This is a genomic window from Bacillus sp. BML-BC051 (genome assembly GCF_019656175.1).
Taxonomy (GTDB): domain Bacteria; phylum Bacillota; class Bacilli; order Bacillales; family Bacillaceae_G; genus Bacillus_A; species Bacillus_A mobilis.
Window position 1 is genome coordinate 1 of the sequence record NZ_BPLI01000011.1, and the last position, 57,671, is coordinate 57,671.

Here is a 57,671-nt window from a genome sequence, read left to right on the forward strand (position 1 = left end):
AACATTTTTTTAATGGAACATTTACAAGTTCGTGATAGTTCGTCATGTTTGTTAGTCTCCTTTAATTTATAATTTAGCAGCAGTTAGATCCACCACTGATAACAAGACCTGCACCTTGTTGATCTTCTACATAGTCTAGTGTTAGTGTATTTACAATTTCAGCTACCTTTGGATCCATAGCAACTTGAATACCGTTTACTGTTTCCGTGACATCATTTTCTTGTGCTTCTCCTAAATTAATACCGTAACTAGGGCCACAGCATCCAGCACCATCAAATGTAAAACGTAATGTTGAAACACCGTTTTCTTTCATAGCTTTCTCAATAAACTCTTTTGCTTTATCTGTAATATTCATTTTAACTTCCCCCGTTTTATAAAGATTGACTCCAATCATGCACAGCATGATTTTCTAAGAAGCGTTCAGAATCCAATGCAGCCATACAACCAGTTCCTGCAGCTGTAATTGCCTGACGATACTTATGGTCTTGCACATCACCACATGCAAATACTCCTGGTATATTTGTTTCTGTTGTGCCTGGTTTTACAACAATATAACCAACTTCATCTATCTCCACTTGACCATTTAAAAATTCTGTATTTGGACGATGGCCAATCGCAATGAAAATACCGTCCGTTTCAATTATTTCTTCTTCACCGGTTTCGTTATCTTTCACTTTTAGACCTGTAACTTTTCCATCTGCTATTACTTCTATCGGTGTCTTATTTAATCCCCAAGTAATTTTCTCGTTTGCTTTTGCACGATCTTGCATAATTTTAGATGCACGTAGTTCATCTCTACGATGTACAATATGAACTTCTGTTGCAAACTTTGTTAGGAAGTTTGCTTCTTCCATTGCAGAGTCTCCACCACCAACTACAATGACTTTTTTACCACGATAGAAGAATCCATCACATGTTGCACAAGTTCCTACTCCACGACCCATATGTTCTTTCTCTCCTGGAATCCCTAGCAGTTTAGCAGAAGCACCTGTAGAAACAATAATGGCTTCCGCTTCTATCTCTCCCATTCCAGTTACAGTAATTTTAAATGGTCGCTGAGATACATCCACTTTTTCTACCCAACCATTTTTAAACTCCGCACCAAATCGTCCTGCTTGTTTCCTCATATTGTCCATTAGCTCTGGTCCCATAATACCATCAGGGAAACCTGGGAAATTCTCTACTTCTGTTGTTGTAGTTAATTGTCCACCTGGCTGAGTTCCTTCAATAATAAGTGGATTCATATTCGCACGTGCTAAGTAGATAGCTGCTGTTAATCCGGCTGGTCCTGTTCCTAAAATAACGACTTTATGCATAGTGAGTGCCTCCTAATGAACAATTATTGAACTGTCAATTCTTTCAGTTTCTCATATCCAATAACATCTTCTGATTGCCAAGGAATAATTACACAATTATGTTGTGATTCTTTTTGAACTTCTTGAATCCATGGCACTTCAGATTGTGATCTTCCCTTTAGTACTGGGTCTATCGTATGCGTTGCATAAAAGCTTTGATTAATTACCCACCATTTCGGATGAATTTCTGCACGTTTTAAATCCTCTTGTAGACGACTTGCTTCATGGACTGGTGTCGCTTCTGCTAACGTTACAATGACAACACTTGTTTCTTCTGGATTGCGAAGACGTGGTAATAAATTTTTCACGGATTGTGGTACTTCACCAGAAGAACGTGCAATTTCCTTATGATACGTTTGTGCTGCATCTAGTAACAATAATGTGTGACCTGTTGGTGCGGTATCAATTACCACAATTTCATCATTTGCTTTTTCAACAATTTCAGCTAAAGCACGGAATACCGCAATCTCCTCTGTACAAGGCGAACGTAAATCTTCTTCTAAATATGCTAAACCTTCTTCATCTACTGTATCTTTAGCCTGCTCAATCACTTCTTTGCGGTAGTTTTCTACTTCCAGTTTTGGATCAATACGACTGATTGTAATATTCCCTTGTTCTCCATGCATGACATAATCAATATGTGCTGCTGGATCCGTTGTAGTTAAATGTACACGATGCCCTTTTTCAGCAAGACCAACTGCAATGGCTGAAGCTACAGTTGTTTTTCCTACTCCACCTTTTCCCATTGTAAAAATAACTCTTTTTCCTGTCTCAGAAAGGTCTGTAATCAAGTTTTGCAGAGGAGATATAGCAATTTCTTCTTGTATCTCATCTAAAATTGAGAGACTTTCAATTGGCCGAACCAACTTTCTCATATTCTCTATTCCGGTAACATTAAATGGCACTAATGGAAGTTCATAAGCTGGAAGACCTTTTAGCTCTTCTGACATGTTTTCTAATGCACGTACTTGTCTCGTAAACAAAGCTTTAGAAACAGCATCATTTTGCACATAATTCGTTAAAACACCATTTATAAGCAAATATTGATTGCTAACTCCAAGTTCTTTTAATTCTTTGGCTGCACGATCTGCTTCTTGCAACGGTGAACTATCAGGACGTGTCACAAGCAATAAAGAGGTTTGCTTCGGATTCGATAACGCTTCAACTGTTTGACTATATAATTCTTTTTTATCTTCAAGCCCTGCTAATGGTCCCAAACAAGAAGCTCCATGTGTACTTTCTTCCAGGAAACCACTCCAAGCCGTAGGAAGTTGAAGAAGACGTAACGTATGACCTGTTGGTGCTGTATCAAATATAATGTGATCAAATTTCGATGTTAATTCTTTATTAGTAAGTAACGTAGAAAATTCATCAAATGCAGCCATTTCTACTGTGCAAGCTCCAGATAATTGCTCTTCCATCGTTGCAATAACAGCATCTGGGAGCTTTCCACGGTATGGTCCAACAACACGTTCTTTATATTCATGTGCTGCTGTTTCAGGATCTAAGTTAGCTACTTGTAGATTCGGAACACTTGGAATTTCTTTCGGTTTATTTGTAAGTTCTATTTCGAAAACATCTTGTAAATTAGAAGCTGGATCAGTACTTATTAATAAAACTTGTTTCCCCATATCAGCTAACGTAATAGCTGTTGCACATGCAGTTGATGTTTTTCCTACTCCACCTTTACCAGTAAAAAATAAAAAGGGTGTAAGTGTCATGCCACGTGGATTAAATAAGTTTGTCATTGCCATTCACTTCTTTCTTTATTTTTTCACGTTTAGATTTAAACGTACTTTTGGCTTCTGACTTAATTCTTCTTCTGTTAGGTTTGTGAGTTGTGATAACTCTTCTGTTGTTAGATGCGCTCTTTCTTTGATTACTTTCCCATCTAGCACAGTAACTGGTAGAACATCTGGTCCTTTTTCCATTAACAACTGACTAATGACATTGTTATTTGCAAATGCATCTGGTTCACTCGCAAGGTTATAACGAGTGACATTAATTCCTTTATTTTTCAAGTTGTTAACAGCAACTGATACACGAATTAACTCTGGATCAACACTTGGTCCGCAAACCCCAGTAGAGCAACACATTGCAGGATCAAAAATTTCAATCTTTTTCATTTCTGATTTCTCCCCTTCTTTATAAAATAAGCCGAGAAAAATTCTCGGCTTATTTTGTTTTCAATTATTCTCCTGTTTCAGCGAACTTTTTAATACGTCCGCCAATCTCATCACGAACTTTTTGGAATACAGACCACTCTTGACCAGCTGGATCATCAAATCCCCAGTGAACTCGTTTTACATGTGGTGGCGTTGTTGGACATACATCATTTGCGTGACCACAAAGTGTTACAACTAAATCTGCTTTGTCTAAAATGTCACGGTCAATGATATCAGATGTTTGGTCCGTAATATCAATGTCTACTTCTTTCATTGCTTTAATTGCATTCGGATTTACTCCGTGTGCCTCAATACCAGCAGAAAGTACATTCCATTTGTCACCTAAATATTTTTTACCCCAAGCTTCTGCCATCTGGCTACGACAAGAGTTTCCTGTGCATAAGAAGTAAATTGTTTTTTTGTTTTCCATGATAATTCCACCTTTTTTATGAATATTTATTTTGGTTGTGTTTGAAAGTATTTACGCTGGAACCAGAGTGCTACATTTACGAGAGCAATCATAACGGGAACTTCAACTAAAGGTCCAATAACCGCCGCAAACGCTGCACCAGACTGAATTCCAAATACCCCTACAGCTACAGCGATTGCTAATTCAAAGTTATTACTACCAGCTGTAAATGCTAATGTTGTTGATACCCCATAACTTGCACCCACTTTTTTGCCCATATAGAAAGAGACAAAAAACATGATTACAAAATAAATGAGTAATGGAATTGCAATACGTACAACATCAAATGGTACGCTAACAATGACCTCTCCTTTTAATGAGAACATCACAACAATTGTAAATAACAATGCGATTAATGTAATTGGACTAATCTTTGGTATAAGGACTTTTTCATACCACTCTCGGCCTTTTGTTTTTACAAAGATAAAACGTGTTAACATTCCTGCAATAAACGGAATTCCTAAGTAAATAAAGACTGATTTTGCAACCTCAGCCATTGTTATATCTACAACAGCTCCTTCAATACCTAGCCATTCTGGAATGACTGTTACAAACACATAAGCGTATACTGAGAAAAATAACATTTGGAATACAGAGTTAAAAGCAACTAATCCTGCCGCATACTCCGTATCACCTTTTGCTAAGTCATTCCAAACAATAACCATCGCAATACAACGAGCTAAACCTATCATAATTAAGCCCACCATATACTCTGGCTTATCCGGTAAGAATATAACAGCCAAAGCAAACATCAGAACAGGACCAATAATCCAGTTTTGTACGAGTGATAATACTAATACTTTTACATCTTTAAAAACGCGTCCCATCTCTTCGTAGCGCACTTTCGCTAATGGCGGATACATCATTAAAATTAACCCAATCGCAAGCGGTATGGAGGTCGTTCCTACTTGTAAACTATTCATGCCTTCAACAAATCCAGGTGATAAATAGCCGACTCCTATTCCTACTGCCATGGCAAGAAAAATCCAAAGGGTTAGATATCGATCTAGGAAAGACAGACGTTTTTTCCCCGTGTTGCTCATCCTTCTCACTTCCCTTTCTGACTATTTATTAACAACCACATCGGAGTGTAGGATTGCTCTTCTCAATTTGTTTAATTTTCTCTGTTTGGTCTGGTACATGTACTAAAATATCTTCTAAAAGTGTGTATAAATCACTTGCTTGATTTAAAGAATAATAAATCCACTGACCTCTACGCTCTTCTTGCACCAAGCCTAAGTCTTTTAACTTTCGAAGATGTTGACTGATTGAGGGTTGACTCATGTCAAACACTTCAAAAAGTTCACAGACACAACATTCACGTTGTTTGAGAATTGATACTATTGTTAGCCTTGTTTTGTCTCCTAGTAGCTTTAATAACTGTGACGCTCTTGTTAATTCTATAACCGTTTTTTCCATATCCACACCTCCTCTTATAATTACATAAGCATATACTTATATATTGAGCGAAAATTAAACGTAATATTCATTAAATGGATTCATTTTTAATTTTCTCTCCCTCTTGAAATAAGTATATAATTAATCACTTATATAATCAACCAAAAACAACTTATATTTATAGTATCTTTACACTGCACCTTAATGCTCAATTCTTATAAAACATTGTACTTTTTCCGCTCAGAAAATATACAATAAGTCCTATAAATCCTGTTAAAAACTTTTTGGTCAATTTACATTTTTATTTTATCGAAAATTATTGTTTTTGTTACAAAAAATATATTTTCTTTCGTTTTAAATGAAACAAAAAACCACCAAATATAATGGTAGTTTAAAACACAATTATTTATTTTATAATAGTGATATTATTGTACCTCCAACAGCTCCCATCACTACAATGACCCAAGGTGGTAACTTCCAATACACTAACATACTAAATAATACGGCTGCAAAAGCAAAATCAACAGGTTGTAAGATTGCACTAGTCCAAATCGGATGATAGAAAGCTGAGATTAAAATGCCGACTACTGCCGCATTGACTCCCATTAAAGAACCTTTAATTTTAGGATTTCGTCTTAGTTGATCCCAAAACGGTAATGTACCTAAAATAAGAAGAAATGCTGGTAAGAAAATAGCTACAGTTGCCAATAATCCACCTTGCCATCCACCAATAACAGCTCCAATATACGCTGCAAATGTAAACAATGGTCCAGGTACAGCTTGAGTAGCACCGTAACCAGCTAAAAATGACGCTTCATCCATCCAGCCTGTAGGTACAAATTCACGTTCCAGTAACGGTAACACAACATGACCTCCACCAAAAACTAAAGAACCTGCGCGATAAAAACTATCAAACATTGCAATCCAATTTAACGATGTAACCTCTCTTAGAATTGGAAGGTAAATAAGTAATCCAAAGAATAGTGATAAACAAATTACTCCTAACTTCCTGGAGATTGGGAAACTTAGTTTCACTTCATCGTTATCCGCATGATTTTTATAGATAAGATAACCCACTAGCCCCGATAATAAAATGACACCAACTTGTGTGAAAGCTGTTTGCCATAATAACGTTCCAACTAAAGCAAATAATGCAATTGATTTACGTTGTAAATCTGGTGTTAACTTTTGAGCCATTCCTAAAATCGCATGCGCTACTACTACTACCGCTACGATTTTTAGCCCATGAATCCAACTAACATCTCCAATGTTTAAACCTTGTAAAACTAATGCAAATATGATTAATGCAATAACAGAAGGAAGAGTGAAACCTATAAAAGCAAGAATTCCTCCTAATACACCTGCACGCATTACACCAATACCAATACCAACTTGACTACTAGCAGGGCCAGGTAAAAACTGACATAACGCAACTAAATCCGCATAACTTTTTTCATCCATCCATTTTCTTTTGCGAACATACTCTTCGTGAAAGTAACCAAGATGTGCTATTGGCCCCCCAAAAGATGTAAGTCCAAGTCGAGTAGAAACAAGCAGTATTTCTAATAAAATCTTAAATCTGCTTTGCTGTGTTGTATGATTCATTCTACACGTCCTTTCTTATTATTCTTTAATTTCTTTAAAAAGTTCGTATGCTTTCTTTCGTGCTTCCACTAGAACATCTCGCCCTTTTTCAGTAGCTGTATAATACTTTCTGATTTTTCCGGCTACATTACGATCCTCTTTATTCAAAAGACCATCACTTTCCATCGCATGAAGAATAGGGTATAAGGTTCCAGGACTTATAGTATAGCCATGTTCCCTCAGTTCTTCTAACATCCATGCACCAAAAATGGGATGTTCCTTAGCATGATGTAAAATGTGGATTTGGATAAACCCTAAAAATAACTTTCTTAATAATTTATCCTCCAAGTTTGCCCCCTCCTATAGCATCAAAATCGAAAAGCAATATCGAACTTCGTTATTAATTTATCATTGGCATATAACTTTTTCAATTGATTATAAAATAATTTACAAAGCCTTTACAAAGTAATGATTCCGTATTATATAAGCATTCATCCGTAATACATTCAAAGATAACCAAAAAATCACTTTCCTAAGCGTACAGGAAAGTGACTTTTTTCATGGTTAAAATTTTCTTATTGAACAAAAGCTTGTTTTTCTTATTCAATTTTCTAAATATCTATATAAAGTTGATTTACTGATTCCAGTTTCTTCTCGTATTTCAGCTAAACTATAGTCACCACTTTGATACATAACAATAGCACGTTTTACATTCTCATCAGGCTTTCTAGGACGCCCTGCTGTCACTCCCTTTTGTTTCGCTTCATACAAGCCTTTCTTCGTTTTTTCACTAATTACATCACTTTGAAAATCAACTAGATGTTTTACAATATCTCCAAAATGATACCCATTTGTATGACTTGTATCAATTTCTTCTTGAACAAAGTAAATGTAAGCACCTTTATTATCAATGACTTGTAATAACTCAACAAGATGACGTGTTGAATCAGCTAATGTGAAAAGTTTTGTAACAACAATTTTATCATCTGGTTTTAGGTTATCTATCATATTTTTAAGTTGTACTCTTTTTTTTGCCGATGAATGTTCCTCTGAGATCATCATCGTACAATTACATTTCTCTAAGCTTTTGAGTTGTTCTTCACATTTCAAGTCATCTTGATATGGTCTCATATATCCGATTAACATACATGCTCTCCTAACAATTTAGACGTTTCTTTTATCATACCATAACTTGGAGTTGTAAAATTAGTATCAAAAAGGTTCCTTTTTGGGACGATAAGTGTTAGACTGTTTTTATTAAATCGTGAACGCGGCTTTTATGAGACTTAAAAGCCACAAAATAAATGACATGAGGTGTATAAAACAGTGGTAGAAAAATTAAAAACAGAATGGTTTTCAAATGTTAGAGCTGATATCCTTGCGGGGATTGTAGTTGCACTAGCATTAATTCCAGAGGCAATCGCATTTTCCATTATTGCAGGTGTAGATCCGATGGTGGGATTATATGCATCCTTTTGTATTGCAGTTATTATTGCCTTTGTAGGTGGTCGTCCTGGAATGATTTCAGCAGCAACCGGTGCAATGGCATTACTTATGGTTCCTTTAGTGAAAGAACACGGGCTAAATTATTTATTAGCCGCAACAATTTTAACAGGTGTTATACAAATTATTTTTGGTGTATTTAAAGTAGCACGATTAATGAAATTTATCCCACGTGCTGTCATGATTGGTTTTGTTAATGCGTTAGCAATATTAATTTTTATGGCTCAAGTACCACATTTTATTGGTATTTCCAATCTGACATATGTATTTGTGGCAATTACATTAGGAATTGTCTATATTGTACCGCGATTTATTAAATCAATTCCAGCTCCATTAATAGCAATTGTACTATTAACAGCTATTGCGATTTATATGCATTTAGACTTACGAACTGTTGGTGATTTAGGATCGATTACAAAATCATTACCCTCGTTCTTTATTCCAGACGTTCCATTCACATTTGAAACATTAAGCATTATTTTTCCATATTCCATTGCTTTAGCGATTGTTGGACTATTGGAGTCTTTACTAACAGCGTCTATTGTAGATGACATGACTGGAACAGAAAGCAATAAAAATCAAGAGTCCCGAGGTCAAGGGATCGCAAATATTGTTACAGGTTTCTTTGGTGGTATGGCAGGTTGTGCAATGATTGGGCAATCGGTAATCAACGTAAAATCTGGTGGACGTGGTAGACTGTCTACGCTAATTGCAGGACTATTTTTAATATTCCTCATCATCGTATTAGGAGATTTAGTCGTCCAAATTCCAATGCCTGTTCTTGTAGGAATTATGATCATGGTATCGATTGGCACATTTGATTGGTCTTCTTTCTCTTATTTAGTGAAAGCACCTAAAAGTGATGCAGCAGTTATGTTAGTAACAGTTATCATTGTCGTTGCAACACATGATTTATCAAAAGGTGTAATTGCTGGTGTGTTACTAAGTGCTATATTCTTTGTTGCTAAAATCTCAAAAATAAAAGTTACAAAACAACAAGATGGCTCAAATATGATATTTGATGTGGATGGTCAATTATTCTTTGCATCTGTAGAAGGATTCGTAGAATCCTTTGATTTCAATATTAAAAATAGAAGCATTGTCATTGACTTCTCAAATACCCATGTTTGGGATGATTCAGCAGTCGGAGCTATCGACAAAGTGGTTATTAAGTACCAAGAAAATCAAAATATTGTTACCATTAAAAACTTAAATTCTTCTAGTAAGAAACTCGTAGAAAAATTAGCAGTATATAATAACCCAAATAGAAAAGCTTCTTCACATTAATTCATGATTAGGAGTGGAAAATATGTATAAAAAAATCCTATTAGCTGTAGATGGCTCTGAACATTCCTTACGTGCTACTCAAGAAGCAATGAAAATTGCATCCTTATCTAGCGAATGCACAGTTGAAATTGTATTTGTAGTCGATTATGCAAAAGCAAAGAATGAAGTTATTCATGCACAAGGGAAAGAAGAATTAGAGTTATCCCGTCGTAAGAGACTTTTACCAATTGAGGAAAAATTAAAAGCAAATCGTATTTCTTATGAAGTTAAAATATTACATGGTGAACCAGGTCCAACCATTGTAGACCATGCGAATAAAGGTCATTTCGAATTAGTGGTACTTGGTAGTCGGGGACTCAATGCGTTGCAAGAAATGGTACTAGGAAGTGTGAGCCATAAAGTAGCTAAAAGGGTTCAATGTCCAGTACTGATTGTAAAATAATATATTTTTTGTATGATTCCTGATTTTGAAGTTACTTATTCAAAATCAGGAATTTTTATCATAAAGGAATCTTGAAATATTTCAATATATAAGGAGTTGGCACATGAAAACACTACAAAGTGGAAAAACAAAGATTTTTGCTTTAGGTGGCCTTGGAGAAATTGGGAAAAACATGTATGTCATTGAGTATGAAGATGAAATCATCATTGTAGATGCTGGATTTAAATTTCCTGAATCTGAACTATTAGGTATTGATTATGTTATACCTGATTATACGTATCTAGAAAGAAATAAAGACAAAATAAAAGGATTATTCATCACACACGGACATGAAGATCACATTGGCGGGGTTCCCTTTCTATTTAAACGCATACAAGTACCGATATATGCGGGGAAACTAGCTGCAGCATTAATTAAAAGTAAATTTGAAGAACATAGTATCCGCCATGTTGAAATAAGAAATATATTGGATGAAACAGAAGTTGAATTTCAACACACGAAAGTACGATTTTACCGAACAACACATAGTATTCCTGACGCATTTGGTATAGTAGTCACCACTCCAAATGGAAATGTTGTACATACTGGTGATTTCAAATTCGATTTTACACCCGTTGGTACAGAGGCGAACCTACACAAAATTGCTGAAATCGGAAAAGAAGGTGTATTGTGTTTACTATCCGACAGTACAAATAGTGAAGTTCCTGGCTTTTCAATGTCAGAAAAAAAGGTTGGGCAGTCTGTAAAGGAAATCTTTTCAGGGGCTCAGGGACGTATCTTATTTGCCACTTTTGCATCTAACGTTCACAGATTACAACAGGTTGTAGAGGCTTCTATTTTGTATAATCGTAAAATTGCAGTTGTAGGAAGAAGTATGGAAAAAACAATTCAAATAGGAAGAAACTTAGGATATATCCAAGCTCCAGAGGACATATTCGTTGGTGTACATGAAATCAATCATATTCCCAGTCATCAAGTAACTATCATATGTACAGGAAGCCAAGGGGAACCAATGGCTGCATTATCAAGGATTGCATATAGTAATCACCGACAAATTCAAATTATTCCAGGGGATACGGTTGTCCTTTCTTCCTCTCCGATTCCAGGGAATGTGTTAAGCGTTAACAGAAATATTAATCAACTATATCGAGTAGGTGCAAATGTAATTCATCACAAAATAAGTGATATTCATACATCTGGCCATGGAGCACAAGAAGAACAAAAATTGATGCTCTCACTTTTAAAGCCAAAATATTTCATGCCTATTCATGGAGAATACCGTATGTTAAAAAAGCATGTAGAATTAGCTGTAGAATGTGGTGTACCTATAGAAAATTGCTTTGTTATGGACAATGGGCAAGTACTAGAAATCTCCAAAGGAGAAGCTAGAATTAGTAATAAAACCATCCCTTCTCAAGCTGTGTATGTTGATGGGAGTGGTATAGGTGATATTGGAAACATTGTTTTACGTGACCGTAGAATTCTATCTGAAGAAGGAATCATTATTATAAGCCTGAATTTAGATTGTAAACAAAAGCGATTAGTATCTCAGCCAGCAATTGTTACAAGAGGATTCGTATATATGCGTGGATCAGAAGAACTCATGAAGAAAATAGAAGAGATTGTAGAAGAGTGTATATGTAATTTACTAAATGAAGGGATAATAAATTGGGCACAAATAAAACAAACACTTGTAGACGTATTAAGTCCATTCTTATATTCCAAAACCGGACGTCGTCCAATGCTTCTTCCTATCATTATGGAAGTTTAGAAAGAAAACATTCATTAATACTTTATTTTTAAGAATGCCAACAATTCCGGTTCTAAACTATTAAGATACTAAATTAATAAAAATCAAAAGCCAGTGATTAAGTGACATCACTGGTTTTTGATCTTGGATTTGAAATCATTGCAATATTAGCCTAATAATTTTTCCATAATCATAACATCGACATGCTCTCCGTCCATGATCCCCTGTTTTTCAAACACTCCTACTTCCCGATAACCCATTTTACGATATAACCCTTGACCAAGATTATTAAAAGAAAAAGTGAATAAAACAAATTTATAAAATTCATTTTGCTGTCCATTTTTTTCTAAAGCTAAAAGTAAATTCTGTCCCAAACCTTTCCCTCTATATTCTCTTTTTATGTATATAGATAATTCTCCTACTCCACGGTAGGCGCATCGATGACTATATGGATTAATGGAAGCCCAGCCAACGATATGAGAATTCTCTTCCATGACAATTACTGAATATCTTTTTTCTCGTTGAAATAGCCATTCCATCACATATTTATCTGTTTTTATTTCTGTCTCTAAAGTTGCAATACGATCCTCGATACCCTCATTATAAATAGTCGTAATTTCTCGTACATCTTTTTCGGTTGCTTTTCTAATCTTCATACTTACCTCCTCCTAAATCTCCCTTATCCTACTTTTGATTTTGGACTTAAGTTACGGAATTTAAAAGGAATATTAACCAAATCCCCAGTAAGTCATGGTGTTACTTTCATTCTCTAATACATTCATTTTTCTAAGTAGCTTATTAGCTTTCTCACAACAAATTTAGCATCCGCCCCAACTCCCCTTAATGTTGCAGAAGAAAACGAACGTTGACCTTCCAAACCAACATAATATACCCCTTGAACTTCTGTACTTACACCACCTATTTGTAGTGGTCTTCCTTCTGAGTCCAGTGCGCCAATAGCATTGAAGTAAGAGAGATTAGGATGATAGCCCGTTGCAAAAATGACCGTATCGATTGGCTCCTTCTTCCCATCAGGCCAAACTACACCATCAGTGTAAAAAGATGTAAACATAGGCCTTTGATCTGGATTCCCCCTAGCTAATCGTTCCTTGTAATCACCTAAATCGATGACTCCACCTGAACTCGGTGCTGTTTTTCCAAATCGCCAAAACGGAAAGGTATCTATGCCTAATACCTTAAGCCAAAAATGTAAGTCCTTCCCCCACACTTTTTGTTTCATAAGTTGAACAGGCTTTCGTACAGCTAAAGATACTTTACTTACATCGGCCAGTTCGAGCGCAATTTGGACAGCTGAATTTCTCCGCCCCACCACCACTACTCTTTGATTAATATAATGATTCGGACTCCGATACATAGCCGAATGTATAATATTCCCCTTGAATTTCTCTTGATCCGTTATTATCGGATTAGACGGACTGTGAAAAGAACCAGTTGCATTTATAATAGTTCTAGCCTGAAATATCTCTCCAGACCCTGTTAGAACTTTAAATATTTCGTCTTCTTTTTCTACAGATTCTACTCGCTGATTTAACATAACTGGTAGCTGAAAATTGTCCACATAATTTTGCAAGTAACCAATTACTTCGTTCCTCGTGGGATAATCATCAGGATGACCTGGGAATTGCATACCAGGTAACGATGAAAAACGTGCGGGAGAAAACAATTTAAGACTGTCATAATAGTAAGACCAAGACCCAGCTGTTCTCTCACTCGCTTCTAATATTAAATACTGTAATCCTTTTTTTTGAAGGTGATAACCAGACGCAAGACCAGCTTGCCCGCCTCCAATTACAATGGAATCTAATATTTCTTTCATCTTTATCCCACCTCTGATTTACTTATTTAATTAGATTGTTTCAATTCTTGATACGCTTCAAGGAAACTCTGATAAGTTTTCTTTCCTAAACTGTTTTTTTCGAGTCTGAACATACTTTGAAAAACATAATCCTTTGCATCTTCAACATTACATTGGTGGGCATTCATTATTAACCTTATATAGGATAAAAAATAGTCTTTTTTTAAATTACCCGCATGATTAATAATCATTTTATTGTGTTCTCCTTTCAAACTTAATTCTTCTGTAAGGAGGCGTAATATAAAATTACTACTCCTTACAGTCAGTCTCCTTAACAACAAGGTTCTGTACCACAACATGAATCATCTACTTTATTAGGCTTTACATTCACACTACAAACACCAGTCTCTGGCAAATCTAGTTCTACTTTTCCAGCTGCCTCATAATCACCAGTAAGGTAAGCAACTATAGATCTAACTTGTTCATAGCCTGTCGCCATAAGGAATGTAGGCGCTCTTCCATAACTTTTTGAACCTACAATATAGAAATCTTTCTCTGGATGTCGAAGCTCTTTTTCACCATGGGGGCGAACAGTGCCACAACTATGAAGGTTAGGATCGATTAGCGGTGCTAAAGCACCTACACTTTCAGTAGCAGTATCAATAGAAGTACGTATTTCACTTATCATAGATAAGTTAGGGCGATTTCCTGTATTTACAATCATCTCTTGGATATCTGTAATTTTTATTTCTTCCTCATCCTGATGACCTACAATGTCCATTCCATTTTTTGTACTAACTACGTATTGAATTTTATATGGTGTCATTACTTCCACGATTCCCTCATCAACCAATTGATGAATGCGGCTACCTAAGGTTCCGCGTGCTTCAAGAGCATCTTTTTCCTCTCCCCCGTATGCTTCTTCCACACGTTGCTTTCTCATAATCCATACAATCTTAGTTCCTGGATAAGATTCTTTTAATTTTGCCAACTCCAATAGAGCATTGATTGCAGAATGACCACTTCCAACAACAGCTACATGTTTATTGGCATATCGCTTTTGTTCGTTTCCTAATATATCTGGAATACCATAAAAAATATGCTCGTTAAGGGATTGCTCTTCTTTCAACCAGATACCATTAGAATTTGCCGGATTTGGATTTCCCCACGTACCTGAAGCATCTAATATTGCTCTAGCTTCATAAACTTGAAGTACACCTTCTTTTTCTGTATAGATCATGAATGGCATTTTTTCACGATTCGTTGTCTTCATTTTATCTGTATCTTTCTTACCTATAGATAGTACTTTAGTATTCAAATGGATAAATGGTTTAATTTCTGGAAGGTTCGCAAGCGGTTGTAAGTATTGTTCTACAATTTCTCTTCCTGTTGGTAATGCGTTTATGTCTGGTGATTCCCAGCCATGTTGTTCAAGAAGAGCTAGAGCTGCTTTATCTATGTTATATTGCCAAGGTGAGAATAACCGTACATGGCCCCATGTACGAATGTTTGACCCTATTTTTTCTCCAGCTTCTAATAAGATAAATGATTCACCATGTTTTGCTAAATGTGCTGCCGCTGCCAACCCTACGGGTCCGCCCCCAATAATGGCTATTGGTAACTGTTTTAATCTCTGCATACCAATATTGTTTTGTAATGTTTGATTTTCCGTTCCGCAACACTCTTGTACTTTGAATGAAAGTTGAATAGGTTTCATAAAAAATCCTCCTTATTTTAGCTGAAATTGTAAGTATAGTCCCTTAATTGGATTATTTAAATCAAAAAAAATTGATTTAAAATCCAGAATGATTATTCAAGTTTAATCACTTATCAAAATGTTATATTTATCAAGAAAAATTGATTAAATATATATTAATACACTATTTCGTCCCAATCAAAGTTATGACATGGGACGAAATATACAGCATAATTGCTCAGATAATAGTGCGTCTACTTCTTTTTTATTAATGTTATAGTAACTCCATGTTCCTTTTGTCTCTTTTGTAATGAGATTTGCATCAAGTAAAAGTTTTAAATGATATGAAAGCTTTGATTGTGGTAAACCGAGAACACCTGTTAAATCACAGACACAAGTTTCCCCACGTTGGCACAATTCGTATAAGATGTGTAGCCTTCTTTGATCTGCCAATGCTTTGAACTTTTTTTCGTATGTCTCAAATGATTGGTTAGTTAATTGATTATACATTGCTAGTTCTTTCATAGGTCTTCTCCTTAAATCAAATTTTCTTGATGTTTTTATTATATGCTGATGTTTACAGTTTTACAATTGTTAAATCAAAAAAAATTGATTAAATTACTTTCTAAAAACGATGCGTTTGTAAAGGTATACTTTAAAGTACTTACAACAAATTTTAAAATAGCATAGGGCAAAAATTAGATACATGAGTATTTTCAGCTCCAATATAATTTTGCCCTATATTTTTTATTAAGATAAGATTAATTCAATTCCAATAATCTGGCCACATTCTACTAAGCGTTTTGTTACTTCAATATCCTCTCGGCTCGGCGTGGGGTCTCCTGAAGGATGGTTATGAAGACATATGATAGAGGCTGCTGCACGGCGGAACGCTTCTTTAAAAACTTCCCTTGGATGTACAATTGATGTGTTTAAACTTCCAATGAAAATCGTTTGCCTATGTATAACTTGATTCTTTGTGTTCAAATATAAACATACAAAATGCTCCTGCTGCAGGAAGCGCATTTCTTCCATCATATATCTCGCACAATCTTCTGGACTTCGAATGCTGTATCTATTTTGATATTCTAAACGTACCATTCTTCTACCAAGTTCAAAAGCAGCTATAAGCTGGGCTGCCTTTGCAATCCCAACACCATGTATACTGACAAGCTCTTCTAACGTTGCATCTTTCAACATACGTAAACCATCAAAGTGATGTAAAATTTTATCTGATAACTTTAAAACTGTTTCTTCTTTAGAACCTGTTCTGAGTAACACCGCAAGAAGCTCCCGATTCGATAAACTTCCTGCTCCTTCTAACAATAAACGCTCCCGTGGCTGTTCTTCTTTGACAACATCACGAATACCGTTCATTTCTCCACCCCTTTTATTTGTTCTCTCAAAGAAAATCCCATGCAATTTTACGCATGGGTTACATCAATATTAAATTGTTTTAATTCCCGAACAAGACGTGAAATTGGTAAACCAACTACACTATAATAGTCCCCTTGAATATGTTGAACAAAAATAGATCCTTTACCTTGAATTCCATAACTTCCCGCTTTATCAAGAGGCTCTTTTGATGCAACGTATGCGTCAATTTCCTCTTCTGTTAATTCCCAAAACGTAACTTCTGTACGCTCGTAAAAAGTGACTGTTTTGTCTTTTGTTATAATTGCAACCCCAGTATACACTTCATGTGTTTTCCCTGATAATAATTGCAACATTTCTTTCGCCTCAGCTTCATTAGAAGGCTTTCCAAGAATACGCGATTCATATGTAACAATTGTGTCTGCACCTAACACAATATGATCACTGTTATTTTCTGCTACCGCAGATGCTTTTTGCAGGGAAAGGGACATAACAATATCTGAAGGTGAGGAATACGCACCTATCGTTTCTTCTACTTCACTTACAATGATTTCAAATGGTACACCCGCTAACTCAAGCAATTCCTTCCTGCGAGGTGACCCTGATGCTAAAATAATTTTTCTCATATTTTCTCCTTCCTTTCTCACATGAAGCAGAATCATTTACATCAATCGTATCAAAGGAATAGTTTGTCCACAAATGAAAGAAATATTATTTTCTCTAAGCAAAATAATATTTCTTTACTAAAATACGATTATAGTCCTGTCATAGAGAAAGCACTTTGCTCTAAATTCAAAAGAAAAGAAAGAAGTACCTATACTTCTTCCTTCGTCATTTCATTATCCTATCATTTCGCCTTTTGTGAAACAATTTTTTCATACGAAAGCATACCATCAATAATAACTTGATTTAATTTCGCCAAAGATTCCTTATCACCTTTTCCATCCTTCACTGTTTGCACAGCTACTGACGTATACATATACAATTTCTTTGCTTCTTCCTGCTTCATACTTTTTCCTTCTTTTTCAATTGCTTTCCACTCTTTTTCAATCGCACCTATATCTTTTGCATTACTTTTTCCACTAGCTTGTACGCTAGAAGCATATTTTGCTAAATGAGTATATAAAGGCTGTACTTTTATTAAAAACGCACCAACTTCTTTATCATCTTTAAGTAACGCTTTATCTGTTATATCCCAGTTCTTTTTCAATACAGAGACATTATCATTTTTATACTGCGTCATTAATTGATTTATGCCTTGTTCATCACTAGCAATACCAACAACTAATGCATACTTATCACCGCTCGGTTTTAAAGCTACTACGCCTCCATTACCTTTCCACTCTTCAAGAGCAGCCTGTCCCTTTTCTTCGGAAGAATAAATCCCTCCTTGAACAAAAAATAATTTCATTGGATCTAATGACGTTCCTGTCTGTGCTTTTTGTTTTTCCTCTTTTGATGCCGGTGTTTGTTCTACCGTTCCGCCCACCTTTGATTCTTCATTTCGCATCTGCTTCGAAGCTGTTACTTCACTTCCCCCAGTCGCACCTTGTCCTTTAAGTAACTGTAGCATTCCCATCCCAAACGCCGTACCAATAACAATCGCAGTTGCAACAATTGCAATTAACGTATTGCTCCACTTCTTTCGTTTTTTTTCCTTAGACACCAATTTCGCTTTTTGAAACGGAACAACGTTTTTCGGTCTTTCACTTTCTACTACCATCCATTCAAATTCATCTTTCTTCTTCTCCTCATACTTCGCTTCTGTTCCATTCACTTTCACTGAGATCGTTCGTGATTGCTTGTCCATACACTCACACCTCACCTCTTATCGTTGTCCGCATCATATCATATTCATTTCACAAAAAAACGAGATATTTGTCAGAGGAATTCGCCAAATAACCCTATATATTTATCTTATATGTATGCATTTGACTTCATTTGTAGAACAAAAAAACTAGATAGCAAAGACTATCTAGTTTTTCTCGCGAATATATTTTCGAACTTCCGAAATAAAATAAAGAGAACCTGTTATGATAAAAACATCATTTTCTCCAATCATTTCAACCTTCGTATCAATTGCCTCTTTCCAATTTTCAAAAACTAATTTTGACTCTTTCTTTGAATACGATGCAAGCTTGTCAGCAGAAATAGCACGATCAAAGGCGAATGTTGTAAAAATAATTTCATCGGCAATTGTTTCTAATTGACCTACCATATTATGCAACTGTTTATCACCAAGGGCAGTAAATAAAACTATTACATTTTTATCTTTGTAATGTGATTCTACTGTTTTCACAAGACTTTCAATACCTTCTGGGTTATGGGCACCATCTATAATAATATCTGGATTACTTTGCAGTTTTTCAAAGCGCCCAATCCAATACGCTTCCTGTAATCCAGTTCTTATTTCTTCTTCCTCAATTAAAAATGATAAGTATGTTTTGACATACATGACTGCCATAAGTGCAAGTGCTGCGTTTCCTACTTGGTGACTACCTTTCATTGAGATTCGCAAATCTTCAAAAGTGGCGAAAGGACAAGTGAAATCGAACTGTTCTCCCTCTTCGCTAGACTGTTTATGTAACGCTGTAAAATGCTTGTCCATCTCGTATAAGTTTGCATGATTTTCCTTTGCAACCTTTTGAATGACTTGCAATGCTTCCTCATCTTGTACACCAGTAATAACCGGAACACCAGACTTAATAATCCCCGCCTTTTCATATGCAATTTCTCCTAGTGTATTTCCTAAAATATGCATATGATCGTGGCCTATATTTGTAATAATCGTGAGAACAGGATGAATAACATTCGTAGAATCAAAGCGCCCTCCAAGCCCTGTTTCAAATAAAACAACATCACAGAAATTAACTTTACCGAAATAACAAATTGCCATAACAGTAATAATTTCAAACTCAGTCGCTTCCCCTAAATCCGTCTCATCTAGTTTTTCAACGACTGGCTTTACCATCTTTACCAGTTCAGTAATCTCTTCATCTGCAATTGGTGTTCCGTTCACACTAATACGTTCGTTAAATGTTTCAATATAAGGAGATGTAAATGTTCCTACCTTATATTTTGCATCTTCTAACATGTAGCGCATATATGTTAACGTTGAACCTTTTCCATTTGTACCAGCAAGATGAACACATTTTATGTGACGCTCTGGATTTCCAAGCTCTTCTAGCATCCATCTCATTCTTTCTAATCCTGGTTTAATACCAAACTTCAATCGGCTATGAATCCATCCTATCGCTTCTTCGTATGTATGTATCACGTATGCTTTCCCCTTTCAAAAGACAACCTTCATACTCCTATTATACGCAAAGAAAAGAGACTCACCAATATAGTGAGTCCCTAAAAAACATTTTATTTCTCAAGATCTGCTAGACGTTGGCGAACTGCTTCACGTTTTTCTAGGTAGTCTTGCTCTTTCGCACGCTCTCCGTCAATAACTGCTGCAGGAGCTTTCGCTACGAAACCTTGGTTTGAAAGTTTCTTCTGTACACGTTCTACTTCTTTGTCGAACTTCTCAAATTCTTTCTCAAGACGTGCTCTCTCTTCATCAAGATTGATAAGATCAGCTAACGGTAAGAATAACTCTGCACCTGATACGATTGCAGTCATTGCTTTTTCTGGCGCTTGTAAATCCGTTTGAATTATTAATTCGCTTGGGTTACAGAAACGCTCAATGTAAGAGCTGTTTTTTGTAAGTTGAGCAAGTATAGCCTCATCTTTTGCTTTAATTTGCATTTGAACTTTTTTGCTCATTGGCGTATTAACTTCCGCACGGATGTTACGAACAGAGCGAATGATATCAACTAGAAGGTGCATTTCTGCCGCAGCTTCTGTATCTTGTAAATCTTCGCGAACTGTTGGCCATGCTGCTACTGTAATAGATTCACCTTCATGTGGTAAATGTTGCCAAATCTTCTCTGTTACGAATGGCATGAATGGGTGTAATAGACGCATTGTTTGGTCTAATACGTAAGCTAAAATAGAACGAGTTGTTTTCTTAGCTGCTTCATCTTCACCGTATAGTGGAAGTTTCGCCATTTCAATGTACCAGTCACAGAAATCATCCCAAATGAAGTTGTATAATGAACGACCAGCTTCACCGAACTCATATTTATCCATGTTACGCGTTACGCTTTCGATTGTTTCGTTTAAGCGAGTTAAAATCCACTTATCCGCAACTGATTTTTCACCAGTTAAATCGATTTCTTCATACTTCATATCATCCATGTTCATTAATACGAAACGTGATGCGTTCCAAATTTTATTAATGAAGTTCCAAGTAGACTCTACTTTCTCCATACTGAAACGTAGATCTTGACCTGGTGCGCTTCCTGTTGATAAGAAATAGCGCATTGCATCTGCACCGTACTTCTCGATAACATCCATTGGATCAATACCGTTACCAAGAGATTTACTCATTTTACGTCCTTGCTCATCACGAACTAAACCGTGAATTAATACATCTTTAAATGGACGCTCGCCTGTAAACTCTAAACCTTGGAAAATCATACGAGATACCCAGAAGAAGATGATGTCATAACCCGTTACTAGTGCATCTGTTGAATAGTAACGTTTGAAGTCTGCTGCATCTTCATTTGGCCAACCAAGTGTTGAGAATGGCCATAACGCTGAACTGAACCATGTATCAAGTACGTCGTTATCTTGATTCCAGTTTTCAATATCTGCTGGCTCTTCTGTACCTACGTATACTTCACCAGTTTCTTTATGGTACCAAGCTGGAATACGGTGTCCCCACCATAATTGACGAGAAATACACCAGTCGTGAATGTTTTCCATCCAGCGTAAATATGTGTTTTCGAAACGCTCTGGTACGAACGTTACTTTCTCTTCTTCTTTTTGTTGAAGCTCTACTGCCTTCTCAGCAAGTGGAGCCATTTTTACGAACCATTGTGTTGATAAGTAAGGCTCAACAACTGCACCACTACGCTCACTATGACCTACTGAATGCATATGAGGCTCGATTTCTACTAATACGCCCGCTTCTTGTAAATCCTTCACTAACGCTTTACGGCACTCGAAACGATCCATACCGTTATACTTACCAGCTTTTTCGTTCATTGATCCATCTTCGTTCATTACTAAGATACGTGGTAAGTCATGACGGTTACCTACTTCAAAGTCATTCGGGTCATGAGCTGGTGTAATTTTTACAACGCCTGTTCCGAAATCTTTTTCTACGTATTCATCAGCAATAATCGGAATCTCACGGCCTACGATTGGAAGTGTAACTGTTTTTCCGATTAAATGTTTGTAACGATCGTCTTCTGGATGAACTGCTACTGCTGTATCACCAAGCATCGTTTCTGGACGAGTAGTCGCAAGACGAATATGACCAGATCCATCTGTTAATGGGTAGTTCATATGGTAGAATGCACCTTGAACTTCTTTATGAATTACTTCAATATCAGAAAGAGCTGTGCGTGTTGCTGGGTCCCAGTTGATAATATATTCACCGCGGTAAATTAAGCCTTTTTCATATAATTGAACGAATACTTTATTAACTGCATCAGATAAACCTTCGTCTAATGTGAAACGTTCGCGAGAATAGTCTAGTCCTAAACCAACTTTCCCCCATTGTTGACGAATGTGAGACGCGTATTCTTCTTTCCACTCCCAAGCTTTTTCAAGGAACTTCTCACGGCCAAGATCGTAACGTGAAATACCTTCTTCACGAAGTTTCCCTTCTACTTTCGCTTGTGTTGCGATACCCGCATGGTCCATTCCTGGAAGCCATAATACATCGTAACCTTGCATACGCTTCGTACGAGTTAAAATATCTTGAAGAGTTGTATCCCAAGCATGACCTAAGTGTAACTTACCAGTTACGTTCGGAGGTGGAATTACAATTGTATACGGTTGTTTCTTCTCGTCCCCTGTTGCTTCAAAATATTTGCCTTCTAACCACCACTGATAAAGGCCTTCTTCAACGGACATATGATCATATTTAGTTGGTAAATTCTTTTCCGTGTTTGACATTATTTTCCCTCCTTAAAATAAAAAATGCCCCTCATCCAAAAAAGGACGAGGGACATCGCGGTACCACCTTTATTTACAAACAAATTCAGAATTTGCTTATACTCTTAATTTGATAACGGACAAATCCGTCTTTTCCTAATGAGAACTATTCCGTTCAGAAAAGATGCTCCAGGGCTACCTTCTAACATAACTATCTAGAGAATCTCCCAGCTAATGATTCTCCTCTCTGAAGACGTTTCTTGTTATACTCTTCCCCTTCAAGGCATTTATATGATTGTTAATTATTATATACAATAGTGTAAAAAACGAAACCCTATTCGTCAAGATAAATTTAAGACTACGAATTTTTTAACGCACAAAAAAGATAAGTAGAGGATGCTACTTATCTTTTTATCCGTTCCCTTGCTGGGCAGCTTGTAATTGCGAAAGGAAATATTCTATATTGCTAACAAGCCAATGCGATTGTTGTAAGCTCTTTACTCCGAGAAGTTCATTTTCCTCATTACGACTCTCTCTTCTTTTCTTATAAGACTGGATTTGCCGAATAAATTGCGATGGATACGTCATATACGCAAACATGAGTAGTTGCTCTTCTTTCGTAAAAGGGAAATTTTTTTGGTACATTTGATACCATTCAAACCGATCACTTCGCGCAATTGGATACGTGTTTAAAGACCGAGAATAAAACCCTACTATATCTTGCACAGGTGTTGCAAACTTCGATTTTTCTAAACTAATAAAATAGCCATTCCGTTCATAATCAAATAAAAAGTGATTAAGTGATACGTTACCATGCACAAAAGTAATGCGTGTTTTTTCTTTTTCTTTCATCGCATCGTTCCACTCATTTAATTGCTTCGTTGCAAACTCACGCGCCCTCATGACATGATGATAGTACGTACAATATTGCAATTCAAACGGAGACATATACCACTTCGCTTCAGATTCTACAAGAAACTCTTCTAACATCTCACCATCATTTTCCCAACGATCGGATATATTTGTATAATGTTTCTCTAAATCTTCTTCTGTATACGTTTCTTCTTTTACCGTTTTTTGATGCAACGCTCCGAGAGTCTGGAACATTTTATGGTATTGATCATTATCCTCGCCGTTCCCTTCCGCACGTTCTAACCAAGGCATTAAATAATAATTATACGTACCATCACTTAAAATATAATTTCCATCCGTCGCATGGTATATAGGTACATAATTTGAAAAACCTTTCTCTTTCAAATATTGAATATGGTGCAGAAAGTTATTCCGCTCTAACTTTCTGCCTTCTATTTTCTTGAGCGCATATGGACCTTGATTCGTGTAAATTTTCGTTACGCTTCCGTGCTCTTCCATATGCTGCGTATCCAATCTATATTGCCTTACAATGGGTTCATAGCGATTTCGTAATTCCATATCCATACGAATAACCCTTTCTATTCAAAACATAGCCTTTAGGAAAATAAGTGAGTGAAAAACACTCACTTATTTCGCTTTTGCCCTTGAAACGGGAATATAAATAATTTGCCCTACTGTTAAATATATATCTTCTGTTTGATTGACACGATATAAGTTTTGTACAGACGTTTCATAACGATCTGCAACAGATTCGATTGTATCTCCTTCTTGCACGAAATACATTCTTAACTTTGTAAATTCTTCTTCTGGTTCTTTCGTAAATAATTTCGTTAAATACAGCGCATTTTCATCTCGCTGAGAATACGTTTCTTCTTCTTGTTCTTCTTGTTTTTTCGCTTTCTCTTTTTTGAAATCTTTTCGTCCGAACAATTCAAATTGCGGCGTTGTTTCTTTTTCCTCTTCACGCTCTACAAATTCATGTTCTTCTATTTCCTCTTCCTCTACTTCCTGCTCTTTTCTTTCTTCTAGTTGGAACGGTTCAAATGCGTAATCTTCCCACTCATCTGATTCCTTATAAGCTGGTTCTTCTACTTGTGGCGTCGGTCTAGTTTCATACTCTTGCGCTGCATCATCTTCTAACTCAGCATACGCCGTTTCTTCCTCTTCATCCTCAATTCTTTCTTCATCACATAAACCTGTTATAGATATATCCGCTAATAATTGTAAGCAACCATTTTCCTTTAATTCATAATCAAATTCCTCGATAGATACATATAGTTCTTCAATTACTTTCACACGGTTTCTCGGAATTGATATTTCAAGCGGAAAGGAATGAACAAGTTCATTAACCCCATCTTCTCTTGTTTCCACATAATCAATTGACTTCGCCGGTGATAGATCTCTTAATGAATAAGCCGAATCATCTTGCCTTGCAACATACTCTCCCGTTAAATCTAATTGCCCTCTCACGATAACTTCATGATCAAGCTCTTCTATCTCAACGTCTGGATCTAACGAAATTGACAAAAGTTCTTCGACTTCCTGTCCTTTTTGGAACCAAACAGATTCTTTTAATGAAAAACGTAATGAATGATCTGTTGCCACTTCTTTTCCCCCTCCCAAACTATATGTCATTACAGATTTATGTACGGAAAGCTGACTTTATGAATAAAAAAAATCACCCCCCTTATGGAGAGCGATTTTCTTTCATCAATTAAGCTTTTAATTTTGACATGGCAATCTCAGCCGCTGCAATTGTCGCTTCAATATCTGCATCACTATGTGCTGTCGATAAGAATAAGCCTTCAAATTGAGATGGCGGCAAGAACACACCTTGCTCTACCATTTCACGATAGTAAGCTGCAAAGAATTCTAAGTTTGAAGATTTTGCTGCATCGTAATTAATAACTTGTTCATCTGTAAAGAAGATACCAATCATAGAACCCGCACGGTTAATATGATGCGGAATGCCATGTTTTTCAGCCGCTTTACGTAAGCCAGCTTCTAACATTTCAGCTTTACGCTCGAATTCTACATATGATTCTGGCGTTAACTGTACTAACGTTTCATAACCTGCTGCCATTGCAAGTGGGTTACCTGATAAAGTACCTGCTTGGTAAATCGGCCCGCTCGGTGCAACTTGTCGCATAATTTCTGCTTTACCACCGTATGCTCCTACTGGTAAGCCACCACCGATTACTTTACCTAAACAAGTTAAATCAGGTGTTACACCGTAATAACCTTGTCCACAATTATAAGCAACTCGGAAGCCTGTCATGACTTCATCAAAAATAAGCAATGCACCGTTTTGCTCCGTTACTTCACGAAGACCTTCTAAAAATCCTGGTTGCGGAGGAACAACACCCATATTCCCTGCTACTGGTTCTACAATTATACAAGCAATATCATCACCGAATTGTTCGAAAGCGTATTTCACACTTTCCAAATCGTTATAGGCTACTGTAATCGTATTTTTTGCTACACCTTCTGGTACACCAGGGCTATCTGGTAAACCTAGCGTCGCCACACCAGAACCCGCTTTAATTAATAACGAATCACCATGACCGTGGTAACAACCGATGAATTTCAAAATTTTGTTACGACCTGTATAACCACGAGCTAAACGTAGCGCACTCATTGTCGCTTCTGTTCCTGAGTTAACCATACGTACAATCTCAATTGATGGTACGCGCTCAATAACAAGTTTCGCTAATTCATTCTCAATTTCCGTTGGAGCACCGAAGCTTGTCCCTCTTTCAGCAACAGATTTTAAAGCTTCCACAACACGATCATTCGCATGACCATGAATTAAAGGACCCCATGATAATACGTAATCGATGTATTCATTTCCATCGATATCATATACTTTAGAGCCTTTTCCACGCTCCATAAACAACGGATTCATACCAACAGACTTAAAGGCACGAACTGGGCTATTTACGCCTCCAGGCATTAAATCTTGCGCCTCTTCAAACGCCGCAATCGACTTATCAAACTTTTTCATTATTTAGCGCCTCCTTCTTGTAACCATCTTGCTGCATCTTTCGCATGATACGTAATAATTAAATCTGCTCCTGCACGTTTCATGCTAATTAATTTTTCAAGTACAACTTCTTTTTCATTAATCCAGCCATTTTGCGCTGCCGCTTTAATCATTGAATATTCACCGCTTACGTTATAAGCAACAACTGGTAAATTAAAGTTATTTTTCACATCACGAACAATATCTAAGTAAGAAAGAGCTGGCTTTACAATTAAGAAATCTGCCCCTTCCATTACATCTGATTCTGCTTCACGGAATGCTTCCATACGGTTCGCTGGGTCCATTTGATATGTTTTACGATCACCAAATTGTGGTGCACCGTGCGCCGCATCACGGAATGGCCCGTAAAATGCTGATGAATATTTCACAGCGTATGACATAACTGGTACATGCCCAAAACCATTTTCATCTAATGCGTGGCGAATTGCTGTTACAAATCCGTCCATCATGTTTGATGGCGCAATAATGTCCGCTCCCGCTTTCGCTTGGCTGACAGCTGTTTTCGCAAGAACCGCAAGAGACTCGTCATTTAAAATAATACCATCTTCAATTACACCGCAATGACCATGGCTTGTGAATTGACATAAACATGTATCCGCAACTACTACTAGCTCAGGGAATTCACCTTTAATTTGTTGAATTGCACGTTGCACAATTCCATGATCACAATATGCTGATGATCCAACTTCATCTTTTTCAGCAGGTAAACCAAATACAATAACAGAACGAATACCTAAATCAACAACTTCTTGCATTTCAGCTTGCAATAAATCTAAAGACATTTGATATACGCCTGGCATAGAAGGCACTTCATTACGAACGTTTTCTCCTTCTAATACAAAAATAGGGTAAATAAAATCTTCCGTATGTAAAAACGTTTCACGCACAAGCGCACGCATATTACCACTTTGTCTTAAGCGACGATGACGATTAAATTGTAAAGAGTTCATAAATTTCTATCCCCATTCTTTTATTTTATCCCGCTATTTGCGGGCAGTAAGACCCTACTAATTAAAGTTTCACTTTATAGATTCACAAATACATTGTAGCAATGCTTCTACAGTGTACTCTTTCGGCATAATAATATGCGGAAAATAAAGGCTCGCCTCTTTTTCCGTAATAGGCCCTATACAAGCAATTGTACATTTTTTTGTCCATTCTCTCCAGTTTGTACCCTCAAGTAAACGAACAAAACTAGTAACAGTTGAAGGGCTCGTAAATGTAATAATGTCTACTTTCCCTACTTCTAACGCTTCTATCAACTCTTGTTTTTTCTCTGCATTTTCTTTCGTACCATATACGATTAGCTCATCTAGAGAAACACCAATTTCGCGAAGTGCAACTGGAATTACATCTCTTGCTAAATTCCCTTTCGGAAATAAAATACATTCGTTTCCACTTAGTCTTTTTACAAACTCTTCTGCAAATACTTCTGCAACAAATGAAGTTGGAACAAATTCCACTTCATAGCCCCGTTTTTCTAACTCTAACCTTGTCTTCACGCCTACTGCAGCAATTTTAGTCGTTACGGGGAGCTTCTTTCTCAAACGATCTAGAAAAAAAGTTACCCCATTTTTACTCGTAAAAATAACCCAGTCATACGAATGTAGTTGCCCTGCTATATGTTGAATCTGTCTATCAGACATACCTTCCATACGCAAAAGCGGAATTTCCAATGGAATTCCGCTCTTTTCTTTCACCACTACACTCATTTGTTTTGCTTGATGCTGGGCACGTGTAATCAATACCGTTTTGCCAGCGAGAGCGTTCATATTTATTGTTGCCCCTTATTTGCAGCAAGAATGAGTTCTTTTGCGCCTTGTTTAATTAAACGGTCCGCAGCCTCTAATCCTACTTCTTCTGAATTAGTTCCTACTACTGTCTCTTTCAATAAAACAGAACCGTCCATAGAACCGACAAGAGCTGTTAATTCGATTGCATCATTTTCTGTAAGGGTTGCATATCCAGCGATCGGAACTTGGCATCCACCTTCAAGTTTATGAAGAAATACTCGTTCTGCTGCCACTGTTCTTTCTGTTACTGCATCATTCATATGCGCTAACAGCTGTAGTAAATCCTTATCGTCTTCACGGCACTCAATCGCTAATGCACCTTGTCCTACAGCAGGTACACATAACGTCTCATCTAAATGCTCTGTAATAACTTCATCATCCCAGCCCATTCTTTGTAATCCAGCTGTCGCTAAAATGATTGCATCGTAATCTTCTTCTTGTAATTTGCGTAAACGTGTATCGATATTTCCGCGAATCCACTTCACTTGTAAATCTGGTCTAGCAGCTAATAATTGTGCACTGCGTCTTAAACTACTCGTACCTAAAATAGCGCCTTCAGCTAACTCTTTAAACGATGCTCCGCTTTTTGAGATAAAAGCATCACGAGGGTCAACACGCTTCGGTGTACAACCAATCATTAATCCTTCTGGAAGTACGGCCGGCATATCTTTCATACTATGTACAGCCATATCAATTTCTTTCGTAAGTAACGCATGTTCAATCTCTTTCACAAACAAGCCTTTTCCGCCTACTTTTGAAAGAGTAACATCTAAAATAACATCACCTTTTGTGACAATTTCTTTCACTTCAAATTCATATGGTAAACCTAGCGCTTTTAACTGATCAATAAACCAGTTTGTTTGCGTCAATGCTAATTTACTCTTTCGTGACCCTACAATAATTTTGCGCATAATTCTCTCTCCTCATTATAAATACCAAAAGTGGAAGTTGGATAAACTGCTTAATAGAAAAATATTAATTAGCATTACGAGAAATGCTCCGATGTTCCACTGTACGATTTTCTTCCCTTGCAACACATCTGCCACTCGTAAATATAGACCAGCACAATATACAAATAGAACGACAAAAGATCCAATCACTTTCGTATCATACCAATGGAAATTGTCCAATTTCGTATATCCCCATATGCAACCTAATAAAATAGCTAGTAAGAAAAATGGAACAGAAAATAAATTTAATCCGTAAGACATCGATTCTAGCTTCGGTAAATTCCCTAACCTTCTTAATCTCGCATTCCATTTTTTCTTTTTTAATAGGCGATATTGTAATAAATACATGATAGAAAAAATGAACGATACAGTGAATGTTGCATAAGAAATAATAGCCATACCGACGTGTACATATACAAGTTCCGAAACTAATTGCTCCGCGAGTACCGGCGACATCTTTCCAAGCGGTGTAAAAATAGAAAAAGCGCTTACGCCAAATGCGACAACATTTGTAAAAAAGACTAGAAAGTCGATTCTCATAAATCGATTAATGACTAACGACATTGTAATCAATAGCCAAACATAAAAATAAATCCCTGATAATAAAGTTAATATAGGGTTCGTTTCTGAATCTGTAGCCCGAAGTAACATGAAGATAGACTGCAGAACCCACACAATCGAAAGTAACCAAAAAGCAAATCGGTTCGCCTTTCGGTTACTTTGAAAATAATCTATAAAATATAAACTAATGCTACAAGCATATAAAATAATTGCAATATGATAAATAATACTGTTATTTAAAAAACTCATCCGATCATCCTTCCAAATTATAAAGATGGAACGGATGGTGTCCACGCTCTTTTATGTTCTACTTCTTCCGCACTACTCTCTACGTCTTCCATTTCTAAATCGAAAATCTTTGCAAATAACGCTAATTTTTCGTCTGCTCCCTCTTCAGCAGCTATTTCTTTTGCTACTAAAATTGGGTCTTTTAATAATTGATTAATAATACTTTTCGTATGCTTACTAATTACTTTTCTCTCACGATCACTAAGATTCGGTATTTTTCGTTCCAAACTATCCATCGTTTCACTTTGGATAGCAAGTGCCTTATCACGAAGAGCTGCTATTAACGGTACAACACCAAGTGTACTTAACCACGTTTTAAATAAAACAATTTCCTCTTCAATCATAAATTGAATTTTCTCTGCTTCTTTCAAACGCTCCGTACGATTTGCTTCCACTACTCCTTGCAAATCATCAATGTCATATAAGAAAGAACCTTCTAGCTCATCAATCGCTGGATCAATATCACGTGGCACTGCAATATCCACCATAAATAAAGGACGACCAGAGCGCATTTTCTCTACCTTTGTCATCATCTCTTTCGTAATGACATACTCCGATGCACCAGTTGAACTAATTAAAATATCTGCTTCTAGTAGTGCACATTGTAGTTCACTTAAAGGCTTTGCATGTCCCATATATTTCTCAGCCATTACTTCCGCTTTCGTCAGCGTCCTATTCATAACTGTTACTTTACGAGCACCGCTTCCATATAAATTTTGCAGTGCCAGTTCACCCATTTTGCCCGCACCAAGAATAAGTACGTGACAATCTGTTAGCTCGCCGAATATTTTCTTCCCAAGCTCGACAGCAGCATAACTAACCGACATCGCACTTTCACCAATCGTCGTTTCTGAGTGCGCACGTTTCGCTAACGTAACCACTTGCTTAAACAATTCATTAAAAATTGTGCCTGTCGCTTTTACTTGTTGCGCTTCTAAAAAGCTATCTTTTATTTGGCCTAAAATCTGTGTTTCTCCGACTACCATAGAATCTAAACCGCACGTCACGCGGAATAAATGATCTATTGCACCATCTTGTTCAAAAATAGTTAAATATGGTGCAACTTCTTCTATTTCAAGCTGAAACCAATCAGCTAAAAACTTCTTAATATAATACCGTCCCGTGTGTAATTGATCGACAACAGCGTAAATCTCAGTGCGATTACAAGTTGATACAATGACATTCTCTAACACGCTCTTTTGATTTTGTAATGTAGTCATTGCTTGCTCTAGCTCTGCTGCTTGAAATGTGAGTTTCTCACGAAATTCTACAGGGGCTGTTCGATAATTTACACTAACAACAAGAATATGCACGCAGCATGTCCCCCTTCACCCGTTTTATCACTTTATCTACTATCATAATACAACTTTCCTCTTATGAATCTGACAATCGTGTGAACAACCGATTATTTTTTATTTATTCTCCGTATGTAATAAAGGAGATTCAGTAAAACTAATAAGGACTTCCTACTTTATAATGATTATAAATTAATAACTCTATTTGTACGTTACCAAAAAAAGCACTCATAATCAAGTGATGGAAACTATTCCATATGAATTATAACATCATCTTTCCTATCTTCTTTCATCATGAAGAAAAATATGTATGATTGTTCCAAATTGTAGCACAAACTTTCTCAATACAATGTATTTGACATTGTATTTATTTTTCGTTATATTGATTTTACAAAATTAAATTGTGCACAAGTTAATTAGAAGGGAGTTATGTATGACAGAGAATTCTTTACATCTAGATAACCAGCTTTGTTTTTCTATTTACGCCTGTTCTAAAGAAGTTACCCGCTTTTATCGACCATATTTAGAAGAGATGGGTATTACGTATCCACAGTACATTACTTTACTCGTACTATGGGAGCAAGATGGACTAACAGTAAAAGAAATTGGAGAACGTCTATTTTTAGATTCCGGTACGTTAACACCTATGTTGAAACGAATGGAATCATTACAACTTGTAAAACGCGTTCGTTCCAAAGAAGATGAGCGCAAAGTTTGTATTGAATTAACAGAACAAGGTAAAGATTTAAAAGAAAAGGCTTGTTCATTGCCGACAACAATGGCAACAAATTTAGGAATTACAGAACAAGAATATCGTTCTTTATTAATTCAATTAAATAAACTAATTGAAACAATGAAAACAATAAATGATAGAAAAGGGGAATAAACATGGATAAATTATATACTGCTTCAGTAACTGCTACAGGTGGAAGAAACGGAAAAGTAATTTCAGATGATGGCATATTAAATCTTGATGTAAAAATGCCGAAAGCACTAGGTGGTGCAGGCGGAGAGGCAACAAATCCAGAACAACTATTTGCTGCTGGTTATGCCGCTTGTTTTGATAGTGCATTACAACTTGTCATTCGTACGAAACGTGTGAAAGTAGAAAGTACAGAAGTAACTGCTCACGTTTCTATCGGAAAAGATACAGATGGTGGTTTCGGCCTATCTGCTGTACTTGATGTACACGTTGCTGGCGTTTCTCATGCCGAAGCACAAGAACTTGTAGAAGCTGCTCACGGTGTATGTCCTTATTCGAAAGCAACAAGAGGTAATATTGAGGTTACATTAAACGTAAGATAAAAAAATTTAGTAAATAAAACAAAAAACGCGCGACATTCGTCACGCGTTTTTTGTTTTTGTCATTCTATGAATTGCCTTCCACGCTTCTTCTTTTCCAAGTCCTGTTTCAGAAGAGAATAGAACAATTTCATCGCCAATTTCAACAGCAAGCGTTTCTTTTACAACTTTTAAATGCTTTTGCCATTTCCCTTTCGGAATTTTATCGGCTTTCGTCGCAATAATAATTGTTGGGATTTCATAATGCTTTAAGAAATCATACATCATCACGTCATCGTTTGTTGGTTGGTGACGTAAATCAACTACTAATACAGCTGCGTCTAATTGCTCACGCGTTGTAAAGTATGTTTCAATCATCTTGCCCCATGCTGCGCGCTCTGATTTAGATACTTTCGCATATCCATAACCTGGAACGTCAACAAAATGCATCATCTCATTGATTAAGAAAAAGTTCAGCGTTTGCGTTTTTCCTGGTTTAGAAGAAATACGTACTAACTTTTTACGATTTAAAATTTTATTAATAAAGGAAGACTTCCCGACATTTGAACGACCTGCTAATGCAATTTCTGGTAAATCACTGTCTGGATATTGTTCTGGTTTAACAGCACTAATTACAATATCTGCTTTTGTTACTTTCATTGTTTCACTCCTACTAATGCGTGCTCCAATACTTCATCTAAATGAGATGCAAGCACAAACGTAAGGTTTTCTTTTACGCTTTCTGGAATATCATCTAAATCTTTCTCGTTTTCTGCTGGCAAAATAATTTTTGTTAAGCCTGCGCGGTGAGCACTTAATGTTTTTTCTTTTAAACCACCAATTGGTAATACACGACCACGAAGTGTAATTTCACCTGTCATCCCCACTTCTTTACTTACAGGAATACCTGTTAGTGCAGAAATAAGTGCCGTTGCCATCGTAATACCTGCTGACGGTCCATCTTTTGGAACTGCTCCTTCTGGAACATGAATATGAATATCATTCTTCTCATGGAAATTCGGATCAATCTGAAGCTCTTCTGCACGAGAACGAATATAGCTAAACGCTGCTTGTGCGGATTCTTTCATAACATCCCCAAGTTTCCCAGTTAAAATTAATTTCCCTTTACCTGGCGCTACAGATACTTCAATCGCAAGTGTATCGCCGCCTGCCGCTGTATACGCTAACCCTGTCGCCATACCAACTTGGTCTGTTTTTTCAGCTTGCCCATAACGGAATATGTGCTTACCAAGTAAATCAACAATGTTTTTCTCTGTTACTACAATACGCTTGCGTTCTGCTGTAACGATAATTTTTGCTGCTTTACGACAAACTTTTGCAATTTGACGCTCTAGTGTACGAACACCAGCCTCACGTGTATAATAACGAATAATTTCAAGAAGCGCTTCATCACGTACTTGTAAATTACCTTTTCGTAAACCATGCTCTTTTAATTGTTTCGGCAATAAATGTTCACGGGCAATGTGCACTTTTTCAAGTTCTGTATAGCCAGCAATCGAAATAATTTCCATACGGTCAAGTAACGGACCTGGAATACTTGAAAGTGTATTCGCAGTTGCTACAAACATAACTTTCGATAGATCATATGGTTCTTCAATGTAATGATCACTGAAGTTATGGTTTTGTTCTGGGTCTAACACTTCCAGTAATGCTGCTGATGGATCTCCACGGAAATCGTTAGACATTTTATCAATCTCATCTAATAAAAAGACTGGATTAACTGTTTTCGCCTTTTTCATACCTTGAATAATGCGTCCTGGCATCGCTCCAACGTACGTACGACGGTGACCACGGATTTCAGATTCATCACGTACACCACCAAGGGATACACGGACAAAATTACGATTTAATGATGTTGCAATCGAACGCGCTAACGAAGTTTTCCCGACCCCAGGAGGTCCTACTAAGCAAAGGATAGGTCCTTTTAATGAATTCGTTAACTTCTGTACAGCTAAATATTCGAGTACGCGCTCTTTCACTTTCTCAAGACCGTAATGATCTTTGTTCAAAATTTCTTCAGAATGAGCAAGATCAATCATATCTTCTGTTGCTTCTGTCCACGGAAGTGCTAATAACCAATCCATATAATTACGAATAACACCGCTCTCCGCAGAACTTGCTGGTAACTTTTCATAACGATCTAATTCTTTCAGTGCAGCCTTCATTGTTTCTTCAGGCATTCCCGATTGTTCAATTTTCTCACGAAGTTCTTCAACTTCCCCGCCCTTACCTTCTTTGTCGCCAAGTTCAGTTTGAATCGCCTTCATTTGCTCACGTAAGAAATATTCTTTTTGCGTGCGCTCCATTGAACGTTTCACTTTTTGTCCAATTTTCTTTTCTAAACTAAGTAACTCTTGTTCATCTTGAATAATTGAAATAAGTGTATGTAATCGTTCCTTCACAGATACAATCTCTAAGATTTCTTGTTTCTGCTTCGTTTTAATCGGCAAGTGAGAAGCAATTAAATCAGCTAATCTTCCTGGCTCTTCTACATCAGCTACCGTTGCAAATGTTTCATTTGAAACTTTTTTCGAAACTTTAATATATTGTTCGAAATGCTCCAGTAATGTACGCATAAGAGCTTTCTCTTCTAAATCATCTTCTATTTCTTCCGTTACCGTTTTGATAGAAACTTGCACTACATTTTCTTCTTCGATAAACTCTACTACTTCAGCTCTATGTAAACCTTCTACAAGGACACGAAGCGTACCGTTCGGCAATTTTAACATTTGCTTCACTTTCGCTACTGTACCTACACTATATATGTCATCTTCTTTCGGATCATCGATATTCATTTCTTTTTGCATCGCTAAAAAGATGATATTTTCATCCATTGCCGCCTGCTCTAGTGCTTGTATCGATTTATCACGTCCTACATCAAGATGCAGAACCATCGTTGGATATACGAGAACGCCTCTTAATGGTAGGAGGGGTACGATTCTTTCATTCGTATTCATACTAGACATAGCACCTCCATAATAAATTAAACTCCTGTTCAACTATTTTATATTACAATACATCTAGATGCAATTGCAGAGATTTTCCGCAATTGTAAATCCCTCGTTTTTCTCCCTTATAAAAAGGAAAAAAGACTCCGCTTAAGCATACAAACTTAAACGAAGTCTGGCAAATTTTATTATCGTTCATTCTCACATTGATTGTGCATCTGTTTCGTCCACAGCAGTATGTACATCCAGCTCTCGATGCATATTTTCCTGCATAAATGTTAGCTCAAATACTTCTTTTAACTTACGAACAGGAATGATTTCAATTCCTTTTATTGTGTACAAAAACGGTTGCATGTTTTCAGCAGGAATGATGACTTTCTTCGCACCTGCTTTTTTCGCAGCTTTTATTTTTGCGTACACACCACCAATAGGTTTCACTTCACCGTGTATACTTATTTCACCGGTCATCGCTACTTCATTATTCACATACGTACGATGCACTGCTGAATATACACCCGTTGCCATAGCAATACCTGCGGAAGGCCCATCAATTGGGATACCACCTGGAAAATTAATATGTATATCGTACCCTTCTGGCAACACATCTAGAGAACGAAGTACCGTTAATACATTATCTACAGAACCTTTCGCCATACTTTTACGGCGAATGGATTTCGTTTGACTACCAATACTTTCCTCTTCAACAATTCCGGTAACATTTACCGATCCTTTATCTTTCGCTTTGATTGCTGTTACTTCAATTTCTAATAACGCGCCTGTATTTGGTCCATATACAGCCAGTCCATTTACAAGGCCGATTCTCGGAATAGGATAAATACGTTTTTCATATTTCGGTGTAAGTTGACTAGAGTGAACAACCCACTCTATATCTTCATCTTTAATGAAAGAACGTTCTTCATTTATTGCCATACCAGCAGAAATTTGTACAAGGTTAATCGCTTCTCGTCCATTTCTTGCATACATCCCGATCATTTCAATACCGTTCTCACCTATTTGCATTTCCACTTTGTCCGCTGCATTCTTCGCTACTTTTTGAATTTCTTCTGTATCTAACTCACGGAAAAATACTTCTAAACAGCGGGACCGAATAGCAGGTGGAATCTCCTCTGGCGAACGCGTCGTCGCTCCAACTAAGCGAAAATCGGCTGGCAAACCTTTTTGAAAAATGTCATGTATATATGTTGGAATCATCGTATTCTCTTCACTATAGTATGCACTTTCCAAAAACACTTTCCGATCTTCTAGCACCTTTAACATTTTGTTCATTTGAATCGGATGTAGTTCACCAATCTCATCAATAAACAAAATACCACCATGTGCATCTGTTACCGCACCTTTTTTCGGTTGCGGAATACCCGCTTGCCCCATTGCACCAGCACCTTGATAAATCGGATCATGTACCGAACCGATTAAAGGGTCTGCAATACCACGTTCATCAAACCTTGCTGTTGTCGCATCAAGTTCGATAAATGTTGCATTCGTGCGAAATGGAGATTTTGGATTTCGTTTCGCTTCCTCTAAAACAAGACGTGCTGCCGCTGTCTTTCCAACACCTGGTGGACCATATATAATCACATGTTGCGGGTTCGGGCCACAAAGAGCCGCTTTTAACGACTTAATCCCGTCCTCTTGCCCTACAATATCTAAAAAGGATGTAGGACGCACCTTTTCCGCAAGCGGCTCTGTTAAAGAAATCTCGCGCATTTTACGAAGCTGCTCTAATTCTTTTTTCGATTCTCGATCAATTGAAACTTTTTGTGTTCGCTGATTTCGAAGTAAATGCCAAAAGTACAATCCGACAATTACACCAAAAACAAGTTGAACAAGTAAAAATATATTTGTCCAGCTCATCATTTATTTCCTCCCGCAATGTTTTATCTCTTAGTATTTCCGCGGAGGAACATAGCTAAACATAAAGAAAAACAGCAATTATAAAAATTGCTGTTTCTTCTTCGCACTATGCAGATGTTTTTGTATCAAGTACAGTACCGTCTTGTAGCACCAATTTCGGCGGTTCATTATCAGCTACTGTTTCTTTCGTAAGAATACACTTCTCAATATCTTTGCGAGATGGCAGTTCGAACATTACATCAAGCATCAAGCCTTCAATAATAGAACGAAGTCCACGAGCACCTGTTTTACGTTCAATTGCTTTTTTCGCAATTTCAATTAGTGCGCCTTCTTCAAACTCTAACTCAACATCGTCAAGCTCCAATAGTTTTTGGAATTGCTTAACAAGTGCATTTTTCGGTTTCGTTAAAATATCAACAAGAGCATCTTCATCCAGCGGCTCTAGGTTCGCAATAACTGGAAGACGACCGATAAACTCTGGAATTAAACCAAATCTTAAAAGGTCCTCTGGTAATACGTGAGATAAAACATGCTTCTCATTTACATCAGCATTTTTCTTCTCAGCACCAAATCCAATTACTTTTTCACCAAGACGACGTTTAATAATTGGCTCGATGCCATCAAACGCTCCACCACAGATGAATAAGATATTCGTTGTATCAATTTGAATAAACTCTTGGTGCGGATGCTTACGACCACCTTGAGGCGGAACGCTTGCTACAGTACCTTCTAAAATTTTCAGAAGTGCCTGCTGCACACCTTCACCAGATACATCACGTGTAATTGATGGATTTTCGGACTTACGTGCCACTTTATCAATCTCATCAATATAAATGATTCCTTTTTCCGCTTTCTCTACATCATAATCAGCTGCTTGGATTAATTTTAGTAAGATATTTTCTACATCTTCCCCAACGTATCCAGCTTCTGTTAAAGATGTTGCGTCCGCGATCGCAAATGGAACATTTAAAATACGCGCTAATGTTTGTGCCAGTAATGTTTTACCACTACCTGTTGGCCCAATAAGTGAAATATTACTCTTCGCTAATTCTACATCATCAATTTTGCTGTTAGAATTAATGCGTTTGTAATGGTTATATACCGCTACCGCTAGTGCTTTTTTCGCGTTATCTTGTCCGATGACATACTCATCTAAGATTTCACGAATTTCTACCGGTTTCGGTACATCTTTGAATTCTACTTCTTCGTCCTTCGCAAGCTCCTCTTGTACAATTTCAGTACAAAGTTCGATACACTCGTCACAAATGTAAACACCTGGACCTGCAACTAACTTTCGAACTTGCGTTTGTGTTTTACCACAGAAAGAACATTTTAATTGACCTTTTTCATCATTAAATTTAAACATATTTTCACACCCCTTACAAAGTGCTAACCTCTTGCCTTCGTATGTACACGATAAATGTATCGTATGTAAATACATATTATGTCACTACGTGGCGAGAAATACAAATAATATGACTAGTTATGTACAAATAAAAAAATTTTAAAACTTTTGAAACTTTTGAAATATGTATATTCGACTTGTAAAGGAAGTTTTCCTTCTTCATCGAAAAGTTTTATAAATATATTTCTATATTTATAAAACAAGGCACGATTAAAATCGTGCCTTGTTATTTTATTATGCAGCGTTTTCTACTAAGAAATCTACAGCTTTACGTACTTTAAGATCTTCAGCTAAAGCGTCTACGCTTCCAAGAGCTTGCTTGATAGCGTCTACTGGCATACCGTACATTTCAGCCATTTTTTCAACTTCTGCAGTTACTTCTTCTTCAGTAACTTCGATGTTTTCAGCTTCAATGATAGCTTCAAGAACAAGGTTGATTCTTACGCGTTTTTGAGCGTCTTCTTTCATTTGCTCTTTTAACTTGTCAGCGTCAGTACCTGTGAATTGGTAGTAAAGCTCAAGGTTCATACCTTGTTGGCTTAAACGTTGCTCGAATTCACGAACCATACGATCTAACTCAGTGTCGATCATAGCTTCTGGAATCTCGATTTCAGCGTTAGCAGCAGCTAATTCTACTACTTCGTCACGTACTTTGTGCTCAGCTTCGTGCTTTTTGCCTTCTTCTAAGTTTGTACGAAGTTTTGTTTTTAATTCATCAAGAGTTGCAACAGCTTCGTCTGCTTCTTTAGCGAACTCGTCGTTTAACTCAGGAAGTTCTTTTGTTTTGATTTCGTGAATTGTTACTTTGAATGTTGCTGGTTTGCCAGCTAATTCAGCAGCGTGGTACTCTTCTGGGAATGATACTTCAACATCTTTAGAATCACCAGATTTAAGACCAATTACTTGCTCTTCGAAACCTGGGATGAATGTACCAGAACCGATTGCTAGAGAGTAGTTTTCGCCTTTTCCGCCTTCAAATGCTTCGCCATCAACGAAACCTTCGAAGTCGATTACAGCTGTATCACCGTTTTCAACAGTTCCTTCTTCTTTAACAACTAGTTCAGCTTGACGCTCTTGTAAAGATTTTAATTCGTTCTCTACATCTTCGTCAGTTACAGTTGTTTCAACTTTTTCTACTGCTAAACCTTTGTACTCACCTAATTTAACTTCAGGTTTCACTGTAACTTTTGCAGTGAAGATAAGGTTAGCATTTTTTTCGAACTTCTCGATGTTGATTTCAGGATGATCAACTGGGAAGATACCAGCTTCATCAATCGCTTCACCATATGCTTTTGGTAAGATGATATCTATAGCATCTTGATATAAAGATTCGATACCAAAGCGTTGTTCGAATAACGGACGAGGCATTTTTCCTTTACGGAAACCTGGTACGTTGATTGTTTGTACTACTTTTTTGAACGCAGCGTCGATAGAGTTGTTTACTTCTTTAGCATCTACTTCGATTGTTAAAACGCCTACGTTACCTTCTAATTTTTCCCATTTTGTAGCCATTTATTCTTTCCCTCCAACTATAATAATGTATGCACATACCTCTATAGATTAAAATCTTCATTATCTCTTTTTCGAAATAACAAAAATACAAATAATCCTCTAGCAAAAGCTTTCAGATATAATGTTCCAATCTACTAATTGCCTAAGAGACAACTACGGTATATTTTGTTCGAGAATAATATGAAACATATTAAGTAAGAGAATTACACTTCTCTTCTCTTACAAACAGGCAGATTTCTGCCTTTTGCAACCCTTACATTATAACATAGAATATGCTCGTTTCAAGAACCGAACGATTCTTTTTCATAATTATACGGGTAAATATCCTTCTCTTTCAACACGTAATAACCATTGATAGGCAATATGAAACTCTTCCAATTCAATATTATACGCTGTCATAAGCTCTTCTTCATCAATAATTAATCCGAAACGCTTTCTTCCAATTCTCTCTAAAACAGCAGCCCAAATCTCTACTTTATCCATTAATAGAGCAAATGGGAAAATGCTAATTCGCAATTCTTTCCAATATGTAACCATCGCATCAAATATATCGGGATAATTTTGCTCTAATCGGCTTGATAGTGTATGTATAATGTTATCGGATTGCTCCTCATTATGACCTGTAAATGCTGGAATCACCTTAATCGTATTCCCAAACTTTTCTACCTCTATTTCTTCTTCTATTTGATTTTCTATCATTTTATACAAAATAGAAGTTTTCAAATACGGGTGCTGTTTTTCGTCTATTAAAAATTTCTTTAAAATAGGTAATGCAAGATCCAAGTCTTTTAACGAAAGTTGCTGGATCGCTCTTAACTTTTGCCCAAAGTTTTCTCCAAACATTTCATTAGTAAACTCATCCAACTCAAAATTCGAATCGACTAGTGACGTATCTACTTCATTTATCATACCTTCTGCAAATAAAGCGAGCTGTGCTAATTTTTCCTTTTGCTCAGGCACTATATCTTTCGTTTGCAAAACTTTTTCGACGGTTTCAATAACGCCTTCATAATCATTTGTTTGAACTAAAATCGTCACATATGTTTCAAGAATATCACCAAATAACACAGCTCCTGTTTCAAGCAACTGTTCACATTTGTCTTTCGCTTCTTCCATATGCTTTAATTCTAACAAACAAATAACAGAAGCGAGTTCCGTTTGTTCCGTTTCTGCATTATACTGACGTAATATTTCAAAGCAGCGCAATGCATCTTCGAATTTCCGCTCTTTCAGTGCTAAAAAACCTTCATCAATATATCGCTCTGATAGCTGCGGAAACAATACGACCGTATTTTCTTTTTTATCCATACGTCCGCCTCTTTTTCTAGATTTTAATTATCTTTAAAGTAAATATATCAAATGAGTAATGAGAACACAACATCCCAAAACCTTTTGTTTGAAATATAAAAATATTCAATTTCTATATTTCAATATAAACAAATCCTTACTAAAAATTAAAAATGTGCAAATAAAAACCCTCAGCAATTAAAGCAGAGGATTCCTCATTAATGGAAAGCTTTTATAATAGTGGGGTATATAACAAGGGTAATAATTTGGAGAACAATAATTGCCATAACAATCATGCTAAAATAGAAGATTGGTTTACTTCGCTTCATTAAAAACATAATAATAAGCATCGTACAAGCAAACAAACTTAAGAAGAACAAACTCGTTGTCGAACTAAGTATACCACTCGGGACAAAGAACAATAACACTACACTACAAGTACCTATAATTCCAAATAACCATTCCATTCATTCACTCATTCCCTTTCCCTCTCATGGCAGTTTTTTTACTAAGCAATTAAATGTTTTACAACATCCACTACATACGTTAATTTCTCATACGCTACAAATCCAAATGCAACTGTTAAACCCGTTACGATTAATCCTTTCATCATTTCTTCCTCCTCGTTTTATCGTTGTTACCTTCATTATAGAGGATTAGCAATTTGTTACCATCGAACTTCCTTACAGTTACCTTACAGAATTGTAAGATTTCAAAAAAGGATAGAAAAACACCTCATATTACTTGAGATGACATCACGGAATTTCTCTATAAGCACTTGTTTTTCTCTTGGTTATTTTTCGGAGAATCCACCCTTAAACTAATAGATTTACTAAATAACTTAGGGTTGAAATAATTATTCGTTACTTTCCTTAACTTACCTTCAAATGTTTTCATTTATAAGAAAACACTTTATTGAAATCGTGTTAATATATTTTTATACAATTAAGAATTTAATTCAAAAGGGGGATTATGTATGTTTAAAAAAATGGCTGCAGATGTATTAGGACTAAGCGATGTAGGTTCTGTCATCACACCAAAAGACTACGATAAAGTTGATGCTGATGATTACGTGATGCATGAAGATGGGGAGAAAATTTATTTTCTAATTAAATCAAAATCAGATGAATATTGTTTCACAAACAAAGGATTACTCCACCTAGATGGCACAAGCGCAACAAGTAAAAAACGTACACTACGCCGCTTTAGCTATAGTAAATATCAAATTAAAAACGTAGCACTTGAAACTGCTGGAACAATTGATTTAGATGTAGAAATTAAGTTCCAAATGGGAGATGAGCATTATTCAATTGATGTTCATAAAAAACATATTGAAGAATTAAAAGATTTATATAAAGCTTTACTTAAAATAGAAGAAATCTCATACGACAACGATATTACATTGCAATATGCACATAAAAGTCTAGATATGGCATCTAACGCTTTCAGCCGTATTTCAAACGCACAAGTAAATTTAGCAGAGCAGTTTAAAGAAATCAATGAAATCGCCTTTAACTGGCTCGTTGATACGAAGAAACAATATAACTTGAAAGATTATGGTTTTGTATTTGAGAAGTTTATTAATAACTAAACAAAAACCCTTGTTATCAAAAGATAACAAGGGTTTCTTGGCGCCCCAGGAGAGATTCGAACTCCTGAGCACCCATTTCCGTACTATTTTATATATTTTGATCGCAGTCTTAATATATCTTCGCCTTCGCGAATGCCTGCCGATCCCTTCCTCACATTTTTTACGACAGTCCAATCCGGGTTAGTTTCATCACCGATGTTCTGTACTGTAAAGTTGCCATCACCATATTTTCGGTGACCTTCTGCCAATTTCTCCGTTAAATCATTCTCATTTGATCTCGCCATCTTTGCGCCATCTCCCTTTTTTATACAACCTTCTTAAACTGTCCAACCCATCACACGTCCAGTCAATTGGAGATTCTCGCTTTCCGCTTCTATTAATTGTAACACACTGTCGGGGATAAGTTTCGATAACTGCTGCTCAATCGTACTAGAATGGTAAAAAGTTTTATAATATTGTAAGTGAACGGTTAGGAGAATCTGGATATGGATTTGAGTTCCATCATAAACCTATTGATTCTTGAAATTAAATACTATGAGGAACAGGGTGCTAAACGGCGCTCCTTTTATTTAAGAAAAAGAATTACATATACAACTTCTTAATATCTAAGGAAAGGTTACAGATATTAAGAATGAGCTACAATTATAACCCAAACTAGACGCGAAACTTATAAGTAATCACTTCTTGCGATAATCTTTCACTCGTCTTAATTATGCTATTTCATTCCTCCCCCCATCTCTTACACCAAAACATCAATTTTTAGCGTCCCAGGAGAGATCCGAACTTCCGGCCCACCTATTATCTACAATATATAAGAGATTCTTTCATCGCTTGTTTAACATACACTGGCTAATGTATAGATATGGTATACTTTTCTTGTAAAAATATTATAGGAGAAGCAGGGATGGTATGGTACAAATAAAAGTAACACCTGAACGTCTAGAGCAAGTAGCCAAGACGGTAAAGAACGTACGGTACACCTTAGAACAAATACATAATGGTTTATACAATCAAACAGAACATATTGCCGCAAACTGGGCAGGAGCAACTAGCCAACATTTCTATCAAATGTTTAACGAAGCTAAACCGAAAATGTTCACAGTTTTAACGGAATTCGATAAAATAGCTGACGAATTAGAAAGAGTTGCGGAAAAATTCCGCATGGCAGATGCTGAGTACGACGGCAATCTAGTTGAAAGTGAGATTATAGCTAATACCCCTTCTTCAGAAGATAACAACACATCGCCTGGTGCATCTTCTTCGAAAAAAGATGGTGAAAGTTTAGAGAAAGTTACCAGGGATCTAGTGGGCGAGTTATCGGGAGAATACGATGTACGACGTGTTATAGAAGGTGTTGATCCCGATACTGGCGAAAAACTTTCATGGTGGGAACGCACTGGTGCTGGTGTCATGGTTTTTGCGGGACTTACGCCTGTTGGTAAGGGAATAAAAGTAGTCAAAGGTGCAAAAAAAGTTTCCAATGCAATAGATGCAGCAGCCACACTAGAAAAACAACGGAAAACTTTAAAAGCTAATAGCTTAGCAGGTAAAGAATACGAAACAAAAATGTTCGAGGTTATAAAACAACAAAAACCTAAATCTGAATTGAATGAACAAATAACCGTACAAACAAAATCGGGCGTACGCACTCGTATAGATATAGGAGGCAAGGACGCAAATGGTAAGATTGACTTAGTAGAGTTAAAATCTTCACCTACTGCACCTCTTACTAAAAATCAGAAAAAAGCCTTCCCTGAAATTGCAGAATCAGGTGCAATAGTTAAAAGTAGGAACAAACCACCATTTGAACATTTAGAAGAGATTCCACCAACGAAAATAAATGTAATAAGAAAAGAATAATGAGGAGGCTTTTATATGGCATTACATGATACGGATCAAGTCGATTTAGTTTTAATAGATGAGGATAATAACGATAATGTATACTTAGCAATCTTTGATGCTTTAGAGTGGAATAAAAGCGAAGAACTTGATGATGAACACATTTTACTTTTACAAGACAAAATCAATACATATTTAGGATTCATTGAAAGTGATGAAATCTATGAAAAAGTTCCAAGTACAATAGGGAGAACACAATTCATTATACAAGTGTATTCGCAGAATGAACCTAGTTTTTACGGGAAAAAGTTTTATAATATTGTAAGTGAACAGTTAGGGGAATCTGGATATGAATTCGAGTTCCATCATAAACCTATTGATTCTTTAAATTAAATATGAGGAACAGGGCGCATAAACGGCGCCCTTTTTAATGCACTTTAATCTGTTGTATATAATAATTATCATATGTTACGTTATATTTTTTACACTTCTTGCACATACATCAATTTTTAGACAAACAAAAAACCTTGTTATCAAAAGATAACAAGGTTTTTTTAGCGTCCCAGGAGAGATTCGAACTCCCGACCGTACGCTTAGAAGGCGTATGCTCTATCCGGCTGAGCTACTGGGACATGGAGCGGGTGAAGAGAATCGAACTCTCGACCAGAGCTTGGAAGGCTCTTGTTTTACCACTAAACTACACCCGCATATGTTATTTTATTTTTCTTCGTTAGCGCTGTTGCCCTATCGACAATATTTATTATATGTATAACCATACATAAAGTCAACACCTTTTTTAAAAGAGGATAATTTTTCTTATCCTCTTTTAAAAACTGCTTGTTCAACTAGTTGTCCATCTAATGTTTCAAAACGAACTTCCATTTGATTTTCATCCATTTCTAATAAAGCAAATGTCTTTTCTACACGCTGACGCGGTAATAAAATGCTGCCTGGATTAATAAATAAAACGCCATCGATTAATTCCGCACCTAATACGTGAGAGTGTCCGAAGCAAGCAACTTGCGCCCCTACCTCTTCTGCATGGTACGCTAATGTTTGTAATGTCATTTTCACGTTATGACGATGTCCGTGCACAACTACGAAACGAATGCCATCTAAATCAGTTACAATTTCATCTTGAAAGTTAGCATAATCACAGTTCCCTTTTACAACATGGAAACCTTGCAGCTCTTCATGAGCAGGCGTTAGCTCTGAATCACCGCAATGAATCATGATATCTACTTTCCCTTCATATTTCTCTTTTAACTGCTGTAATTCCTTCACAGAGCTATGACTATCGCTTACGATTAAAGCTTTCATCAATCTCTCTCCCTTATTCTCCTAAAAACCATTCAGGGATTTTTTCTTCTAATTTACGAAGAGCACGTCCTCGGTGACTAATGGCATTTTTCTCATCTGAACTTAGTTCCGCCATCGCTTTTTTATATTCTTCCACATAAAAAATCGGATCATATCCGAAGCCGTTTTCTCCGCGGCGCTGTTCTAAAATATACCCTTCGCACGTCCCGTTTACAATGACAGGCTTTTTATCACCTTCAGGGAAAGCCACTGCTAATGCACAGTAGAAGCGAGCTTTACGCTTATCAAACGCTACCTCATTTAATTCTTGTAGCACTTTATCAATATTCGCTTGATCATCTTTCGGCTCTCCAGCAAAACGAGCTGAATAAACGCCTGGTTTTCCATTTAAAGCATCTACAATAAGACCTGAATCATCCGCAATTACGATCGCATTCAGCTGTTTGCTCAAACTATCCGCTTTTAAAATCGCATTTTCTTCAAATGTTTCACCAGTTTCTTCGACTTCTTCAATATGAGGAAAATCGTGTAATGATTTCACTTCTAAATCAAATCGCTCAAATAACTCAGCAAATTCACGTACTTTCCCCATATTTTTTGTCGCTACAACAACTTGTTTCATACTTTCCACCTCTACTCTATATGAGATACGATGTCGCCTAACGCTTCTTTTTGCATGTCAATCAGTTGGAAAATACCTTGTTCCGCAGCATCAAGTAATTCATTTAACTGCGCTCTGCTAAACGTCGCTTCTTCTCCAGTTCCTTGCACTTCAACAAACTGACCTTTTCCAGTCATAATTACGTTCATATCCACGTCTGCTTTAGAATCTTCTGCGTAGTTTAAATCTAAAACAACACCTTGTTCTTGAACAATCCCTACTGACGTTGCTGCTAAATAATCTTTTACTGGAATTTTAGATACTTTTTCTGCTTGTAATAACTTCTCAAACGCTAATACCATTGCTACATATGCACCTGTAATAGAAGCAGTTCTCGTTCCACCATCCGCTTGAATAACATCACAATCAATCCAAACTGTTCTTTCACCAAGTGCTTCTAAGTCAACTACTGCACGTAAAGCTCGTCCAATTAAGCGTTGGATTTCCATTGTACGTCCTGTTACTTTCCCTTTACTTGACTCCCTAATTGTACGTTGTTCCGTTGCACGTGGAATCATCGCGTATTCAGCTGTTACCCAGCCCTTTCCTTCTCCACGCATAAACGGCGGGACACGCTCTTCAATTGTCGCTGAGCAAATTACCTTTGTATCCCCAACCTCAATTAATACTGATCCCTCTGGATGTTTTAAATAATTCGTATGAATATGTATATGGCGTAATTCTGTTTTCTCTCTACCATCTACTCGCATAAAAATAACCTCCTCATAACTACTTGTTAGTATAGCCAAATTTAAATGTATGATATGTATACAATAAAAGAAGAGGAACCCAAAAAGCAATTCCCCTTTCTTACTTAATAAGTATATCAAATTATTGACGATTAAAAACTACCTGTATTCACGTTTTCTGGACGATCTACAGGTTTTATTAACTTTCCGCCCTTTTCATCTATAAGATTTGCTTTACCATTTACTTCAATAGAAACACTTTTCACACCTTTCTTTTCAGTTAAAGATAAAACTAACGACTTCAATACGTAATTTGAAACCATATTTTTATCTGGGTTTATGAATATATTTTCGTTAAAGTTTAATGTAAGATTTCCATCTTGTAATTTCGGATTCGTAATAAGCTTAACTCCTGGATTAAAATCATTCAGAAGCGACTGATGAATCGGTCCTTTTACAAGCTCATCTATAATTGCTGCATAATCATTTTCTTTTCCTTCTACAACGCGGCGTGTTACGGGTACGTAGTATTGCTGTTTATTATTATTTTGTGCCATAAAATAAAGTGTAACTGGTTTTGTATTTGTTACATCCGCTACTTGCTCGTCATCGAAGTTGATACCGTTAGCACGGCTCACCCCTTCACCAAGCGGGGTACCACCAACAGGCATCTTCGCCAATTTCTCACCATTTATTTGGAACTGCACTTGTTTTACTTCTTTAAATTGCGTCAACGTCCACGCTATTGACTCAACAATTTGACGTTCTTCTTCTTTTGCATAGTTTTTCATTTCATTAGAGAAATCAATGACTGCCGTCCCATCTTTTTTCAAATCCAAGGTCATCGATGTATTTGCTGGAATAACTGCACGGAACCCATTCGGTAATAAATTCGTTACCGGTCCATCTTTCACAAGGTACTCTAACGTTTGCTGAATAACCTCATTTGCTTTCGGAGTAGGTACAGCTAACGTTTGTGGTACAACATAACCATTTTTATCAACAAGGTATAGTTCTCTATTCACCATTTGTCCTTGCTTATCTTTCTTAGCTACTTCTTTCTTTCCACCCTCTGTATACGTAACTTGTTTTGGCGGATCAATTTGTTCCGTTGCTTTCTCCTGATTTATAAAGCCACACCCTGTTAGTAAAACAGCGCTCACAGTAGCACCAACAACCCATTTAAAAGTGGATTTAGGCATGCCATTCCCCCCTAAAATCTAAGTTTGTACTATTATGTATACGAGCTGTTTCATGTTTTAGAACAAGCTGTGCTTCTTCTAAACAAAAAACTCCTGATTTCTCAGGAGTTCACTTATATGAATTCTACTATTATTCTTTTTCTAAATAAATATGTTTCACATTTTCAATCGGTTGACCGAACCATTTTGATGCAATTTCTTTAAATAGGCCTATTTTTCCTGTTGTTAAGAAGAGATGATCACTTTGTTCCTCTCCCTCATTCAACATTTTACTATGGTATAAAATTGTACTTACTTCGCGTGCTGTTTCATCACCTGAACTAATTAGTTGCACTTTATCTCCCATTACTTTTTTAATAACAGGACCTAAAATCGGATAATGTGTACAACCTAAAATAAGTGTATCAATATCAGTATTTTTCAGCGGTTGCAACGTTTCTCTTACAACTTCATATGCCATTTCGCTTTCAAAATTGCCACTCTCTACAAGCTCAACGAAAGGCGGACACGCTAAACTTTCTACCATAACACGGTTATTAATAGACTTTAACGCTTCTTCGTATGCACCACTTTTCACCGTTCCAATCGTTCCGATAATCCCAACATGATACGTGTTTGTCACTTTTAAAGCTGTACGTGATCCTGGGTGAATAACTCCTACCACTGGAATTGGTAATTGTTTCTGCATCTCTTCTAACACAACCGCAGTTGCTGTATTACACGCAATAACTAACATTTTGATATTTAAATCTAGTAAATGCTCCGTCATTTCCCACGTAAATTGACGCACTTCTTCTCGAGAACGCGGACCATAAGGGCAACGTGCTGTATCCCCTAAATATATAATACGCTCTTTCGGCAACTGACGAATTAATTCCTTCGCTACTGTTAAACCGCCAACTCCTGAATCGATAACACCGATTGCTCTATTCAACTTCATCACCCGTTTTCTCATTCATCATCTTTTTTTATCATTATATTTTACACACTTTAAGTTGGCTAACTTAAACTGCTTCTGTATGAAAATTTTCATTTGTACCTGTATAGACTAGGACCTTTTTTATTTTGCTCCTTTTTTTCATAATTTGCAAGATAGAAAAATAACCGACCTTCTATATGAAAGTCGGTTTCTTCTATATAAAGCGCGTATTTATTGCTTCATCTTTTTTTGGAAAGAAGACATTCCTATTAATAAGAAGAAATGAGCAGAAATTAACATGACGATTAAAATAAAATTCAAACGATAACTATTTGTAGATTCCATAATTTTGCTCGCTACAGCTGGTCCAAATGCCATACCGAAAAAGTTAATTAAATTATATAAACCAAGACCGACTCCAACTTTAGCTGGATGTAATGTTTTCGGTATAAATGTGTTTACTGATACTTGAATAGCCGAATAACTCATAAACGTTAAAATAATCGCCAATACAATAACGACTATACTTCCATTCGGAATAAGCCCTAAAATTAAAAAGCCAACGATCATAATGGCAGACGCTACATAAATCATGTTCACATTTCCAAACGAAGGGACAATCTTTCCAGTAAGAAAACTAGATACAATACCAAAGAGTGATGCAACAAACAGTGCAATTCCGATAACGAATGGAGACAATCCGTGCTCTCTTCCTAACAGTAATGGTAATAATAATAAACTAGCACATAGTGCCACATTCATTATAAATCCGACCGCTATTAAACGAAGAAATGGTTTATTTGTAAACAACTCAATATCAATAAATGGATGCTCCGCGTTCTTCATACGAACCATGAATAAAAATAAGAAAGCAACCGATAACACAAATAGCCAACTATTAATATTTACTCCTAATAACACAGTCGTAATGAATGCAAATAATAACGCCGCTCCAATGTAATCAAAATGAAACGCTCCATCCGTATGCCGCGCTTCTTCTGGCATAAATTTCATAAGCAAGAAAATCCCCACTACTGAAATAACCATAAATAAAAATAAATATGGCCACCCTAATGTATTTGTAATAGCGCCACCAACTAAAGGACCAATACCTATCGCTAATGCAATAGATGAACTAATCATAGCTAACGCACCAGGCTTCTTAGCAGGAACAACTAACTTTGCCACTGCAATCATACTAAGCGCAATAAACGCCGCTCCTCCACTCGCCTGCACTAATCTTGCAATAATGGTAACCGCATAAGATTGATTCATAAATCCAATAATAGAACCCGCTACAAATATGATAATTGAAATAATTAATAGTTTTTTTACACTGTAACGATCAGCCAGCTTCCCATATATCATCGAACCAATACCGACAACTAAGGAATAACCTACTACAACCCAACTTATTTTCGACTGGCTAATGGATAAATCATGAGCCATATCCTCTAACGCTACATTAAATAAAACCGCATTCATCGGTCCTAATAAAACGATAAAACATAATGTGAAAACAAACCATTTTGAATGGTTACTTATATCTTTCCCCATGTGTAACACCTCTCTTGATTGTAGTAACTGTAAATGAAAAACAAAGTGAAACTTTAATCAGCGTGGGTTCTTCATTCCCTGCTGATTATTAGCCTTCACCAATCGGGCTTTTACGGACAGTTGATCCCCACCTAACTTCTTTGCTTTCGCTGAATTTAGAGGTGGAGGATCTTACTGTCCGTTAATGCGGGATAAAGTTGTTTAGCTCCTCTATCACTACTGAACAACTGCATCAAATGTATACATGTATCGCGCGACAAACTGAATTCGAAACGAAACACGTACGTTGTTCGATATTCATGGAACTATCATAGTTTCAGCATTACAGTTTGTCAACGAAAAATATACAAAGTGAACTGATTTAGTGTTTTTAGTTTACTTTGTTCAAAAATTGTTATACACTAATTTCGAATCCGATATAAGGAGGACTGACATGGTTATTCAAATTTGCAATTTCTAACTTAATAAAACCAAATAAATAAAGAACTTTTATATAGAAGAAAAATTACAGGAGGATTATGATGAAGAAAAAAATGTTAGTCGTATTAACAAGCGTAGAAAAATATCCAAATTTAAATAGAGCGACTGGGCTTTGGCTCGGTGAAGCTGTCCATTTTGTAAAAAAAGTAGAAGACGCTGGTTACGAAGTAGATTATGTCAGCCCACAAGGCGGCTATACACCGATTGATCCGCATAGTTTAGCAATGGCGGAGAGCATCGATTGGGAATGGTATCAAAAGAAAGAATTTATGAATCGTCTCGGTTCTACAATGAAGCCGAGTGAATTGAATCCAGAAGACTACGCTGTTATTTATTACGCAGGCGGTCACGGTGTAATTTGGGACTTCCCAGAAAATAAAGAACTTCAAATGATTAGCCGCAACATTTATGAAAATGGCGGAATTGTTTCCTCTGTTTGTCACGGAGCTGCTGGTTTATTTCACATCACATTAAGTAATGGGGAACGTTTAATTAGCGGTAAAAAAGTAACAGGATTTTCAAACGAAGAAGAAAAATTAGCGGAACTAGATCAATTCGTTCCATTTTTAACAGAAGATGAACTCATTAAAAACGGAGGGCTTTACGAAAAAGCTGCGCAGCCTTGGGAAGCTTACGCTGTAGAAGATAATCGTGTTATCACTGGTCAAAACCCAGCTTCAGGTGGTTCAGTAGCTGAATTAGTATTACAACACGTAAACAAATAACAAGTAATAAAAAAGCAGATTTTCCATTAATCCAGGAAAATCTGCTTTTTTACGAAATCATTTGCAAAATAGCAATAACTTCTTTTTCAACTTTAGAATCATCAATTGCTTCTATATACTCTGGTTTAAAAAGTTGATACTTCTTTAGTTGATAAAAATCAAGTATCGCTTTCTTTAACGTAATATCGTACTGAATACAAAAAGAATGATCTATAATACGTCTTAACATCACATCATCTTGCACCATAAATAATTGTGCGTTCATTTTATTAAAGTAGCCTTGTTCCATACCAGCTTCAAAAAACATTTGCAAATTATGATTACGATTTTGTTGTGCAGCGACTAACTGATCAGATAAGTGCGGATATGCCTCTTTCAAATCTTGTAAAAAGACATCGGAAATATATGTCACACATTTTAAAGAGTGGATAAATGTCTTTTGGAAACGTTCTGCAAAAGACATACTTTCATCTTGATTATCCGCATCTCCTTCAAGAAGGTAGTTCATAAAATCTTCTACCACAGCTTCAATAATCTCATCTTTTGAAGAAAAACGTTTATATAAAGTAGCTTTACTAATATCCATATATTTCGCAATTTCATCTATTTTCAATTGACTAAAACTCGTTTTTCTAATAACGGGCTTTATTTTATTAATATAAGTATTTGCACACGCGACTTTTCTCATTAAAAGAGCCTCCCCTTTTGTCCATACAAAATAGTATAGCAAATTCACGATTAATTATAAATGAAGTCATTATACTCAATATATCTTTTTAGTTTAAGGGATTTATTATTTACACTATAGCAAAATGCCCGCTATATTTGTGAGTAGCGAGCACTTTTTCTATAATGTATTAACAGCTCTTCTTATAGCTTTACCTATTTCCATACTAGACTGCGGATTTTGCCCTGTAATTAAACGCCCATCTACTACGACATGCGGCGTGAAATTTGGAGCAACATAAAACAAAGCCCCTTCTTCTTTCAATTTACTTTCTAATAAAAAAGGCACTCGCTTTTCTAAATGTACAGCTTTTTCCTCATCATTCGTATAACCTGTTATACGCTTACCGGCAACAAAAAACGAGCCATCTTTATTTTTCACACCGACTAAAGAGCTTACTCCGTGACAAACAGCTGCTACAATCCGATTATTGTTGTACATATTCTCAATCAAATTTGCAACATATGGATTACCTGGAAAATCTACAATTGCTCCGTGCCCACCACCAAATAAAACCGCATCATAATCCGAAAACTGAACCGTTGAGATCGGCTTCGCATTTTGCAATAAAGAAGCAACATGCTTAAATTCACGAGGTATCCCGTTCGGAATAGACACTCTATCAATAGGTACTCTACCACCCTTTATCGACACAATATCAACATCGAACTTAGCCTTTTTAAATACATTATAAGGAGCTGAGAGCTCTTCCAGCCACAAACCAGTCGGGTGTCCATTCATATCATGAGCGCTTGTTGAAACTAACAATATCCTTTTCAACATATCCCCTCCTTACTACCTATTTATGTATGAAGTGTTCTTATAGAACATGAAACAGACAGAAAAATAGCCGACTCTTCATATAAAAGTCGGCTTTCTTTTTATAGTTCGAGCTCTCCCATGCGAAGAAGCTCAACAACTGCTTGTGAACGTCCTTTAACTCCTAGCTTTTGCATTGCGTTTGAGATGTGTAACCTTTGCAAAATAAGAACCTGAATTTCACAACATAAGGATCAAATAAACATCACTTTCTCTAACAAAAATATACTTGGAACAAAATAACTAAAGTTCTATTTTTCTCTAAAGTGGCATGTTAAAATTACACTTGAATTTATTCATTCATATTTATAAGAGGAGAGATACTGATTCATGAATTCTGAAAAAAAAGCAGGGCGTACAAAGGTACTTGCAAGCCGTATCGTCATTTTTATTCCTATTGTTGCTTCTCTAGTTGCCATTTTAAAGGATGGTCCAAGTGTTTTGGAGACATACTTCGATAAAAACCCTTCCAAAGAAACCGCACAACAGCAAAGTGAAGTTACGGAAGAAACAAGAACTAAAATTGATAAATTTATGATGGAATATAATCTTGCAAGTGTAAGTGCCCTAAATCACGGGAAATTCGCTGAGGTTGAAGATTACCTAGACCCTAAAGGAGAGATGTATGACGAACAACTTAGTTACATTATGGAGAACTCTAACTCTATTACACCTATTACACAGAAAAACACAAAAACTGTAATAGAAAACACAGAAGAAGTAAGTTCCAATAGATACATAGTATCCACATACGAAGAATACGATATATATAAAGAGGGGCATAAAAAAACAACAGATCAGTATTATCATCAATATATTCTTGTTGTTGATGAAAGTAATAAACTTAAGGTAAATAAACATTTTTTCCGTAAGGATCAACCATATTGATTTTTCCTGAGCAACAACATAATATATCATTCTAAAATTGTTTACATAGACTTTTTATCACACTTAAGTTCTCAATAAAAAATAATTGAGATTAGACAAACTTATGAAGAAATAAAGAAGAATTTTAATCTTCTGGGCAGTTCCAAACTTACGGAACTGCCTTTTATGTACTGTTTTTATTGCTGTAAATAAATTATTTAATACACTTAAGAATTAGTGAACAATAAATCCTTCTTCATATTATTTTATTTACCTTTCATTCATTACAATTAATAAAATGACACCACAACCTAGGTGAGATTCCACCCTTATGTACTAAGCATGATTATCATTCATATAACTTTAATTTAGCGGATTTTTTCCTATACCCAAAGCTGTACAACTGCTTGTGAACGTCTTTTAACCCCTAGCCTTTGCATTATTGCAAAAAACAGACATCAAATTATTCAGCATCTAGTCGTTCTCTAATATCAAATTAAATCTCCTTCAATATCAACACTTCCATTTTCATTGACCCAAAATAAAACTATATTTAACTGCTTAATGGCTAACGAGATTTTAGCAACGCATTTTCTATGGTTTTCATTATTTGGTAATGCTATCCCAACAACCACGACATTACCATCATTCATCTCCCTTGTTAAAATTTCCAATATTTTATACAAGGCTACCCCAACATGCGTCTTTACTTGGTTATAAGTAAATGGTTGCCCATAACGACTCGAATTCTTGTTAGAACTTGATTCACCCTTCGCTTCAATTATTAACTTCATCCCTGATTTCAACGCAACGATATCATCACCTTGTTCTTTCGTACTTAATTTTTGGATGATTTCAAAATCATGCTCAACTAAATAATTGCATACAAACTCAATTACTTCCCCTTCAAATAACATCTACAATTCCCCCAGCTTAAATTACTTATTAATTAACGCTTTCAATTCTTCAGGTGTTAAAAAGGAACCATTCATGCTTTTTCTATGGAGCATCGCATGGCAATTGGGACAAACTGGAATCAAATCATTCACATAATCCACCTCATACTCATTTCCTATTTCACTAAGTGGTATTTTATGATGAACATGAATGAACCCTTTTCCTAAAGAACCGTATTGTTTTTCAAAATCTATATTACAAACATGACAATAACAACCATGGTGTTCAATACATTTCCTTCTTGCTACAGCACTACGTTCGTACTGATTAACGACTACTGTTTTTCGATGCCCTTCCATAATAGATAAGTGTTCTGGCACTTCATCTGGATAAACTGATTTTGAACAATCTTCATTAAAGCACTGTTCAATATAGCTTAGTAAACCAACTTTTGACTCTAATTTCATTGGACCTTGAATATTACCTAACAATCCGTTTCCCCTTAACTTTTCAAAAGCTAAATCATCAGACTCAATCTGTTGCTGTAAACACAAGCGCATAAATTTTTTTGTTTTTGCCTTTTGATAATCTTCTTTATCCATCCAAAATCTATCATTATCGTTAACGTTTTCCCATGGTATATTTACATCTTCCACAATACATTTAAACTTTATTTTCCCTATAAAAGCCGAACAATAAATGTAAATAATATCCCCAATTTCGTGATTTGCACTTTGGCTCCAATCAATATAATCATATTGATTAAAAGCACTTACTACGTCATATTTTTTCGGGTTTGCTGAAATTATCCACTTCATATCCTTAACCTCTTTTTATATTAACTATAACAAATAATAGTCAAGTTTGATGACTTTTTATATAAACCACATAAAGACATTCAACCATCACTTCGGTTCTTCGAATGTGCATATTATATCCATGGAAACAAGAATGTTTTTTACTATGATGTAACTCAACTTTTCACCCACACGGAGCAATTATGACCAAAGTTAATGATGTTTTGCAAATCATGTTTCAAGTCGTTTAAAGAGGCGTTAAAAGCATTCATATTATCAGCTGTCATTGTCGTATACTGAGAATTTGATTCTGAAACAGTTTGACCTGTTGCATAGATTCGCAAAATACTCTTGCAATCCGAATCTAATTTGATAAACAGTTGTCTAAGTTCAGCAGCTACTGCTTGTAATTGCGGGTTACTTAAGTTCGGATTACTTGATCCGAGCCATATGGAATAGGGGTTTCCCCCCTTGCCCTCACCCATAGTTTGATTAATTGTCGCTTCTGCAAACATATCTATTTCATCAGCTAAAGCGCTTAACCTAAATCCGACAGAATATGGTATGGCATCAAATGAAGTCCGAGGATATTGCGACACAGATTGTACTATTTCCGTGA

The 57,671-nt window shown here is 36.3% G+C and carries 57 protein-coding genes, 2 tRNA genes, 2 pseudogenes and 1 other annotated feature (1 of these 62 running past the window's edge); of the genes and pseudogenes, 11 read left to right on the forward strand and 50 right to left on the reverse strand.

Features of this window, described 5'->3' with window-relative positions; translation table 11 throughout:
* Positions 1-73 precede the first annotated feature (73 nt).
* From K5S59_RS04210 to K5S59_RS04255, 10 genes are all read right to left on the reverse strand, one after another.
* On the reverse strand, positions 74-355 hold the full coding sequence (locus K5S59_RS04210; RefSeq protein ID WP_202293845.1) for a HesB/IscA family protein: 282 nt from the start codon (positions 353-355) through the stop codon (positions 74-76).
* Between the two features lie 16 nt (positions 356-371).
* Positions 372-1,316, reverse strand: coding sequence for a thioredoxin-disulfide reductase (gene trxB, locus K5S59_RS04215; protein WP_202293848.1), 945 nt, complete (start codon positions 1,314-1,316; stop codon positions 372-374).
* 23 nt (positions 1,317-1,339) lie between these two features.
* Entirely contained in the window at positions 1,340-3,103 is a 1,764-nt protein-coding gene (arsA, locus tag K5S59_RS04220) for an arsenical pump-driving ATPase (RefSeq protein ID WP_202293851.1), read from the reverse strand.
* An 18-nt stretch (positions 3,104-3,121) separates the two neighbouring features.
* The gene (gene arsD, locus K5S59_RS04225; RefSeq protein ID WP_150159200.1) at positions 3,122-3,481 is read right to left on the reverse strand and encodes an arsenite efflux transporter metallochaperone ArsD; all 360 of its coding nucleotides are present in this window, start codon (positions 3,479-3,481) and stop codon (positions 3,122-3,124) included.
* 64 nt (positions 3,482-3,545) lie between these two features.
* On the reverse strand, positions 3,546-3,950 hold the full coding sequence (gene arsC, locus K5S59_RS04230) for an arsenate reductase (thioredoxin) (protein WP_000428326.1): 405 nt from the start codon (positions 3,948-3,950) through the stop codon (positions 3,546-3,548).
* Between the two features lie 26 nt (positions 3,951-3,976).
* Positions 3,977-5,032: an ACR3 family arsenite efflux transporter gene (gene arsB / locus K5S59_RS04235; protein ID WP_150159202.1), complete on the reverse strand. Its 1,056-nt coding sequence runs from the start codon at positions 5,030-5,032 to the stop codon at positions 3,977-3,979.
* Positions 5,033-5,060: 28 nt separating this feature from the next.
* Positions 5,061-5,408 (reverse strand): ArsR/SmtB family transcription factor, encoded by a 348-nt coding sequence (locus K5S59_RS04240; RefSeq protein WP_202293854.1) that lies wholly within the window; start codon positions 5,406-5,408, stop codon positions 5,061-5,063.
* 390 nt (positions 5,409-5,798) lie between these two features.
* Complete coding sequence (locus K5S59_RS04245) at positions 5,799-6,992, reverse strand: chromate transporter (RefSeq protein WP_202293857.1); 1,194 nt, start codon at positions 6,990-6,992, stop codon at positions 5,799-5,801.
* An 18-nt stretch (positions 6,993-7,010) separates the two neighbouring features.
* The gene (locus tag K5S59_RS04250) at positions 7,011-7,319 is read right to left on the reverse strand and encodes a PadR family transcriptional regulator (RefSeq protein WP_202293860.1); all 309 of its coding nucleotides are present in this window, start codon (positions 7,317-7,319) and stop codon (positions 7,011-7,013) included.
* Between the two features lie 255 nt (positions 7,320-7,574).
* Positions 7,575-8,117 (reverse strand): recombinase family protein, encoded by a 543-nt coding sequence (locus K5S59_RS04255; protein WP_202293863.1) that lies wholly within the window; start codon positions 8,115-8,117, stop codon positions 7,575-7,577.
* Positions 8,118-8,297: 180 nt separating this feature from the next.
* Between K5S59_RS04255 and K5S59_RS04260 the strand changes: the two genes are divergently transcribed.
* From K5S59_RS04260 to rnjA, 3 genes are all read left to right on the forward strand, one after another.
* A complete protein-coding gene (locus K5S59_RS04260) occupies positions 8,298-9,761 on the forward strand; it encodes a SulP family inorganic anion transporter (protein WP_202293866.1) in 1,464 nt (487 codons plus the stop codon).
* 22 nt (positions 9,762-9,783) lie between these two features.
* Positions 9,784-10,203 carry a universal stress protein gene (locus K5S59_RS04265; protein ID WP_000277011.1) on the forward strand — a complete coding sequence of 140 codons (420 nt, stop codon included), beginning with the start codon at positions 9,784-9,786 and terminating at the stop codon, positions 10,201-10,203.
* A 103-nt stretch (positions 10,204-10,306) separates the two neighbouring features.
* Complete coding sequence (gene rnjA / locus K5S59_RS04270; RefSeq protein ID WP_212982003.1) at positions 10,307-11,974, forward strand: ribonuclease J1; 1,668 nt, start codon at positions 10,307-10,309, stop codon at positions 11,972-11,974.
* A 146-nt stretch (positions 11,975-12,120) separates the two neighbouring features.
* On the opposite strand, the gene K5S59_RS04275 is transcribed toward rnjA, so the two are convergent.
* The 18 genes from K5S59_RS04275 to hemA form a co-directional block, all read right to left on the reverse strand.
* On the reverse strand, positions 12,121-12,609 hold the full coding sequence (locus K5S59_RS04275; RefSeq protein WP_151633490.1) for an arsinothricin resistance N-acetyltransferase ArsN1 family A: 489 nt from the start codon (positions 12,607-12,609) through the stop codon (positions 12,121-12,123).
* 122 nt (positions 12,610-12,731) lie between these two features.
* A complete protein-coding gene (locus K5S59_RS04280) occupies positions 12,732-13,790 on the reverse strand; it encodes a flavin-containing monooxygenase (protein ID WP_202293872.1) in 1,059 nt (352 codons plus the stop codon).
* Between the two features lie 26 nt (positions 13,791-13,816).
* The gene (locus tag K5S59_RS04285) at positions 13,817-14,020 is read right to left on the reverse strand and encodes a hypothetical protein (RefSeq protein WP_202293876.1); all 204 of its coding nucleotides are present in this window, start codon (positions 14,018-14,020) and stop codon (positions 13,817-13,819) included.
* A gap of 80 nt (positions 14,021-14,100) precedes the next feature.
* On the reverse strand, positions 14,101-15,486 hold the full coding sequence (locus K5S59_RS04290) for an FAD-dependent oxidoreductase (RefSeq protein ID WP_151633484.1): 1,386 nt from the start codon (positions 15,484-15,486) through the stop codon (positions 14,101-14,103).
* Positions 15,487-15,669: 183 nt separating this feature from the next.
* Complete coding sequence (locus tag K5S59_RS04295; protein WP_371399460.1) at positions 15,670-15,975, reverse strand: ArsR/SmtB family transcription factor; 306 nt, start codon at positions 15,973-15,975, stop codon at positions 15,670-15,672.
* Between the two features lie 240 nt (positions 15,976-16,215).
* Positions 16,216-16,842 carry a RadC family protein gene (gene radC / locus K5S59_RS04300; RefSeq protein ID WP_212981823.1) on the reverse strand — a complete coding sequence of 209 codons (627 nt, stop codon included), beginning with the start codon at positions 16,840-16,842 and terminating at the stop codon, positions 16,216-16,218.
* A gap of 47 nt (positions 16,843-16,889) precedes the next feature.
* On the reverse strand, positions 16,890-17,465 hold the full coding sequence (locus K5S59_RS04305; protein WP_001226279.1) for a Maf family protein: 576 nt from the start codon (positions 17,463-17,465) through the stop codon (positions 16,890-16,892).
* Between the two features lie 221 nt (positions 17,466-17,686).
* Entirely contained in the window at positions 17,687-18,649 is a 963-nt protein-coding gene (locus K5S59_RS04310) for a hypothetical protein (protein WP_000361002.1), read from the reverse strand.
* Positions 18,650-18,814: 165 nt separating this feature from the next.
* Positions 18,815-20,116 (reverse strand): bifunctional folylpolyglutamate synthase/dihydrofolate synthase, encoded by a 1,302-nt coding sequence (locus K5S59_RS04315; protein ID WP_000582051.1) that lies wholly within the window; start codon positions 20,114-20,116, stop codon positions 18,815-18,817.
* A 92-nt stretch (positions 20,117-20,208) separates the two neighbouring features.
* Entirely contained in the window at positions 20,209-22,854 is a 2,646-nt protein-coding gene (locus tag K5S59_RS04320) for a valine--tRNA ligase (protein ID WP_000072221.1), read from the reverse strand.
* A 38-nt stretch (positions 22,855-22,892) separates the two neighbouring features.
* Positions 22,893-23,124, reverse strand: a binding site (T-box leader).
* 120 nt (positions 23,125-23,244) lie between these two features.
* On the reverse strand, positions 23,245-24,270 hold the full coding sequence (ysxE, locus tag K5S59_RS04325) for a spore coat protein YsxE (protein WP_000366996.1): 1,026 nt from the start codon (positions 24,268-24,270) through the stop codon (positions 23,245-23,247).
* 63 nt (positions 24,271-24,333) lie between these two features.
* Positions 24,334-25,311 carry a stage VI sporulation protein D gene (gene spoVID, locus K5S59_RS04330; protein WP_000179736.1) on the reverse strand — a complete coding sequence of 326 codons (978 nt, stop codon included), beginning with the start codon at positions 25,309-25,311 and terminating at the stop codon, positions 24,334-24,336.
* 109 nt (positions 25,312-25,420) lie between these two features.
* Positions 25,421-26,710, reverse strand: coding sequence for a glutamate-1-semialdehyde 2,1-aminomutase (gene hemL, locus K5S59_RS04335; protein WP_000712933.1), 1,290 nt, complete (start codon positions 26,708-26,710; stop codon positions 25,421-25,423).
* The gene (hemB, locus tag K5S59_RS04340) at positions 26,710-27,699 is read right to left on the reverse strand and encodes a porphobilinogen synthase (RefSeq protein ID WP_001087079.1); all 990 of its coding nucleotides are present in this window, start codon (positions 27,697-27,699) and stop codon (positions 26,710-26,712) included. The genes hemL and hemB overlap by 1 nt, the downstream gene beginning before the upstream one ends.
* Before the next feature lie 69 nt (positions 27,700-27,768).
* The gene (gene hemD / locus K5S59_RS04345) at positions 27,769-28,521 is read right to left on the reverse strand and encodes a uroporphyrinogen-III synthase (RefSeq protein WP_000992366.1); all 753 of its coding nucleotides are present in this window, start codon (positions 28,519-28,521) and stop codon (positions 27,769-27,771) included.
* Between the two features lie 2 nt (positions 28,522-28,523).
* On the reverse strand, positions 28,524-29,453 hold the full coding sequence (gene hemC / locus K5S59_RS04350) for a hydroxymethylbilane synthase (protein ID WP_001226425.1): 930 nt from the start codon (positions 29,451-29,453) through the stop codon (positions 28,524-28,526).
* A gap of 15 nt (positions 29,454-29,468) precedes the next feature.
* Positions 29,469-30,302 carry a cytochrome c biogenesis protein gene (locus K5S59_RS04355; RefSeq protein WP_000008998.1) on the reverse strand — a complete coding sequence of 278 codons (834 nt, stop codon included), beginning with the start codon at positions 30,300-30,302 and terminating at the stop codon, positions 29,469-29,471.
* Positions 30,303-30,319: 17 nt separating this feature from the next.
* The gene (gene hemA / locus K5S59_RS04360; protein WP_000547848.1) at positions 30,320-31,654 is read right to left on the reverse strand and encodes a glutamyl-tRNA reductase; all 1,335 of its coding nucleotides are present in this window, start codon (positions 31,652-31,654) and stop codon (positions 30,320-30,322) included.
* A 415-nt stretch (positions 31,655-32,069) separates the two neighbouring features.
* Between hemA and K5S59_RS04365 the strand changes: the two genes are divergently transcribed.
* Together K5S59_RS04365 and K5S59_RS04370 are read left to right on the forward strand one after the other, a co-directional pair.
* Complete coding sequence (locus tag K5S59_RS04365; protein WP_000138544.1) at positions 32,070-32,522, forward strand: MarR family winged helix-turn-helix transcriptional regulator; 453 nt, start codon at positions 32,070-32,072, stop codon at positions 32,520-32,522.
* Positions 32,523-32,524: 2 nt separating this feature from the next.
* A complete protein-coding gene (locus tag K5S59_RS04370; RefSeq protein WP_002160351.1) occupies positions 32,525-32,941 on the forward strand; it encodes an organic hydroperoxide resistance protein in 417 nt (138 codons plus the stop codon).
* Between the two features lie 39 nt (positions 32,942-32,980).
* On the opposite strand, the gene ysxC is transcribed toward K5S59_RS04370, so the two are convergent.
* The 7 genes from ysxC to K5S59_RS04405 form a co-directional block, all read right to left on the reverse strand.
* Entirely contained in the window at positions 32,981-33,577 is a 597-nt protein-coding gene (ysxC, locus tag K5S59_RS04375) for a ribosome biogenesis GTP-binding protein YsxC (protein ID WP_000869115.1), read from the reverse strand.
* Entirely contained in the window at positions 33,574-35,904 is a 2,331-nt protein-coding gene (gene lon / locus K5S59_RS04380) for an endopeptidase La (protein WP_098258102.1), read from the reverse strand. The genes ysxC and lon overlap by 4 nt, the downstream gene beginning before the upstream one ends.
* A gap of 183 nt (positions 35,905-36,087) precedes the next feature.
* Complete coding sequence (gene lonB, locus K5S59_RS04385; protein ID WP_120451111.1) at positions 36,088-37,758, reverse strand: ATP-dependent protease LonB; 1,671 nt, start codon at positions 37,756-37,758, stop codon at positions 36,088-36,090.
* A 106-nt stretch (positions 37,759-37,864) separates the two neighbouring features.
* The gene (gene clpX / locus K5S59_RS04390; protein ID WP_000472283.1) at positions 37,865-39,124 is read right to left on the reverse strand and encodes an ATP-dependent protease ATP-binding subunit ClpX; all 1,260 of its coding nucleotides are present in this window, start codon (positions 39,122-39,124) and stop codon (positions 37,865-37,867) included.
* 273 nt (positions 39,125-39,397) lie between these two features.
* The gene (tig, locus tag K5S59_RS04395; protein ID WP_000212029.1) at positions 39,398-40,675 is read right to left on the reverse strand and encodes a trigger factor; all 1,278 of its coding nucleotides are present in this window, start codon (positions 40,673-40,675) and stop codon (positions 39,398-39,400) included.
* Between the two features lie 309 nt (positions 40,676-40,984).
* On the reverse strand, positions 40,985-41,983 hold the full coding sequence (locus K5S59_RS04400) for a hypothetical protein (protein ID WP_097844039.1): 999 nt from the start codon (positions 41,981-41,983) through the stop codon (positions 40,985-40,987).
* Between the two features lie 197 nt (positions 41,984-42,180).
* Complete coding sequence (locus K5S59_RS04405) at positions 42,181-42,429, reverse strand: hypothetical protein (protein WP_001983650.1); 249 nt, start codon at positions 42,427-42,429, stop codon at positions 42,181-42,183.
* 509 nt (positions 42,430-42,938) lie between these two features.
* Here K5S59_RS04405 and K5S59_RS04410 point away from each other — a divergent pair.
* Positions 42,939-43,553: a PH domain-containing protein gene (locus tag K5S59_RS04410; protein ID WP_000473873.1), complete on the forward strand. Its 615-nt coding sequence runs from the start codon at positions 42,939-42,941 to the stop codon at positions 43,551-43,553.
* Between the two features lie 83 nt (positions 43,554-43,636).
* On the opposite strand, the gene K5S59_RS04415 is transcribed toward K5S59_RS04410, so the two are convergent.
* The gene (locus K5S59_RS04415; RefSeq protein ID WP_000124458.1) at positions 43,637-43,837 is read right to left on the reverse strand and encodes a hypothetical protein; all 201 of its coding nucleotides are present in this window, start codon (positions 43,835-43,837) and stop codon (positions 43,637-43,639) included.
* Between the two features lie 152 nt (positions 43,838-43,989).
* Between K5S59_RS04415 and K5S59_RS30645 the strand changes: the two are divergent.
* From K5S59_RS30645 to K5S59_RS04425, 3 genes and pseudogenes are all read left to right on the forward strand, one after another.
* Positions 43,990-44,076, forward strand: a pseudogene (locus K5S59_RS30645) (DUF6572 domain-containing protein); the annotation flags it as partial.
* A 386-nt stretch (positions 44,077-44,462) separates the two neighbouring features.
* Entirely contained in the window at positions 44,463-45,413 is a 951-nt protein-coding gene (locus tag K5S59_RS04420; protein ID WP_000249950.1) for a WXG100 family type VII secretion target, read from the forward strand.
* Between the two features lie 15 nt (positions 45,414-45,428).
* On the forward strand, positions 45,429-45,785 hold the full coding sequence (locus tag K5S59_RS04425) for a DUF6572 domain-containing protein (protein ID WP_001173694.1): 357 nt from the start codon (positions 45,429-45,431) through the stop codon (positions 45,783-45,785).
* 165 nt (positions 45,786-45,950) lie between these two features.
* Here K5S59_RS04425 and K5S59_RS04430 read toward each other — a convergent pair.
* The 8 genes from K5S59_RS04430 to K5S59_RS04465 form a co-directional block, all read right to left on the reverse strand.
* A tRNA-Arg gene (locus K5S59_RS04430) sits at positions 45,951-46,024 on the reverse strand.
* 1 nt (position 46,025) lies between these two features.
* A tRNA-Gly gene (locus K5S59_RS04435) sits at positions 46,026-46,099 on the reverse strand.
* 109 nt (positions 46,100-46,208) lie between these two features.
* On the reverse strand, positions 46,209-46,712 hold the full coding sequence (locus K5S59_RS04440; protein WP_097844045.1) for a metallophosphoesterase: 504 nt from the start codon (positions 46,710-46,712) through the stop codon (positions 46,209-46,211).
* 13 nt (positions 46,713-46,725) lie between these two features.
* Complete coding sequence (locus tag K5S59_RS04445) at positions 46,726-47,334, reverse strand: XTP/dITP diphosphatase (RefSeq protein WP_000815930.1); 609 nt, start codon at positions 47,332-47,334, stop codon at positions 46,726-46,728.
* An 11-nt stretch (positions 47,335-47,345) separates the two neighbouring features.
* The gene (rph, locus tag K5S59_RS04450) at positions 47,346-48,083 is read right to left on the reverse strand and encodes a ribonuclease PH (RefSeq protein ID WP_001261770.1); all 738 of its coding nucleotides are present in this window, start codon (positions 48,081-48,083) and stop codon (positions 47,346-47,348) included.
* A gap of 131 nt (positions 48,084-48,214) precedes the next feature.
* A complete protein-coding gene (gerM, locus tag K5S59_RS04455; RefSeq protein WP_001126753.1) occupies positions 48,215-49,264 on the reverse strand; it encodes a spore germination protein GerM in 1,050 nt (349 codons plus the stop codon).
* A gap of 130 nt (positions 49,265-49,394) precedes the next feature.
* A complete protein-coding gene (gene racE, locus K5S59_RS04460; protein ID WP_000774001.1) occupies positions 49,395-50,204 on the reverse strand; it encodes a glutamate racemase in 810 nt (269 codons plus the stop codon).
* A 210-nt stretch (positions 50,205-50,414) separates the two neighbouring features.
* Positions 50,415-51,740 carry an MFS transporter gene (locus tag K5S59_RS04465; RefSeq protein WP_120450899.1) on the reverse strand — a complete coding sequence of 442 codons (1,326 nt, stop codon included), beginning with the start codon at positions 51,738-51,740 and terminating at the stop codon, positions 50,415-50,417.
* 521 nt (positions 51,741-52,261) lie between these two features.
* Here K5S59_RS04465 and K5S59_RS04470 point away from each other — a divergent pair.
* The gene (locus tag K5S59_RS04470; protein WP_000728499.1) at positions 52,262-52,945 is read left to right on the forward strand and encodes a type 1 glutamine amidotransferase domain-containing protein; all 684 of its coding nucleotides are present in this window, start codon (positions 52,262-52,264) and stop codon (positions 52,943-52,945) included.
* A 49-nt stretch (positions 52,946-52,994) separates the two neighbouring features.
* Here the strand turns inward: K5S59_RS04470 and K5S59_RS04475 are convergent, their stop codons facing one another.
* From K5S59_RS04475 to gerE, 3 genes and pseudogenes are all read right to left on the reverse strand, one after another.
* Positions 52,995-53,633 (reverse strand): TetR/AcrR family transcriptional regulator, encoded by a 639-nt coding sequence (locus K5S59_RS04475; protein WP_001233022.1) that lies wholly within the window; start codon positions 53,631-53,633, stop codon positions 52,995-52,997.
* 159 nt (positions 53,634-53,792) lie between these two features.
* A complete protein-coding gene (locus K5S59_RS04480) occupies positions 53,793-54,455 on the reverse strand; it encodes a type 1 glutamine amidotransferase domain-containing protein (protein WP_002073166.1) in 663 nt (220 codons plus the stop codon).
* Between the two features lie 98 nt (positions 54,456-54,553).
* Positions 54,554-54,649, reverse strand: a pseudogene (gene gerE, locus K5S59_RS04485) (spore germination transcription factor GerE); the annotation flags it as partial.
* Between the two features lie 172 nt (positions 54,650-54,821).
* Between gerE and K5S59_RS04490 the strand changes: the two are divergent.
* On the forward strand, positions 54,822-55,379 hold the full coding sequence (locus K5S59_RS04490) for a TcaA NTF2-like domain-containing protein (protein WP_088028266.1): 558 nt from the start codon (positions 54,822-54,824) through the stop codon (positions 55,377-55,379).
* 470 nt (positions 55,380-55,849) lie between these two features.
* Here the strand turns inward: K5S59_RS04490 and K5S59_RS04495 are convergent, their stop codons facing one another.
* The 3 genes from K5S59_RS04495 to K5S59_RS04505 all read right to left on the reverse strand — a co-directional run.
* Positions 55,850-56,275, reverse strand: a complete 426-nt coding sequence (locus K5S59_RS04495; protein WP_088028268.1) for a hypothetical protein — start codon at positions 56,273-56,275, stop codon at positions 55,850-55,852.
* Positions 56,276-56,296: 21 nt separating this feature from the next.
* The gene (locus K5S59_RS04500; protein WP_088028270.1) at positions 56,297-57,073 is read right to left on the reverse strand and encodes an HNH endonuclease; all 777 of its coding nucleotides are present in this window, start codon (positions 57,071-57,073) and stop codon (positions 56,297-56,299) included.
* A gap of 155 nt (positions 57,074-57,228) precedes the next feature.
* Positions 57,229-57,671: the 3' end of a hypothetical protein gene (locus K5S59_RS04505; protein WP_088028272.1), read on the reverse strand. 793 nt of this gene lie beyond the right edge of the window; 443 of the gene's 1,236 nt are visible here — the last part of the coding sequence; the start codon falls outside the window, past its right edge; the stop codon is at positions 57,229-57,231.

What these genes read in the sequence shown, in the direction of transcription:
- racE (WP_000774001.1), bottom strand. Translation starts at nt 50,204, where the DNA reads ATGAAGTTGAATAGAGCAATCGGTGTTATCGATTCAGGAGTTGGCGGT.
- K5S59_RS04365 (WP_000138544.1), top strand. Translation starts at nt 32,070, where the DNA reads ATGACAGAGAATTCTTTACATCTAGATAACCAGCTTTGTTTTTCTATT.
- tig (WP_000212029.1), bottom strand. Translation starts at nt 40,675, where the DNA reads ATGGCTACAAAATGGGAAAAATTAGAAGGTAACGTAGGCGTTTTAACA.
- gerM (WP_001126753.1), bottom strand. Translation starts at nt 49,264, where the DNA reads ATGCCTAAATCCACTTTTAAATGGGTTGTTGGTGCTACTGTGAGCGCT.
- K5S59_RS04480 (WP_002073166.1), bottom strand. Translation starts at nt 54,455, where the DNA reads ATGTTGAAAAGGATATTGTTAGTTTCAACAAGCGCTCATGATATGAAT.
- K5S59_RS04470 (WP_000728499.1), top strand. Translation starts at nt 52,262, where the DNA reads ATGAAGAAAAAAATGTTAGTCGTATTAACAAGCGTAGAAAAATATCCA.
- K5S59_RS04355 (WP_000008998.1), bottom strand. Translation starts at nt 30,302, where the DNA reads ATGAGTTTTTTAAATAACAGTATTATTTATCATATTGCAATTATTTTA.
- K5S59_RS04410 (WP_000473873.1), top strand. Translation starts at nt 42,939, where the DNA reads ATGTTTAAAAAAATGGCTGCAGATGTATTAGGACTAAGCGATGTAGGT.
- K5S59_RS04280 (WP_202293872.1), bottom strand. Translation starts at nt 13,790, where the DNA reads ATGAAAGAAATATTAGATTCCATTGTAATTGGAGGCGGGCAAGCTGGT.
- hemB (WP_001087079.1), bottom strand. Translation starts at nt 27,699, where the DNA reads ATGAACTCTTTACAATTTAATCGTCATCGTCGCTTAAGACAAAGTGGT.
- K5S59_RS04400 (WP_097844039.1), bottom strand. Translation starts at nt 41,983, where the DNA reads ATGGATAAAAAAGAAAATACGGTCGTATTGTTTCCGCAGCTATCAGAG.
- K5S59_RS04275 (WP_151633490.1), bottom strand. Translation starts at nt 12,609, where the DNA reads ATGAAGATTAGAAAAGCAACCGAAAAAGATGTACGAGAAATTACGACT.
- arsD (WP_150159200.1), bottom strand. Translation starts at nt 3,481, where the DNA reads ATGAAAAAGATTGAAATTTTTGATCCTGCAATGTGTTGCTCTACTGGG.
- hemD (WP_000992366.1), bottom strand. Translation starts at nt 28,521, where the DNA reads ATGAACGCTCTCGCTGGCAAAACGGTATTGATTACACGTGCCCAGCAT.
- clpX (WP_000472283.1), bottom strand. Translation starts at nt 39,124, where the DNA reads ATGTTTAAATTTAATGATGAAAAAGGTCAATTAAAATGTTCTTTCTGT.
- K5S59_RS04415 (WP_000124458.1), bottom strand. Translation starts at nt 43,837, where the DNA reads ATGGCGAGATCAAATGAGAATGATTTAACGGAGAAATTGGCAGAAGGT.
- K5S59_RS04305 (WP_001226279.1), bottom strand. Translation starts at nt 17,465, where the DNA reads ATGAGAAAAATTATTTTAGCATCAGGGTCACCTCGCAGGAAGGAATTG.
- K5S59_RS04240 (WP_202293854.1), bottom strand. Translation starts at nt 5,408, where the DNA reads ATGGAAAAAACGGTTATAGAATTAACAAGAGCGTCACAGTTATTAAAG.
- rnjA (WP_212982003.1), top strand. Translation starts at nt 10,307, where the DNA reads ATGAAAACACTACAAAGTGGAAAAACAAAGATTTTTGCTTTAGGTGGC.
- hemC (WP_001226425.1), bottom strand. Translation starts at nt 29,453, where the DNA reads ATGCGCAAAATTATTGTAGGGTCACGAAAGAGTAAATTAGCATTGACG.
- K5S59_RS04500 (WP_088028270.1), bottom strand. Translation starts at nt 57,073, where the DNA reads ATGAAGTGGATAATTTCAGCAAACCCGAAAAAATATGACGTAGTAAGT.
- K5S59_RS04425 (WP_001173694.1), top strand. Translation starts at nt 45,429, where the DNA reads ATGGCATTACATGATACGGATCAAGTCGATTTAGTTTTAATAGATGAG.
- arsC (WP_000428326.1), bottom strand. Translation starts at nt 3,950, where the DNA reads ATGGAAAACAAAAAAACAATTTACTTCTTATGCACAGGAAACTCTTGT.
- K5S59_RS04285 (WP_202293876.1), bottom strand. Translation starts at nt 14,020, where the DNA reads ATGATTATTAATCATGCGGGTAATTTAAAAAAAGACTATTTTTTATCC.
- K5S59_RS04490 (WP_088028266.1), top strand. Translation starts at nt 54,822, where the DNA reads ATGAATTCTGAAAAAAAAGCAGGGCGTACAAAGGTACTTGCAAGCCGT.
- K5S59_RS04475 (WP_001233022.1), bottom strand. Translation starts at nt 53,633, where the DNA reads ATGAGAAAAGTCGCGTGTGCAAATACTTATATTAATAAAATAAAGCCC.
- radC (WP_212981823.1), bottom strand. Translation starts at nt 16,842, where the DNA reads ATGAACGGTATTCGTGATGTTGTCAAAGAAGAACAGCCACGGGAGCGT.
- K5S59_RS04255 (WP_202293863.1), bottom strand. Translation starts at nt 8,117, where the DNA reads ATGTTAATCGGATATATGAGACCATATCAAGATGACTTGAAATGTGAA.
- K5S59_RS04370 (WP_002160351.1), top strand. Translation starts at nt 32,525, where the DNA reads ATGGATAAATTATATACTGCTTCAGTAACTGCTACAGGTGGAAGAAAC.
- rph (WP_001261770.1), bottom strand. Translation starts at nt 48,083, where the DNA reads ATGCGAGTAGATGGTAGAGAGAAAACAGAATTACGCCATATACATATT.
- ysxC (WP_000869115.1), bottom strand. Translation starts at nt 33,577, where the DNA reads ATGAAAGTAACAAAAGCAGATATTGTAATTAGTGCTGTTAAACCAGAA.
- hemL (WP_000712933.1), bottom strand. Translation starts at nt 26,710, where the DNA reads ATGAAAAAGTTTGATAAGTCGATTGCGGCGTTTGAAGAGGCGCAAGAT.
- lonB (WP_120451111.1), bottom strand. Translation starts at nt 37,758, where the DNA reads ATGAGCTGGACAAATATATTTTTACTTGTTCAACTTGTTTTTGGTGTA.
- K5S59_RS04440 (WP_097844045.1), bottom strand. Translation starts at nt 46,712, where the DNA reads ATGAAAGCTTTAATCGTAAGCGATAGTCATAGCTCTGTGAAGGAATTA.
- K5S59_RS04210 (WP_202293845.1), bottom strand. Translation starts at nt 355, where the DNA reads ATGAATATTACAGATAAAGCAAAAGAGTTTATTGAGAAAGCTATGAAA.
- K5S59_RS04245 (WP_202293857.1), bottom strand. Translation starts at nt 6,992, where the DNA reads ATGAATCATACAACACAGCAAAGCAGATTTAAGATTTTATTAGAAATA.
- K5S59_RS04420 (WP_000249950.1), top strand. Translation starts at nt 44,463, where the DNA reads ATGGTACAAATAAAAGTAACACCTGAACGTCTAGAGCAAGTAGCCAAG.
- ysxE (WP_000366996.1), bottom strand. Translation starts at nt 24,270, where the DNA reads ATGGATATGGAATTACGAAATCGCTATGAACCCATTGTAAGGCAATAT.
- K5S59_RS04445 (WP_000815930.1), bottom strand. Translation starts at nt 47,334, where the DNA reads ATGAAACAAGTTGTTGTAGCGACAAAAAATATGGGGAAAGTACGTGAA.
- K5S59_RS04320 (WP_000072221.1), bottom strand. Translation starts at nt 22,854, where the DNA reads ATGTCAAACACGGAAAAGAATTTACCAACTAAATATGATCATATGTCC.
- K5S59_RS04495 (WP_088028268.1), bottom strand. Translation starts at nt 56,275, where the DNA reads ATGTTATTTGAAGGGGAAGTAATTGAGTTTGTATGCAATTATTTAGTT.
- trxB (WP_202293848.1), bottom strand. Translation starts at nt 1,316, where the DNA reads ATGCATAAAGTCGTTATTTTAGGAACAGGACCAGCCGGATTAACAGCA.
- K5S59_RS04405 (WP_001983650.1), bottom strand. Translation starts at nt 42,429, where the DNA reads ATGGAATGGTTATTTGGAATTATAGGTACTTGTAGTGTAGTGTTATTG.
- K5S59_RS04465 (WP_120450899.1), bottom strand. Translation starts at nt 51,740, where the DNA reads ATGGGGAAAGATATAAGTAACCATTCAAAATGGTTTGTTTTCACATTA.
- K5S59_RS04295 (WP_371399460.1), bottom strand. Translation starts at nt 15,975, where the DNA reads ATGTATAATCAATTAACTAACCAATCATTTGAGACATACGAAAAAAAG.
- lon (WP_098258102.1), bottom strand. Translation starts at nt 35,904, where the DNA reads ATGTCTAGTATGAATACGAATGAAAGAATCGTACCCCTCCTACCATTA.
- K5S59_RS04290 (WP_151633484.1), bottom strand. Translation starts at nt 15,486, where the DNA reads ATGAAACCTATTCAACTTTCATTCAAAGTACAAGAGTGTTGCGGAACG.
- K5S59_RS04310 (WP_000361002.1), bottom strand. Translation starts at nt 18,649, where the DNA reads ATGGACAAGCAATCACGAACGATCTCAGTGAAAGTGAATGGAACAGAA.
- arsA (WP_202293851.1), bottom strand. Translation starts at nt 3,103, where the DNA reads ATGACAAACTTATTTAATCCACGTGGCATGACACTTACACCCTTTTTA.
- K5S59_RS04265 (WP_000277011.1), top strand. Translation starts at nt 9,784, where the DNA reads ATGTATAAAAAAATCCTATTAGCTGTAGATGGCTCTGAACATTCCTTA.
- arsB (WP_150159202.1), bottom strand. Translation starts at nt 5,032, where the DNA reads ATGAGCAACACGGGGAAAAAACGTCTGTCTTTCCTAGATCGATATCTA.